Origin of the sequence: Sphingobacterium sp. UBA6320, from assembly GCF_002440335.1 — a bacterium.
GTDB lineage: Bacteria > Bacteroidota > Bacteroidia > Sphingobacteriales > Sphingobacteriaceae > Sphingobacterium.
This window is the reverse complement of the sequence record NZ_DJTA01000030.1, coordinates 101,937-159,607: the sequence shown is the minus strand read 5'-3', so window position 1 is coordinate 159,607 and position 57,671 is coordinate 101,937. Positions and strand designations below refer to the sequence as shown.

Genomic DNA, 57,671 nt, shown 5'->3' with positions numbered 1-57,671 from the left:
GGAATCACGGTCAATAAGGTTCATGGAAATGCCAACGAAATAGCAAAATTATTGACTCAGGTTCCAGAGGCATTAATAGAATCGATGGAAGGCGCAGCTGTATTTTTGGCCGCTGCCGAAACGCAAACCCAAACCATTCAGCTTCGCGGGATATCTAATTATGTAGAAAAACGCAACCGTGCCACGTGGAACATACCACTGGCTATCGAGAATAGTAATGCTGTTCTTTTCCAAATTTTATCGGAAATATATCAAGTTTAAATTTCGATTATATTCCTGTTTTCGCCATCCTGTTATTAAAAAATGACATAAAAGCAGATATTTAGGAGGTAATGACCTTCAAAATATCAATAATAAATAGTAGATTTGTAATCTAAAATTTGACACTATTTTACAACTGATGAGAGAGATACAATTCAGAGAAGCACTTCGTGAAGCGATGAACGAAGAAATGCGTAAAGACGAAACAATATTTTTATTAGGAGAAGAAGTTGCAGAATACAATGGTGCTTATAAAGTAAGCCAAGGTATGCTGGATGAATTCGGAGCTAAACGCGTGATAGATACACCTATTGCAGAATTAGGTTTTGCTGGTATCGCAGTAGGTGCTGCGATGAATGGTTTAAAACCAATCGTTGAATTCATGACATTTAACTTTTCTTTAGTTGCTATTGACCAAATTATCAATGCCGCTGCAAAGATTCGTTCCATGAGTGGAGGTCAATTCTCTATTCCAATGGTATTCCGTGGTCCAACAGGTAACGCTGGACAATTAGGTGCACAGCACTCTCAAAATTTTGAGAACTGGTACGCCAATACTCCAGGATTAAAAGTTGTTGTTCCTTCAAATCCATATGATGCAAAAGGTTTATTAAAATCTGCTATCATCGATCCAGATCCAGTTATTTTTATGGAATCTGAAGTTATGTACGGTGATAAAGGTCATGTGCCTGAAGAAGAATATTACTTACCTATTGGTAAAGCTAATGTGGTAAAAGAAGGTGCTGATGTCACCATCGTTTCTTTCGGTAAAATGGTTCCACGTGTTGTATTACCTGCTGTCGAAGAATTGACAAAAGAAGGTATCAATGTGGAAGTAATTGACTTACGCTCTGTACGCCCTATTGACTACCCAACGATTATTGAGTCTGTTAAGAAAACAAATCGTTTGGTTATTGTAGAAGAAGCTTGGCCTTTAGCATCAATTTCATCTGAAATTACATATGCTGTACAACGCAATGCATTTGATTACCTAGATGCTCCGATTGTTCGTATTACAGCAGCAGACGTACCTCTTCCATATGCAGCAACATTAATTGAAGCAGCACTTCCAAGTGTAGCTAAAGTGGTAAAAGCTGTAAAAGAAGTTGCCTACATCAAAAAATAAAAGCATTTATATTGCTTAAATTAAAAAAGTCCTTTGGTATACCAAAGGACTTTTTTAATTTAGGGTTTATTATACTAACTTATTTTACATGATCAAACCCCTCTCACTTGCATTTTTGTCGTTCTTCTTGATAACGACCTCTAATGCTCAAGACAAAGTATTACTCAAGCTAAAGCCTGATCTTAATAATCCAATTGCGCAAAAATTGCACATGACAATAGATGTCAATGCTGGAGCCCAAAGCACTATGATTGATGCTACTATGCTATCATTAACGACAAATACGGCAGCCACAGATAGCACAATAACGTATTCAACAAAATTTACGGAGATGATCATGGCCATGGATGCAGGTATGATGACCATCAACTATGATTCAAAAAATCCAGATGCTAACGAGTTTTCAAAACAGATCCATGAAAAAGTTAAAACCATGCTGGAAAATCCAATTATAGCAGTCATGAGTTTGGACGGAAAAGTAAAAGATGTCGAAGATGCTCCTGATGGCAATGATCTCTTTGACCCGAATATGTTGAAGGAAGCAGCTTTTGAATATCCGAGCAAGGAGTTGAAGGTGGGCGAACAATGGAAAGCAATCTCCAATAATAAAGCTTTGGGTCCAATAGAACAAACGTATACCCTTAAAAGCATCTCCGCTGATGGTATCTCCATCACTACCGAAGGTCAGATCAATGCTGACGGACAATCCATTGGTTCAGTGACAGGACAATACCTGTTAAACCCCAAAACACATTATCTAAAAGCAGCGACTATCGAAACAAAAGTCAAAAAAGATGATATAGATGTCACAAGCAAAATAGAAATCCTATAAAACCAAGAAAGAGCCGTTTGTAGACGGCTCTTTCCTGGTTTTATTGAACGTAAGTTTTAAAATTACGCGTTAATCTCTTCTTTATATTGATCAGCAGTTAATAAAGCATCAACATCAGCTGCATTATTCAATTTAATACGAATAATCCAACCTTCTCCATATGGATCTGAGTTTACTAATTCTGGTGAAGCATCGATTGCTTCATTAACAGATAAAACTGTAGCTGTAACTGGAATGAATAAATCGGAAACAGTTTTTACAGCTTCGATCGTTCCAAAAATTTCGTTTGCAGCTACTTCTTCACCAATTGTGTTGATGTCTACAAATACGATATCGCCTAACTCACGTTGCGCAAAATCAGTAATACCAATAACGGCCTCATCACCTTCAACACGAATCCATTCGTGATCTTTAGTGTATTTTAATTCAGCTGGAAAATTCATTTTATTTTTTTTTAATCTTCTATTTAATTACGCCATGAAGTTACAAAATATATTGATATCACAAAAATCTTGTGTGTTCTCTGCTATTTTGTTCCTACTTTTAACCTATGAACTCAATGATTGAAAAACTTTACAGAATTGCAAAAAAAGATAGCCGTTTCATTATCGGTCTTATGTCAGGAACTTCCTTAGATGGGCTCGATATTGCACTCTGTAAAATTAGTAATAATGGTAAATCTACCGTCGTAAGCTTAGAAAATTTTATAACGATGGATTACGACGATGAGTTTAGAACATATATCAGAGGTATATTTGCTAAAAGATCTATTGATCAGCAGCTGTTAAGTGGTCTGAATGCCTATATTGGACATGTCCATGCAGCACTGATCAATCAGGCTCTTCAAAAGTGGGGAATATCCAAAGAAGATATTGACTGTATTGCGAGCCATGGACAGACGGTCTACCATGCCCCACAAAGCCTCACAAAAGATACATCCATGCCCAATAGTACGCTTCAGATCGGAGATGGGGATCATATTGCGGTCAAAACAGGCATAATTACCATTTCTGATTTTAGACAAAAACATATTGCTGCCGGTGGGGAAGGAGCTCCTTTAGCAGCCTACGGTGACTACTTACTTTTTTCGCACCCTGTAGAAAATCGTTTTTTATTAAATATTGGAGGAATCGCAAATTATACGTTTATTCCAAATCAAGGTAGTGATCAAAAAGCCTTTGCAACGGACATTGGACCAGGAAATACTATGATGAATCAATTTGCAAAAGAATCGTTTCATATCGAAATGGATAAAGATGCAGCAATTGCAAAAAAAGGCAAAGTCATTGAACCTTTACTTCATGAACTTCTTAAAGAACCGTTTTTGCAAGATGAATTCCCTAAAACCACCGGTCCCGAATTATTTAATTTAGATTATTTGAAAAGCTGTCAAATGAAATCCGATTGTCTAGGCATCAGTCCTGAGGATATCATGGCGACATTAAATCAATTTACGGCAACATGTATTGTCACTGCTATCCAAAAACAATCGCAGCACCTCAATCAAGTACATATCTATGTCAGTGGCGGAGGTTTGCACAATCCTTTATTAATTGATAAAATAAAAGCTGGATTACCGCAGCATCTGGTAAGCTCATTTGCTGATCTCGGCATTGATCCTGATGCTAAAGAAGCCGTCTTATTTGCCCTTTTAGCCAATGAAACATTAGTCGGCAACGCAGACAATGTGAGTCAAATAAAAGACTCACCTGCTGTCTGTATGGGTAAAATTAGTCTTCCACAATAAGACTAATCATTGTCGATCGCCTCATGCAGATACTGCTTCAACGGAAGCATGATTTTGTACGAATCGATGATATTTTCTAAGGCTTTTTTATCCGTCAAATCACTATTGGTTAAGCTCTTATGACTAACGAAGCTTTTTAATTTTAAAAACTCAATCGCAGTATGATCGGCATCATATCCCGCAGGAGGGCGTTTGAGTTTATCTTCAGTTTCTAATTCCAGACCGCCTAACTCTTTTAATTCGGCAACAATACGGTTAAATTTGTCTCCATTATAATCTATTTCTTGACGAATAGCATCTAGATGTTTCTTTTCCGGACGCCAATAACCACAAGCGATAAATGAATTTTCCGGTGATATATGAATATAATACTCTGGACCATCTAATTTACGGCCATCTTTGGAAATCCCTGCTCCAAACCAATTCTTATATGGGGTTTTATCTTTTGAAAAACGGGTATCACGGTAGATACGAAACAAACATTTATTGGCCTGAATATCGGTTGTGATATGAGGATCAAATTTGGATAATTCGATAATCAAATCTGCCACAAATAAACGGACATCAGCTAACGCTGCCTCATAGCGGTCCTTTTCTTCCGCAAACCACTCTCGTGTATTGTTATTTTGTAAATCTTTTAAAAACGTAAAAGTATTTTGATTGATATGTGCCATAAATATATAATCCTAATTGACCAAATACAAAAATAAATAAACCAAAGGTCCAGCTATTAATAATCCATCAAATCGATCTAAAAAACCACCGTGACCAGGTAAGATATTTCCTGAATCCTTCACATTTAAGCTTCTCTTAAGCATGGACTCAACCAAATCACCCAATGTGCCAAATACGCCAATGATAATCGCAGTAACTATCCATTGCCATTGCGGTATTGTTTCAAAAAAATGCGCTAAACACAGGGAGACTAACACGGCTAATACAATGCCACCAAAAAATCCTTCCCACGTTTTCTTAGGCGAAATGCGTTCAAATAGTTTATGCTTTCCCAAAGACCTACCTGCCAAATAAGCTCCGGTATCACTGGTCCAGAGTAGAATCATAAACCCCAAAGGCAAAAAGTGGTTAAAATCACCAGAAATATAACCTAATCTTGTAAAACAATAGAAGGGAAATCCAACATACAGAATTCCTAAAATCGTAAAGCCAATATCATTAAAAGGAAAGTCCCTTTTTTGGTAAAGTGCATGAATATATATCGCTAAAAGTGATGGAATGAACAACAATATAAATTTTGCTTCTAGCCACCCTAAACTATAGCATGCAGTCGTTATAAACAGTGCTGATGACGTCAATATACCTAGAAACTTGTTCGGTTTCCGGTCTTCGGAACTCACGATGCCATAGAACTCAAACAAACACCAAGCACTCAATAAGGTAAAGAAGCCCAGAAAAACTTCAGCACCTAAAAGCATCGCACCAACCATAACCACGATAAAGAAAAAACCTGTAATAGCTCTAGTTTTCATCTTAATCTTCTTTTTCTATCGTGGAATCAATCAGCATGATGGCTTGCTCTTCGTCTTGTTGGTTGACGTACAGTTCAATCTTACCAAATACCAGATAAGAGGAATCTTGCTTATTCAATACGATAGCTGGGATACCGCTTTCTTCTAACATTTGTTTGACGATTTCAGCTTCTATTGCATTTGTATAGACTTTAATCTTCTTCCAATCTTGCTCCATGTGGTATTTTTTTAGTTGAACGATAATATAATACCACAAAAATAACAGTAAATATTAAGCTTGCAAGATAAACCCAAAATGGTTCTTGCTCAAAAGCATTCATTTGTTCAAAAGAGATTCCCTTTCTTGTATAATAGAACGCTGTTATCGTGGCACTTGCGTTATTAATAAAGTGTCCGAAAATCGGTAAATATATGTTTTTACTCCAGATATAAAGATACCCAAAAAAAGCACCAAGTAGCAATCTTGGAAAGAATCCGAAGAACTGCAGATGAAATGCACTAAATAGAATAGCCACCAACCATATGACCACATGTTTATTCGTTATCCACCGCCCAAATATATGTTGAAGACAACCTCTAAATACCATTTCTTCACCTATCGCAGGTACGACAGCCAAGATGATCAGATTGATAAATAACCCCAACCAGGTAGATTCTTCTACGATCTGCTTAGTCATGACCGCGGCACTGTCCTCACTAGACCTCATCCACTGCTGTATGCCCTGTAGGCTATCTGGCAGTTGCATAGATTCATTCCAATGCGCAATTAAAGACATCATCGGAATAAAGCATAACATAGATGCAAAGACGAGCAGATACTGTACTAACGAAATATTTCCCGTTCGCTCAAAATAATGATTTACTCTTGATTCTGAGCGATATAACGTCCATGCCGGTACAATAAATGTAAAAATACTACTCATCAGCAGTATCCCCTTAAGTGCAGCTGTATTTTCTTGAAAAAACGAAAAACTGAGTGGGCTATCGGGATTCATGATCTTCATAACCAAAAGTACCAAGCCCATTAATACCAACTGAATACTTGTACCCAAAACTATCATGTATAACAATAGCCTAAATAATGACTTACCTGGCTTTATTTTTATCCCTAATTCTTCCATGTATCGCAAATAATTTATTTCATAAAGATATCATATTTAAATTTTATTACCTCAAATTCTTCCAAAAGCGATTGGTTTTAAAAGCATTTCTTTACGATCACCGTATATAAAAAAGAAGCCAGTTTCATGAGTGATGAAACTGGCTTCTATATCTACTGTTATCAAAGATTAATTGACACGAATCGGATCTGCTGGTTTTTTCAAATTCTTGTATGGATAAGTTTTCATTTCTTCCAACAAGATTTGAACAGTTTTTTCCAACTGAGGATCACGACCTTCTAAGAGGTCCTTTGGTGTTTGCTCAACAAAAATATCAGGAGCAACACCCTCGTTTTCAATAATATAATTCCCTTTTAGATCATATACACCAAAGTTTGGAGAAGTAATTCTGCCGCCATCCAATAAAGGAGGATAACCACTGATACCCACTAAGATTCCCATAGTAGTACGACCTACTAATTTTCCTAAACCTTTATGACGGAACATGTACGGCATCATATCACCACCAGAGCCTGCATTTTCATTTATGATCATGGCTTTCGGCCCATAGATACCATTACCTGGAGTATTGAATCCCTTTCCGTCCCGTATTCCCCATCCGGCTATTAAATCACGGGATAATAAATCGATCACGTAATCGGCAACCCAACCACCACCATTATTGCGCTCATCAATCAGAACCGCCTTTTTGTCCATTTGAGAGAAATAGTAACGGTTAAAAGCAGTATATCCTTCACCACCGGTATTAGGCATATAGATGTAAGCAATCTGTCCTTTACTCAAGTCTTCAACACGTTTTCTATTGCGCTCCATCCACTCAGCACTTCTCAAGCTCATCTCATCAGAGAATGATATTGGCTTAACGACATATTCTTTAGCACCAACCAAACTAGGCTTTGAATTGACTTTAATGCTCAGCTGCTTTCCAACAGTATTGTCAAATAAACTATACAAGTCCATATCTGCAGTCACAGCTATACCATTGACAGCTACTAAATACATGCCAGGTGTAATGTTTAACCCAGGTTCTGACAAAGGCGCTTTAAACGATGGGTTCCAATCTAAGCGTGTAAAGATCTTATCAATTTTATAAAATCCATTTTCAATCTTATAATCAGCACCCAGTACCCCTACACTTACCGAAGGACCAGAAGGTTGATCACCTGGATAAATATAATTATGTCCAACCACCATTTCACCCATCATCTCGTTCAGTAAATATCCCAGATCAGAGCGATGGCTTACATACGGTAAGAACTTTTCGTACTTTGTTTTAATCGCATTCCAATCTGCGCCATGCATATTTTCAACGTAGAAATAGTCTTTCTGCATCGCCCATACCTCATCAAAGATCTGTTTCCACTCGGCAACTGGATCTACTAACTGCTTGATATTATCTAGTTTTAATACACCCGTTGTTGGAGTAGCGACTTTCTGACCAGCAGTTACAATACTAATACCTGCACTTGTCTGAATAATCATTTTCTTGCCATCGGCACTGATCGCATACGCACGGATACCAGCAACAAGATCTTTCTCTTTCAACTCTGTAAAATCATAGGCATAGAGTGTCCCGTTCTTCACATAAGTCAATTGATTGGCAACAGATCCGTTGATACCGTATATACCATCTCCAAGTGGGAGAGCAACAATACGGTTATTGATACGATCAAAATCTATTACTGTCGGCTGTACGACCGGTTTAGCAGGTTCTTTACTAGTATCTTCTTTCTTAGTATCTTTCTTGACGTCTTTCTTCTTCTTATCAGACTTTTCCACTTCCTTAGGCTTGTCGCCTTCAGTTTGATCATCTTTTATCGTCTCTTCATCACTTTCATTTTTGAAAATAGAAGGTGTTTTACTCGATAGAATAAAGGCATATGCTTCATAGTTAGCACGACGTTCTGTTGCTGACATATGCAGGCCCGAATTGGTCAATCCAACATTGGTACTAGCTGTAAAGAATAGATACTTGCCGTCTCTGCTGAACGAAGTCGATCTAATGGCACTCATTCCATCCGTAATCTGTGTACTCTTTTTGGTATCTATATTATACAAAAACATCGCCGGAACAGCATTTGGAAGTGTTTTTATATAAGAAATCCATTTTGAGTCTGGAGACCAGCTTGGTTGAAAATGATTGAAAACACGACCTGTCTGTGCACTTTCTTTATCAGCGTCCACCAGCACTATTTTCTTCGTATCGATATCGATGTAGAATAGATTCAGATGTGAATCATTATAAAAAAGTTTTTTAGAATCTGGTGACCAAGTAGGTTCAAAATAAAAATTTGTTTCACCCAAGTTATAGATCAATGGTTCATCTTTTCCTAATTGATCCCGTAATTGGAGTACATATTTTCCTTTCTCGCTTGAAATATAAGAAATCCACTTACCATTGGGAGACCAGCTTGGGAAACGGTCATGCACGCCTGGAGAATTTGAAATATTGCGCGCTTCACCTTTTTCTTTGGGTACGGAAAAAATCTCGCCACGCGCTTCAATAAGCGCACGCTGACCTGTCGGAGAAATCGTGAAATTGCGGATATCATCGCGCATATTATCATAATGCGGTCTTTTGTAAAGAGCATCACTACTTACATGAATCTGTAAAGCAGTTGACGATTGCGCCTTGATATTAAAAATATGGATTTTTCCTGCCTGTTCGAAAGTCAATTCAGAACCATTTCCAGCTAAAGTTCTGACATCATAATCGGTAAAGTTGGTCAATTTATTCACTTTCTTCGATTTTACATCGTAAGAAAAGATATTGACAATTTTATCTCGGTCAGATAGGAAATAAACTTGGTCTCCTAACCAAACAGGTTTCACGTCATTACAGCGTTCTCCAGGGATGGTTTCGATTTGATTAGTCTTGGTATCAAATATCCAAATTGAAGGCATACCACCGCCTCTATAACGCTTAAAAGCGACACGATCACGCTCAGTAGGATCAGTGTTTTTGATATAAGCCCAATAGCGGCCATCTTTTGATGGACTACCTTGATAGGCTTCGGGCATGGGCAGCGCTTTGTCCAATGTCAATCCTGTAGTCGATGACGAATATAAACGCGGACTTAGCGCATAGTTATACTCACGTGTAGTGGTATAATACACTTCGTTGTTATTTAACCAACCTCTCAATACATCTGACGAAGGATGAAAAGTAATTCGTTTAGGTTCACCACCCTGAATAGGGAGGACATAGACGTCGGTATTACCATCATAATTTCCAGTAAAAGCGATCTGTTTGCCATCCGGTGAGAAAATCGGATTTTGTTCAACTCCTGGGTTTGTGGTTAGTCTTCTTGGATTGGCTCCAGATTTATCCGAAATCCAAATATCGCCGCCATATACAAATGCAACATGATCGGCACTCACACTAGGACTTCTTAATAATAAAGTTTCTTGGGCTTCTACTGCAAAAGCACCCGATAAAGCTATTACTAATCCTAAAAATCTAAGTTTAGGTTTTAACATATATTGAATAATAAAATAGGGTTTTTATTGTGTTACAAAAATAATCAATAATTTATCATTTTATACACACAAACTATTTATATCAAATAAGTTGCAATAAGAAAAGCCCCAATTTTTCAAAAGGGGCTTCAATATCGATATGTATGGGCTATTAAAACCCGTAATCTTGTTCTATTTCCAAAACAACACCTTCATCTACTAAAACACGTCCACAGTGTTCACAGATAATGATTTTTTTGCGTTGACGAATTTCTGATTGCAATTGAGCAGGAATCTTATTATGACAGCCCGAACAGCTATCACGGTCGATAGAAACAACTGCTAGACCATTTTTAAATGAATTACGTAAACGGTAATATACTTTATTTAAACGCTCATCAATGTTTTCTTCTGCTTTTTCAGCTTTAGCTAACAAATCATCTTCGTCTTTTTGAGTTTCAGAAGTAATTGTTTCCAATTCTTTCTTTTTACCTTCTAACTCACTTTTACTATAATCTAAATTAGATACTGTAGTATCGTAGTTTTCTGTTTTATTACGAATCTCGAATTCGAATTCTTTGATTCTTTTCTCACAAACTTGGATTTCTAATCCTTGAATTTCAATTTCTTTCGAAATAGCATCATATTCACGATTATTCTTTACTTCGTTCAGTTGGCTTTCATATTTTTTGATAGCCAATTGAGCGTCTTTAATCATGTTTTTACGCTTAACGATCGAATCTTCTAACTCATCTAAGTCTGTTCTGATCTTTTCGATACGTGTTTCTAAGCCCGCAATTTCATCTTCAAGATCTGCAACCTCGATAGGTAATTCACCTCTAATTTGGCGAATTTTATCTACTTTAGTATGTATGGCCTGTAATAACCATAATGCTTTCAATTTTTGTTCTACGGTTTGTTCCATCAACAATAGTGTTTTATAGGATTTGTATCTACTTCTGTTATTAGGACTGCAAAGTTAGGAAATTTTTCTGTAATTATATCGAACAATAATTCTTGCGTAAATTGTTCGCTTTCATAATGACCAATATCGGCAATCACAATTTTATTTTCTGCATCAAAAAACTCATGATATTTATAGTCTGCAGTTACAAAAAAATCAGCTCCTGATCGTTTAGCAGCAGGTAGCAAAAAACCACCAGCACCCCCGCAAACAGCAACCCGCGATACAGCCTTACCCTGTAAAGCGGTATGTCTAATAACATTAAGATTTAATTTATTTTTTAAATAAGCCAAAAAGTCCAGCTCTGATAACGGATTTTCTAAATTTCCAATAACACCAGCTCCGACTTCTTGATTTTTATTTTCCAATTTTATCGTATCATAGGCGACCTCTTCATAAGGATGAGCTTCGTACATGGCCAATAATACTTTTCTTTCGATAGCCTTGGTATAGACAACCTCAATACGCGTCTCCTCAACACGCTCCTGAAGACCTATTTCACCAATTGCAGGCTGTGCATCTTCTTGAGGTCTAAATGTACCGTAACCAGCCGTATTGAAACTGCATTGATCATATTTAGCCCCGACCTGACCTGCACCTGCTTCAAAAAGCGCCTCTCTCACCAATTCAACATGGCTTCTCGGAACATACACCACCAATTTATACAAAAGATCGGATTTTGGCTCCAAAATAGCTTGATTTTGAAGCGATAGCAAAGAAGCAATCTTCGTGTTAACTCCTCCTGTGACATTATCCAAATTGGTATGAATCGCATACAGCGCAATATCGTGTTGAATTGCTTTAATAACGGTGCGCTCCACATAATTATTTCCATTAAATCTTTTCAGGCCCTTAAAGACAATAGGGTGATGAGAAATAATTAAATTACATCCTTTTGCAATTGCATCAGCAACAACAGCTTCAGTGCAATCCAAAGAAATTAATATTTTTGAAATATCTTGATCCGGATCTCCCACGATCAACCCTGAGTTGTCATAGGACTCCTGCAAATCTAATGGAGCTATCTGTTCCAGATAAGCCGTAACTTCCTTAATCTTCATGCTCTTTCTCTAATTCTTCTTGTGATCTAAAAGTATTATGTTGCTCTAATATACGTTTATAATTGTTGATTTCCACCCAATAATTGATCAAAGTAACAAATTGAAAAACTACTGCAATAACTGAAATAAAGGCCGGTAAAGGTAAATTTTTCACTAAATAAACCCATCCGTAGAGCGATCCTTTTTTATAAGTGGGCGCTTCGTCAATGGCAATCTTACGATCGAAAAATTCATTGATTAAAGAATCTCGTAAACGTCTCGCAACTTCAAAATTCCAATAGATATTAAACAAAGGAATGGCCACACCAAATACTTGGTTAGGTTTTATACACTGGTTCTCGGTTGCTATCAGTTTTAATGTTTTTCGCATCGTATTGGCAAAAAATAACCAAATAACAATATGAACGACCAAAACCGCAATTGCAGTATACATAACTTCAGGTTTTGAAAATTCTTTCAAGAGCTGTTCTTGTAATTCTTCTTGATTCATCTATGCTAGTTCTCGTGATGCAGTAAATATACCAAATCTTTTAGTTTCTTTATCTGTGGATTTATGATCACCCGCCAGTTCTATCACTTTAATTTTATTTTTTTAGCAATTCTTAAAAAATTACAGATCATCATTTCTGATAATTTGTTAGTAAGGTAAAATCATCCAACATCATTCAAACAGGGTGGGGCATAGCACATGACCGATCGTAAGATGACTCGGCTGATATATAGTACCTTTTGTAGTCAATACTAAAATTCATATTAACATATAAACAAATATAACACTTATAATCAACAACATATACTCAACAAGCACTCTCAATTTAGTCAACTACACATCATCAATTTTATCAGCAGCAGACAAAGCCACCATGGATGCAGCATAATGATGCTAAAAAATAAGAGGTAAATAAGTACTTACTTACCTTATGAAATATCCTTAAAAGCCTTTTTAAGCAACTTTATTATGAATAAGGTGATTTAAATCTCAATAGGGTAGGGGAGAACCTCATGAATACATTAAAAATATAGCAGGTCTTTTATGGAAATCATCCGTCCTCTTTTTCCACTGTTCTACCGTCATTGTTTTAATAAATTCATGTTCATCTGTTAGATCGCATGCGATGCACAGTTTTGTCTGTCCCTTACATGTTTTCAAAAGTTCAGCCAATAGCTGATTATTTCGAAATGGAGTTTCAATAAAAATTTGGGTCTGATTTTCTTTTGATGCCTGGATCTCCAATTCTTTTATTCTTTTGGTACGATCAGCCTTATCGATCGGTAAGTAACCTTGAAAAGCAAATTTTTGTCCACTAAACCCAGAAGACATTAAAGCCAGCAAAATAGAACTTGGTCCTACCAAAGGTACAACCTTGACACCGATCCGGTGGGCTTCTGCTACGATATCAGCACCAGGGTCAGCAACGCCGGGACAACCGGCCTCAGACATCAATCCAACATTTTTACCTGCTAATAAACCTTTGAAGAAATCCTTAATATTTCCTTTTTCTCTAGCATGCTTACCATAGTCATATATTATCAAATCTTGCTGAGGAATTTTCAAGCCTGCCTGTTTTAAAAACTTACGTGCAGTTTTTTCATTCTCCACAATATATTCATCCAAGCTATTGATCGTTTCCACTAAATAAGAAGTGTATGATTTGGCCGAAGCTTGTTCACTAAGTGGAACTGGAATTAAAAATAACGTACCTTTTTCCATATTTACAAACCTACTAAAATGTCGACCATATCACATATGGTTTTTCAATTTAATGTAAAACCTTCTTATTTCTTGAGTATTTAATCTCATTATTAGTAACTTAGTTGCAAAGCAGAAATTACTCATATGACGACTCAAATTACAGAAGGAATAAAGATTTCGGTAGAATGCATTTTTCAACCAGAATATTCAAATCCAGAAAGAGATCATTTTATGTTTGCTTATCAAATAAGTATAGAAAACTTAAGTGATTACAGTATCCAGCTCATAAGTCGCTATTGGAATATTTTCGATTCAATCGGAGATCACAATGAAGTGTACGGAGATGGTATTGTTGGTGAGCAACCCATTATCGAACCTGGACAAATGCATCAGTATACATCTGGTTGCAATTTAAAAAGTGAAATGGGTTATATGGAAGGACATTATAACATGGTTAAATTGATAGACGAAACTACCTTTAAGGTGGATATACCAAGATTCAACTTGATCGCAAACTATGTATTGAACTAGGTCAATATCACCTGCATTTCATCTTCTATACATCTTCTCATAAGATTACATACAAAAAGGCGGAAATTACTTACTTTTGCATGGTACATTTATCGATTTGATCCATGATAAATAATCAAATTGATAAATGCCTGTATTCTGCATTACCTATTTTTCAATAGATAATCAATATCAGGATAGTCAGGGCATACAGTTGTTAGGAGATCAACGTACCAAAATTCTTAATTAAATGATGTTTTATCATTTACTCTTTATAAAATAATAACGTTAGCAATAAAGCTAACTATTGCATATAATTTATTACCCCTTCATATTTTTGAATATTGGAGGATATATATAACTTTTTTTCATACAGAGGTATCTGTATACTTATATTTCAAAGTCAATATACTGATAATCAGATATATAGATTTTTTATGCAAAATTATTGAACAAAGAAAATTAGGAAATTAACGTGAGTATATTAGCAACTGAACAAGTAAGTCATTCATTTCATGACAGATGGCTTTTTAAAGATTTACATTTTGGACTTCTAAAAGGGGATAGAGTAGCCTTAGTCGGTATCAACGGAACAGGAAAATCAACCCTTCTCTCCATATTAGGTGGCAAATTAGAACCTACCTCCGGAAAAGTTGTTAAAGAAAAAGGAATTAAAATCGGTTTTTTGGATCAAGATCCAAAGTACGATGGACTGACTTCTATTAACGATTTTATTTATTCCACAGACAACGAAGAACAACGACTGATCAGAGATTACGAAGAGCTTTTGGCTATGCCTGAAATCGATCAGAATAAACTGGAAGAACTTACAGAGAAGATCACAACATTAAATGCTTGGGAATACGAATATAATATCAAGACTATTTTAAATAGACTTAACATTGTCGATTTTCATCAAGATATCAAAAGTCTTTCAGGGGGTCAACGTAAACGACTTGCACTTGCTAAGCTTTTAATCGATGAGCCAGATGTATATATTCTAGATGAGCCTACCAATCATCTAGATATCGAAACGATCGAATGGTTAGAAAAACTGTTGACAACAGGAAATAAAACAGTGCTATTGGTGACACACGATAGATACTTTTTGGATAATATCTGTACTGAAATTAGAGAGTTAGATAGGGGCAAGCTGTTTACTTATAAAGGTAATTATTCTTATTTCTTAGAAAAGAAGTCCGACCGTGAAGCCATCGATGCCGTGATGGTTGAGCGCAGTAGAAATCTCTTACGTCGCGAATTGGAATGGATGAGAAGACAACCACAAGCACGTGGTACAAAATCCAAATCAAGGATAGATGCATATTACGAACTTGAAGATAAATCAAAAGCCCAGAAGGCAAATGATTCTGTTCAGTTGAGTATGAAGATCAGCAGACAAGGATCAAAAATTTTAGAATTGGAACATATCTCTAAAAACTATGGAGATAAAGTAATCATCAGTGATTTTTCATATGTTTTCAAAAAAGGAGATCGTATTGGTTTGGCAGGAAAAAATGGTACTGGTAAATCTACTTTTCTAAATCTAATAACACAAATTGAAAATGTGACTAGTGGTCATATTTCAGTAGGAGAAACTACGGTGTATGGGTATTACAAACAGGGAGGTCTGGAAGTCAATGAAGGCGATCGTGTATTAGACGTCGTTAAAAACGTGGCCGAATATATTAAGATGGCCAATGGTGAAGTCATCACTGCTTCACAATTATTAACGCATTTTTTATTTCCACCCGAAAAGCAATTTGGTTTTGTCAATAAACTAAGTGGGGGTGAACGTAAGCGTTTACAACTGATGCGTGTCTTGATGTTGAACCCAAACTTTCTTATACTGGATGAGCCTTCTAATGATCTTGATATCGACACCTTAAATGTACTGGAAGATTTTCTGATGAACTATAGTGGAGTACTTATTTTAGTATCTCACGATAGGTATCTATTAGACAAATTAACAGAGCAATTGTTCATCTTTGAAGGCGAGGGGAAAATTGACATCTACAATGGTAACTACGCAGATTACAAAATTGAACAAGATCAATTACTAAAAGATCAAAAGCAGAAAAAAGATATTCCAGTTCAAAAGAAAGAAGTAGTAAAAGAGGAGAAGAAAAAGCTATCGTATAAAGAGCAATTGGAGTACGATAAATTAGAGAAAGAAATACAAGAGCTAGAAGCCGTGCTAGTAGCAAAGAATAAGTTGTTACTGGAAACGGTAGACCATGTAGAACTTTCTAACATAGCAACAGAAATAGAAAATATAAAGAATAATATAGATGCAAAATCAGAAAGATGGATGCATCTTGCAGATTTAATGTAATACAGTTCCTATACGTTTCACGTGAAACGTATAGGAATAAAATAAAAAAATAGAATAGTCGATTCTCACGTTTCACGTGGAACTTTGAAATAAAATAAGATGTTTAAAAAATATAACGTTGTCGTAGTAGGTGCTGGTCATGCTGGCTGCGAGGCCGCTGCCGCAGCAGCAAACTTAGGTTCATCTGTACTTCTCATCACCATGAATATGGGCGTTATTGCTCAAATGAGTTGTAACCCTGCAATAGGTGGAGTAGCAAAAGGACAAATCGTAAGAGAGATCGATGCGATGGGTGGCTATACAGGTATCATTGCAGATAAGTCAACTATCCAATTTAGAATGTTGAACCTGTCAAAAGGTCCAGCGATGTGGAGCCCAAGAACACAAAATGACCGTATGCGTTTTGCTGAAGAATGGAGACTTCAATTGGAAGCACTGCCTACATTAGATATGTGGCAAGATACCGTAAAAGAAGTGATCGTGAAAAATGGTAAAGCGTGTGGCGTCATTACTTCGTTGGGTATAGAAATAGAAGCTGATGCAGTCGTGCTAACAAATGGTACATTCCTAAATGGCGTGATCCATATTGGTGAAAAGAAATTCGGTGGCGGTAGAACAGGAGAGAAGGCTGCTACAGGTCTGACTGAACAATTGGTATCATTAGGATTTGAATCGGGAAGAATGAAGACCGGTACACCTCCAAGAATCGATGGACGCAGTCTCAATTATGCGCTCATGGAAGAACAATGGGGTGATGATAATAGGGGTAAATTTTCCTATACTGATGTACCCTTACCAACAGAGCAACGTTGTTGCTGGATCACCTATACCAATGACAAAGTACATGAAATGTTGAAGACTGGATTCGAAAGGTCGCCGATGTTTACAGGAAGAATTAAAGGTTTAGGCCCACGTTACTGTCCATCCATAGAAGATAAGATCAACCGATTTGCAGAACGCGAAAGACACCAGATCTTTGTCGAACCAGAGGGATGGAATACTGTCGAGATTTACGTAAATGGTTTCTCTACTTCGTTGCCAGAAGATGTACAGCAAAAAGCGCTAAGACTAATTCCAGGATTTGAAAATGCAAAAATGTACCGACCGGGGTATGCCATCGAGTATGATTTCTTTCCACCGATGCAACTCGATCTAACGTTGGAAACTCTTATTGTGAAGCATCTCTTTTTTGCAGGGCAGATCAATGGTACCACTGGATATGAAGAAGCAGCAGCACAAGGATTCATAGCAGGTATCAATGCACATCAACGAATCAATGATGATAAAGAATTAATATTAAAAAGATCTGAATCGTACATCGGAGTACTTATTGATGACTTAGTGACGAAAGGAACTGATGAACCTTACCGTATGTTTACTTCACGTGCAGAGCACCGCTTACTACTGAGACAAGACAACGCTGATATAAGACTTACACCAATAGCACACAAACTTGGACTAGTAGGTGACGACCGACTGAACAAAGTGAACGAAAAAATCAAAAACTCAGATAACATTATTCAGTATCTAAAACAAAATTCAACTACAGTAGATAAAATGAATCCGATACTGGAGGAAGCAGGATCAAGCCTGATTTCTCAAAAAACGAAACTTGTCAACCTACTGGGAAGACCACAAATCAATATAAATGATCTTGCAAAAGGAGATGTAGATTTTGGGTCGTACTTAAACCAATTTGACAAAGAGACCATAGAGCAAGCGGAAATTAAAGTCAAATATGAAAGCTACTTTGAGAAAGAAATGGAGATTGTTAACCGCATGAAGAAAATGGAGGATCGTGAAATCAATCCAGATTTTGATTATTCGTCTTTAGTTTCACTATCGATAGAAGCGAGACAAAAATTAGCACAGGTAAAACCAAGGACGCTAGGTCAAGCTTCCAGAATATCAGGTGTATCACCATCTGATATCAGTGTTTTGATGGTACACATGTCGTAACAAACTGAATACCAGATAGTTGATATTAAAATATTAACAATGTAAAATAAAGCGATATAAAGTATTATTATTTCATTTATGAGTCTACATTCAAAAATAAATAAAACAAGCTTAAAAAGCGTTAAAAGCACCTTAATAACAAGGTTAATGCTTTTAAGCTTGTTTTCTAGTCTGATTTTGCTCACAGTGCAATGTGCCAGCATAAAACAGCCAACAGGGGGACCAAAAGATTCAATAGCACCTGTGGTGCTCAATGAATCTCCAGCCAATTTCTCTAAAAATTTCAAAGAGAGAAAAATAAGCATCACTTTGGATGAGTATATCAAATTGAATAATCAGCAGAAGGAAATCAGTATTTCTCCAGATATGGATAGGCCTCCCCAATTTAAAGTAAAGAAGAAAATACTAGAAATTACATTGCCAGATTCGCTAGAGCAAAACACCACCTATACCATCAATTTTGGTAAAGGCCTGGTCGATTATAATGCCAGCAATCCGATTATCAATTACAGTTATGTATTTGCTACAGGAGATCAAATTGATTCATTGTCGATATCCGGAAATGTAACCAATGCCTTGACTAAGGAGAAAGAAAAAGAAGTCAGGGTATTATTGATACCAATAAGCCAAGATTCTATCTTTGGCAAAAAGAAAGCTAATATTTTTGCGCAAACAGATACTGTAGGTAATTTTAAAATCAGTAATCTAAGGGCAAACACGTACCGGATCTATGCTTTAAAAGAAACCAATAATGACCGGATCTACAATAATCCAGATGAATTAATTGGATTTTTAAAGGATTCGATCGTACTGGACAAAGACCTGACCAATATCAATCTTCAAATATCCAAAGGAACTCCTACAAAATTTAGAGTACTCGATAAAAAAATTGAGAATACAGGGCGCATACATTTAGCATTTAATAGAGGCATCAAACAGCCCGAACTGACGCTACTGAACGATGATGAAAATGATAAAACTAAGATTGTAAAATATTCGAATATGCAAGATTCGGCTTATATCTACATCAATAATCTAGAGAAAGATTCGCTTAAATTTGTACTATCAGAAAACAATTCAGTGCTTGATACCATATTAATAAAGAAAACCAACCTCAAATTAGATCGGTCAATTGTACCCATTACATCGCCTTCAACAGGAAAAGTAGACCGTGTCAAACACCTAACATTGTCATCGCTTACACCTATTAAAACCATTGACAAGAGTAAAATTAAGTTAACGGAAGACAGCATAGCAAAGACTAATTTTCAACTTCAATTGGATAGTACAGTAGCCAACCTTTATCATATTCGATACAATTGGAGGAAGCAAAAGAACTATCAGATCGTATTGGAAGAAGGTGCTATGCAAGGTTATTTTGGCGAAAAAAATAAGGAACATAAGCTATCCCTCACCTATGATGATAGCGATAATTATGGTGACATCACGTTTACTTTTACATCCATAGATAGCACAAAACAATACATTGTGGAACTCATAGATGAAAAGAAGGAGAAAGTATATCGACGAGATATATTAAATAATGCCACCGGAAAATTAGGTTACAAAGAGTTTCCCGGAGGAAAATATACGATAAGAGTCATTCGTGATGATAATAAAAATGGTATCTGGGATCCTGGAGAAGTGTATAAATTGACCCAACCAGAATCCCTTGTTTATCTCAACAAAACCTTTACTATACGAGCAAACTGGGAACAAAACGAATCATTCAGTTTACAAGAGCTGAATGATATGAATTAGTCAAACCAGGAACTATACAAAACGTAATTATGCGGTAACTGTTGTAACATCGACCTTTGTTCTTCAGTTATCGCTTTTATTTTTTTAGCAGGTACCCCCGCATACAAGTAACCAGATTCGCATACTGTATTTTCCAAAACAACTGCACCAGCGGCAATAATTACGTGACTCTCCACTACGGCATTATCCATTACAATTGCCCCCATACCGATCAGTACATGATCATGTACGATACAGCCATGTACCATGGCTTGATGGCCAATATTGACATAACTACCTATCGTGGTACCAGCCTTTTGATAAGTACAATGTATAACAACTCCATCCTGTATATTGGTATAATCACCAATACGAATAAAATTGACATCACCTCTGATCACCGCATTAAACCATACCGAACAATGTTCACCTAATTCCACATCACCAACAATCGTACAATTGGGCGCGATGAAGCAATTATCTTTATACTTGGGACTTATTCCCTTAACTGGTAATATACAGGCCATAATCTTTCTAAAATATAGTATCTTTTAATGTATCTGCATGATGCGGATAGTCAGTCGTAAAATGAAGTCCCCTACTTTCTTTTCGCAGTAAGGCAGACTTGGTAACAATAAAAGCGACCTGTATCACATTCCTCAATTCACATAATTTAACCGACAATTTCGTATGTCTATAAAAATCTTCTGTCTCACCATACAATAAGTGCAATCGATTGAGTGCTCGTTCTAATCTGAAATCCGAACGCACAATTCCCACATAATCACTCATCACTTTTTGACATTCTCTCAAGTTATGTGTAACCAAAATATCTTCATTAGACAGCTTTGCTTTTGAATCATCCCACTCTGGTACACCCACCGCATACTCCGCGTCGGATACCGATTTGGACGAATCCAAATAAATACGATGTGCATATACCAAAGCTTCTAGGAGTGAATTGGATGCTAAGCGATTTGCACCATGTAGACCTGTAGACGAACATTCACCACAAGCATACAGATTGCTAATGCTGCTCCTACCATAGTCATCCACATATATACCACCACATAAATAGTGAGCAGCAGGTGTGACGGGAATAAAATCTTTACTCATATCCAGACCAATTGATAGACATTTTTCGTAAATATTTGGAAAATGCTTGATAATATCAGCCTTTTCTCGATGCGTGATATCCAGATAAACGTAGTCAATACCCGATTTTTTCATCTCCGAATCGATCGCTCGTGCCACTATATCCCGCGGTGCTAGTGATGCTCGCTCATCATATTCTTTCATAAAATCTTCACCATTCACACGCCTTAAAATGCCACCAAAACCACGAACAGCTTCCGAAACCAAAAAGGCAGGTGAGTCACTTGGATTATATAAAGATGTAGGATGAAACTGCATAAATTCCATATTTCGCACCTTCCCTTTTGCTCGATATACCATGGCAATTCCATCGCCTGTTGCTATGGTTGGATTGGTCGTACTCGCATAAATATGTCCAGCACCACCCGACGCCATCACCGTAATTTTGCTTAATATCTTATCGACTTGGTGCGTATTGGTGTTGAAGGCATAGATCCCATAACATTTGATATCTTCTCTTTGTTTATCTACAAATTCGCCCAAATGATGTTGTGTGATCAGGTCGATAGCAAAATAATGGGTTAGCATTTCAATATTTGGATGCTCATGAATTTTCTGCAATAAAGATCGCTCTATCTCATATCCAGTAATATCTTTATAATGCAAAATACGATGAGCTGAGTGCCCTCCCTCCTTTGCCAGATCATAAACTCCGGCATCGGATTTATCAAATGATGTTCCATAGGAAATCAATTCATTGATACGCTCCGGAGCTTCGCGAACTACGTTTTCCACAATTTCAACATCACATAATCCATCTCCAGCTATCTGAGTATCAACAATATGCTGTTCAAAGCTATCAGACTTATCCACAACTGCCGCTACTCCTCCTTGCGCATATTTTGTATTTGATTCATCCTCGTTGGACTTCGTGACAATCAATACTTTACCATGATCGGCCGCTTTTAAAGCAAAACTTAAACCCGCGATTCCAGACCCAATTACAAGGAAATCTACCTTTCTTTCTGACATAAAATAAAATTAGCATGTGACCAGCACATTTTGACTATTCAAATTAACAAAAAATGTGGAAAACGTGTAAATAAAAGGTTAAATAAAAATGATAACTTTTTTTTTAATGTTGATATCTCCTATTTCTAACAAAATTTCTAAAAGTTATTAGCACAAAATCGTCCCTTTATCAACATAAATTAACACATAAACAATTCACATTTTTTTATTGAAAATAAAATCAGTGAAAAATCACAGTATTAAAAATCAGACGTTTAAAATGAATTTAATGTGAATAAATTGTTAATAACTTTATAAAATCTTCATATCAAAATAAAAATTCACTGTTTTATCCCCATTTTCCACACACTAATAAACAATAAGACCTTTTTATATAAAAAAGATTATTATTTATTAAAAAAAGAGAATGTGGAATACGTTTGATTTTCTTTGTTTAGTTTTGTCAAGTTGAATTTGAGGCTATGAGAATTTGATTGTTGGTTGAGTATTGAAACAAAAATCAAATATTCAATTCTCAGAGGCTTTATTTTTGACAAATATTACTTTAAACCCTTTTAGAATGCGATAAATTAAAATTTTGAATTTTTTACAAGAAATAATACAGCTGTAAACAGTTTATATCGCTATTTGACGCGTTTAGAATGCGATATTTAGCTTTTTTAAAATTTCAATTTCAAATATCATGATGTTGAAGTCTTTAATTTTTAAATGCTTTTTTCTATGTTTTACTCAGACGTCAATTTTTGAAAATAAAGCGTTTGAAAATGCATTATTTTCGAAAATTTATTTTCAAATTTTTTTAGCCCATTCTAATCCAGTTTATTTTAAAAATTGAATTTTTCGGATATGATTTTAATAGAATCAATCTGTTAAAATAAACATCTTTACAATTGAATAGCTGTTTTTTTTTATAAAAATATAAGATTTATTGAATTGTCAATGCCCTTAATATACATTTTGAAGCCATTAGAGTGCGATAAATGAATTTTTGAATTTCCATTTTTCAGTAATGAGATTCTTAGACAGCTTAAATCATTTTTTAAATCAAGCATACTCTCCTGGTTACCATTTTCAACATTCATTTCAAGCCCCTTTTATCCTTGTTGAAATCAAACTTTTGGTTTATATTTTTTAATTTATCAATCCTTCATAATTTACTTCAAGCTTTAAAATTTTAAATTTAAGTTCGATTAGAATACTGTTTTCTAACTTTTGTTCATTTTTTAAATTTTTAAAGACTTTATAGGGCGTTTATATCAAAATTTAAGTCCCTTACATTTAAATATTTGAAAGTTTTGTGCATAACTTTTCGAATAATTTATTTGTATCGCATCAAAATAGTTTAGCTTTGTGCTATTGATTTGGATATATAATTTTTAAAAATTAAAATTTATAGCCCCTGATCACTTACTCTTTGATATCCTCGCTACTTTCTATAGGTGCGGATCTGTTGTTAACAACGATTTATACTTCATTATTTGAAAATCATAAACTATAATTTCCAAATATTCAATTCTAAGAGCCTTTAAATTCAAATTTGACGCCTTTACAATTCGATATTTTAAATGATGTGGATAACTGTCTTAAATATTTAACTGTCGTCGACTATTAATAGCTTGTTTTAACAGCTTTAAACAGTATTAAATTTCACCTTTTACGAAATGTTGGTAACTATGTTAATTGATTAATAATCAAATATTTATATAGTTGTTTTAGACCAAAAATTGGCACTTATTAACATAGAGTAAAATATGGGCTTATTGAAATGTTGATAAGTGTGTTAATTAGCTGAATATGAATATACTATTTTTAACTATCAGTAAGTTACGATCGGATTTATAAACATCATTTTTGAATACAAAGATTTATTGAATAAGTATTCTTAATTTTGTAGTGTAAATCAAATTAAGAAGAAGAATTAATGGATTTAGTAAATTACGATATGGAGGCTAAGGGGTATATTGATGCTCCCATTGATCCTAGCTTAGATCTAATACAAGAGATCAAGCGTCTCAAAAGAGAAAAAAACGCCGTTATATTAGCACATTATTATCAGGAAGCAGAGATACAGGATATTGCTGATTACATTGGCGACAGTCTTGGTCTATCACAAGAGGCTGCAAAAACTGATGCCGATGTGATTGTTTTTGCCGGTGTACATTTTATGGCTGAAACAGCGAAGATACTTTCTCCAACAAAAAAAGTATTGCTGCCCGATGCAAAAGCTGGATGTTCATTATCCGATTCGTGTCCGCCGCATCTGTTCGCTAAATTTAAAGAACAGTATCCCGATCATCTGGTCATTACCTACGTCAACTGTACAGCTGAATTGAAAGCACTTTCAGATATTGTATGTACTTCCAGTAATGCCGTAGAAATTGTAGAGAGCCTTCCTTTAGATCAAAAAATCATTTTTGGTCCAGATCGTAATCTTGGGGCCTATGTCAAAAAGAAAACAGGTCGAGATCTTGTTTTGTGGAATGGTGCATGTATGGTACATGAAATATTTTCTCAAGATAAAATAGATCGATTGAGAGCAGAGCATCCGGAAGCCAAATTCATAGCACATCCAGAATGCGAAGATCATATTTTAGCGACTGCCGATTATGTAGGTTCTACCTCGGGCATGTTGAAGTTTACAATCAATGATCCTGCTAACACCTATATCGTCGCCACAGAGTCTGGAATTATCCATCAGATGCAAAAGGCTAGCCCAGGCAAAACGTTCATTCCTGCGCCTCCTAATAATGCCTGCGCTTGTAATGATTGTCCGCATATGAAGTTAAATACACTGGAGAAGCTTTATAATTGTTTAAAATATGAAAGCCCCGAAATCACATTAGATGAATCCGTGATTGCTCGTGCACAACGCCCTATTGAGCGGATGTTGGAAATATCAGCTCAATTGGGATTATAATACTAAAATAAAAGACAGATATGTTAGAATTTGATAATACAGAGAGAACAAATTTAGGTGAATTGGGTGAGTTTGGTTTGATTTCTTATTTAACTAAAGCTGTCGAGATCAATGAACCAAGTACGGTCAAAGGAATTGGAGATGATGCTGCTGTTTTGGATTTTTCGAATAAGAAAACTTTAATATCAACAGATCTCCTACTGGAAGGGATCCATTTTGATTTACGGTATGTACCCTTAAAGCATTTAGGCTATAAAGCTGTTCAAGTCAATTTGAGTGATATCTATGCCATGAATGGAAAGGCTTCACAGATTACATTTTCAATAGGTCTATCTTCAAAATTCCCATTAGAAGCTGTAGAAGAAATTTATCAGGGCGCATTGATTGCTTGTAAAAAATACAATGTCGATCTGATCGGAGGAGATACTTCTGCATCAGTACAAGGATTAGTCATTTCTGTAACGAGTATTGGTTTTGCTGATGAAGATCAGATCGCTTATCGATCAGGAGCACAAGAAGGAGATTTACTCTGCGTTTCAGGCGATCTGGGCGGTGCTTATGTAGGGCTGCAGTTATTAGAGCGCGAAAAAAATATCTTCCTAGAGAACCCTAATATACAGCCTGACTTGGAAGGCAAAGATTATATCGTAGAACGTCAACTGAAACCTGAGGCTAGAAGAGATATTGTTGAGTTACTTGCTGAGATTGGAGTAAAGCCCAATGCGATGATCGATGTATCGGATGGCTTAGCTTCCGAGATCATCCATATTTGTGAGGCTTCGGACAAAGGTTGCAAATTGTATGAAGAAAAAATACCGTTGGATTCGATGACTTACGAAACAGCGCGAGAATTTGGACTTGATCCAACAGTCTGTGCACTCAATGGAGGTGAAGATTATGAATTATTATTTACCATACCACAATCCGATTATGATAAAATAAAAGGATCTATGGATATTACGATTATTGGTCATATTACACAACCGAGCGAAGGATGCCAAATGATTGCTAAATCTGGAAAAGTTTATCCTATCACCGCTCAAGGTTGGAATGCATTTAAAGATTAATCATCACATTGATTTTAATAAAAAAGCAGATCATCATCATGATCTGCTTTTTTATTAAACGGCTAATTCTTCTTCAAGATCCATTAAATCAAATTCATCTTCATTTCGTTTTCGGATACTGAACTCATTGTAACCAAGACCGACTTCAATCTGCAATAATTTCTGTTGCAACATTTCGAGTATCGCTAAGAAGTTGTATACGAATTGTACTTTATTTTCAGAATTTTTAAGAATATATTGAAAATCCAATTGGTTGTTTATTTCAATAAGATCAGCAATCGCTTTTTTCTGTTGCTCTATGGTATAAGGATGTCTGATCACGGTATGCTTTACCTCTTGAGGTCTATTCTTATATTGAAACATCATACGTTCATAGACCATCATCAATTTATATAAATCAAAACTGTTTAATTCTTCTCCAGTACTTACTACAGGTCTAGCTAATTTAATATCATAATTGATATTTCCCCTTTTGTACAATTTGAAGCGTTCATCTTCCAGTAATTTTAAATCTTCACAGGTATCTTTAAACTGTTTGTATAAAATCAATTTTTGAATCAGATCTTCTTTAGGATCAATTTCATTTTCATCATCATCCAATTCGGGTCTTGGGAGAAGCATTTTTGCTTTAATACGCATTAAGGTCGAAGCCACAAAAATAAATTCACTGGCCATCTCCATATCCAAAGCCTGCAGCTGATTGACGTAGGATAGAAAATCATCCGTTATTTTGGAAATAGGTATTTCATGAATATTTAATTCATCTCTTTCAATAAAAAATAAGAGGAGGTCAAATGGACCTTCAAACTGTGGTAATTTTATTTCGTATCCTTCTTCTACTTGCATATCAAAAACAAAATTACATAATTATACAATCATTTTTATTTCAAACTATTAAAACTAAAAGCTTCTACAACTGTTGAGTATTCTAATACAAAAAGTGTTATTAATACCCAAGTTATGATAAATAAATTGTTATTTTGTATCCATATTTTAAAGTAATTAGCAATACTATGCAGTTTGATGCTGGAGATTTATTAAGTAAAATCAATGATCCCTCTGATCTTAAAAAACTCAAGGAAGACCAATTAGAACAAGTTAGTCAGGAATTGCGTCAATATATCATTGATTTAGTTTCTGTTAATGGTGGTCACTTTGCAGCTAGTTTGGGCGTTGTTGAATTGACGGTGGCATTACATTATGTCATGAATACTCCTTATGATCAATTGATATGGGACGTAGGTCATCAAGCCTATGGTCACAAGATATTGACAGGACGTCGAGATTCTTTTCATACGAATAGAATTGTTAACGGTATATCCGGATTTCCCAAAAGAGGCGAATCCATATATGATGCATTTGGTGTAGGGCATTCTTCTACGTCTATTTCTGCAGCACTTGGAATGGCAGTAGCATCTCAGATAAAAGGAGAAAAAGACCGTCAGCACATTGCAATTATAGGTGATGGAGCGATGACCGGTGGTATGGCGTTTGAAGCGTTAAACCATGCGGGTATTGAGAAATCAAATCTGTTGGTTATTCTCAATGATAACTGTATGTCTATTGACCCCAATGTCGGTGCACTAAAAGAGTATTTGACCAGTATCACCACCTCTAAGCGTTATAATCGGTTTAGAGATGATATCGCGTCTGTACTATCTAAGATATCAGAAATGGGACCTAATGCTTTAGGAGCGGTTAAAAAGCTTGAGAAAAGCATAAAAGGAACATTACTCAAGAATGCTAATTTATTTGAATCGTTAAATTTTAGATATTTTGGACCTGTTGATGGTCATGATGTCAAAAAACTAGCTAAGACATTGGAAGATCTTAGACATATTCCTGGACCTAAGTTGTTACATTGTGTAACAGTTAAAGGAAAAGGGTACGCTTTAGCGGAAAAGGATCAAACCAAATGGCATGCGCCAGGTCTATTTGATAAAATCACTGGTGAAATCAAGAAATCTGCGCAGGACAAACCAACTGCGCCAAAATATCAAGATGTATTTGGTAATACATTGGTCGAATTGGCCGAAACGAATGCTAAAATAGTAGGTATTACACCCGCTATGCCATCGGGCTCATCGATGAATATTATGATGAAAGCTTTTCCTGATCGTGCATTTGATGTTGGTATCGCCGAGCAGCATGCCGTTACCTTCAGTGCGGGATTAGCAACTCAAGGGCTAATGCCTTTCTGTAATATTTACTCATCGTTTATGCAACGTGCATTTGATCAGGTTATACATGATGTTGCCTTGCAAAATCTAAACGTTGTTTTTTGCTTGGATCGTGCGGGAGTAGTTGGAGCAGATGGTCCTACGCATCATGGTGCTTATGATATTGCTTTTATGCGCTGCATACCCAATATGACGGTTTCGGCACCCATGAACGAGGAAGAGCTGCGTAATTTGATGTACACGGCTCAATTGGAAAATAAAGGTCCTTTTGTAATCCGTTATCCAAGAGGTAATGGTGTAATGGTTGATTGGAAAAAACCTTTTAAAGAAATTGAAATTGGTAAAGGTAGATTGATTCAGGATGGTGAATCCGTTGCAATTTTAACATTTGGAGCAATAGGGAACGAAGCAAGTAAAGCAATTTTGCAACTATCCGAAGAAGGAATTCATCCTGCGCATTACGATTTAAGATTTGCTAAGCCATTGGACGAAGAGCTGTTACATAAAGTATTTCAGAAATTTGAACATATTATAACAGTAGAAGATGGTTGTCTACAAGGCGGTATCGGTTCTGCTGTTCTAGAATTTATGGCAGATCACCACTATAACAGTAAAGTTGTGCGATTAGGTATCCCCGATACGATCATAGAACATGCCGAACAGCAGGATCAATGGAGTATCGCGTACTATGATGCCCAAGCCATTGCTACGGAATGTAGAAAGCTTGCAAAAGCTATTAAAACGGATGCTATGGTCAGCTAGATTCTTATCATCATAAAACAAAAAAAAGAGGAACCATCTTATGATGATTCCTCTTTTTTTTTGCTTAACTTTAGGAAGATTCCTTATTATAAACGTCGTTACATCAATGGTAACATTTCTATGGATTAACTGGATTCAGTTCTCGCTTTAGTAGTCAGTGATGCGCAGGAATTATAGTGTTAAAAATAGACCATAAACTATAAAAAAAAGAAAAAAGTAATAAAAAATTTGGAATGTTAATAAAAAAAAATTAAGCTAATTTTTTTGTTAAAAAAAGTGAATTTTTTAATATAACTATTTGGTTACTAATGAATTTAAATTAATTTTAAATTTTAGTTTTTTAGCTGATTTTTTTTTGTCATCTTCGTCTTAAGAGAAAGTTATCAACATTTTTTTGGTCGCTTATTGGAAATCAACTTATTAAGAATTTTAGAATGGAAAAAACGAGTACAAGTGTTTGGAATAATTGTCTTGCAATAATCAAAGACAATATACCAGCGCAAAGTTTTAAAACCTGGTTTGAGCCTGTGAAAGCAGTACGTTTGGAGGGTGACGTTTTGACTATTCAAGTACCTAGTTTATTTTTTTACGAGTGGTTAGAAGAACACTATGTTGGCATCTTGCGTAAGACAGTAAAAAAGTTCTTAGGAGAACAAGGTAGGTTGGAATACAATATTGTGGTAGAGAAGTCTTCAGCATCTATTCCTTATACGACTAATATCCCATCTAACGGCAATGGAGCAGAAGGTAAGAAACAATCTATTCCCGTACCTGTATCTTTAAATAAGGACATCAAAAATCCATTTGTAATTCCTGGACTAAAAAAATTGCAAGTTGACCCACAATTGAATCAAAATTATACTTTTGACAATTTCATTGAGGGAGAGTGTAATCGTCTTGCACGTTCTGCAGGCTTTGCTGTAGCAAATAAACCAGGTGGCACATCATTCAATCCATTGATGATTTATGGTGCAGTAGGACTAGGGAAAACACACTTAGCGCAAGCAATCGGAAATGAAATCAAAAGAAACTTACCGGATAAACTGGTCATCTACGTTTCTTGTGAGAAATTTTGTCAACAGTTTGTAGACTCACTAAAAAATAATACGATTAACGACTTTGTCAATTTTTATCAAGCAATGGATGTCATCATTATGGATGATGTACATAATTTTGCCGGTAAAGAAAAAACGCAGGATATATTCTTCCATATATTCAATCATTTACATCAGTCAGGAAAACAAGTCATCTTAACATCTGATAAAGCTCCTAAAGATTTAGCAGGATTAGAAGAACGTTTATTAAGCCGTTTCAAATGGGGTTTATCTGCAGATATTCAGATTCCAGATTTGGAAACAAGAATGGCAATTTTGAAAAAGAAAATGTATTCTGATGGTATTGAATTACCTGAAAATGTAGTAGAATATGTTGCTAATCAGATTGACAATAGTGTTCGTGAGTTAGAAGGAGCTATGGTTTCTTTATTGGCACAATCAACATTAAACAAAAAAGAGATTGATTTAAATTTAGCTAAATCAATGCTTAAGAATTTTGTTAAGAACACCCATAAAGAAATATCAATGGAATTCATTCAAAAACTTGTTTGTGAGTATTTTGAAGTTCCTGTGGAAATGGTTAAATCTAAAGTCCGTAAAAGGGAAATTGTACAGGCAAGACAGATATCGATGTATTTGGCCAAGAATCATACCAAATCATCCTTAAAAACGATCGGTTCTTTCTTTGGAGGAAGAGATCACTCTACCGTTATTTATGCATGTCAGACCGTAGAAGATCTAATCGAAACCGATAAGAAATTTAAAACATATGTAAATGATATCATGAAAAAGCTTAAAGCTTAATATCACTTACAGCAGCGCAAATAAAAAAGGGATTCTAATCAGAATCCCTTTTTTTTATCCAAATGGATAATGTTTATGAACAAGTTCTTAATGACTATGGTGTGGTGTTGGTCTCTTCAGTGTTCTCTTTCTTTTCTTCTTTCACGGGCTGAGGAGCTACTTCTGGTATTACCTTAGCAGGTCTTTCTTCCACTACCTTTTTGAATAATTCTTTTTGGTCTTCTGTCAATAAGGCATTTACCTTTACATCAGCCTCAGCTTGCAATTTATTGATTTGTTCTACCAAAACTTCTTTCGTTGCTGTGGTGTCACCCAATAAAGCAGATTCAGCTTTTGCTTGATCTAACGTAATGGTATAAGCCGCAGTTTTTTGCTCATCTGTCAAACTTAATTTTTGAGTCAATTCGGTTGTTACCTGAGTAGCATGTTCTTCTGGAGTCACTTGTTGTGCAAATGTTAAACTCAATGCTAAGAAGAATCCGATTCCTGTTAAAAATAATTTTTTCATGATTGCTATGTTTTAATGTAAATATTCAATAACTAAAATTCTACAACTAAAACTCCCAATCACCTCCAATTATTGTATCAAATATGTTACTTTAACAAATTTTTAACAAAAAATATGAATTAACTATCTCATATTTAGATCATTATTGTTAATAGCTATTTTACTGCATGCTGAATACCAATAATCTATTTCCATGCTATTTTTGTCTTTGCTGTCTGCGTTCTTGCATTTCTTTTTGCAGTATATCATAAGATTTGCTTTGTTCAGGACTTAAGAAAGATTTAATTTTTGCATCTGTGGTCTGTCTCAACGGCTGAATTTTTTCAAAAGCTGCTTTACGATCATCCGTATTTTTGAATAGGTCTTGTTGTTTTTTAGACATATCTAGCGCGTATACATAGATGGAGTCTTTTTGGTTCTGTGATAGTTTTAATTGTTTATCCAATTGTTCTACCGTATTCTTTGCTTGATCTTCAGGTGTTCTTTGCCATCCCGGATTACTTTGTTTTTCTTGTGCTACAGTTGCTGTAGCAAAAAGCGCCATCATGCCAAATAAAGCTAATTTTAAATTTTTCATATCTTTTTTATTATTGATCCGTGCTGCCGTCCACTTAACGACAACTAGTAAAAAGACAAAAATTAAATAGCAAAGTTTAGAGATTATTAAAATTTAAGATTCATTAACACTTATGTCACAGATAGATAGAATATTTTTTTCAAATGACAGTTGTTTATGCTCATCTTCAAAAGCAATTTCGATGGGAATGTAGGCGATTGGGAGATCACGTAAGACATTTAAAAATTCAGGATTGCGTAGTCGCTGAGCATCTTTTTCTGTTGTTATGATTATTTTATTGTCATTTGCCATTTCTTCGAATCGCTGTTTAAAGATTAAGATATCACTTAATTTAAAAGCATAGTGATCGGAATAGGACAGGTGCTCAACATCCTTTACAAGAGGTTTAAGGTACTTTATTAACGGTAGTGGATTCGCTATACCAGTGACCAACAAAACAGCCGTATTGCTGCTTATTTGAATGGATTGTTTGGTTATCGGAATAGCATTGCCATAGACAATAGAAGTAAAGAAGACCGATGTAGTTCCACTCTTTTTACTTAAAGTTTTTTTGATGCGTTCTTTTTGATCAGGAGTAGCATTTGATGGCGTCTTAGTGACCACAATAAGGTTAGCTCTACTGGATTCTCCTGGAAGATCTCTAAAATTGCCCATGGGCAATACAAACATAGGATGCAGACAAGAGGTAAACTCAAATAAGAGGATCGAAAACTTAGGTCTCAATCTGCGGTGTTGAAAAGCATCATCCAATACAATGACATCATGTTTATCCATTAATGTTTCCACACCATGACATCGATCTTCACAAACAGCTACTGTAAGGTCTGGAAATTTATTTTTAAATTGGAGAGGTTCGTCACCAACTTCATCAGCCATTGAGGATACCTCAACATATTTAAAACCTTTAGTTTTGCGGCCATATCCTCGGCTTAAAGTGGCGATCTGACGTTTATTTTGAAGCAGTTTGACAATAAATTCGGTCATTGGACTTTTCCCTGTTCCTCCAACGGCAAGATTACCGACCACAATTGTCGTAATCGGATAAGATTTAGATTTCAATATCTGCAGATCAAATAATCTATTTCTAATCCAGATCACAAGTCCATAGAGTATGGAGAAAGGAAATAAAAGTAAACGGAAGACCTTCATGATCAATTACCTGTAATATTCAAGCCTACATCAGAGATTTCCAATAAGGGATTGTCGCGCATGTTTTGTTCAAAACTGAAGTGATATACTCCAGTATCAGGAAATACATAATCTTGATGGATAAGACTTTGCTGTGTATAGAGAGATCCTGCACTTTTTCCTGTCCATTTGCCATCTAATTGAGCTAATTTAAGCTCTTTTCTAAAAATATATTCCTTTGTACGAGGTCCTTTCTCATACACCAAAATAAAAAGATTAGCATAGGGATAATTTGCGGTATGTCGAACATTTAACAAAACATCATACTTTTTAGAAATATCGGTGATATGAACTTTAAAGGTTGGTCTATTAGTATGATCCCACGCTCTTTTAGGAATGCTTACGTTTTCATCTATAATTGTATTGGAATCACATGACACAAATAGTGATAATAGGATACAACTCATTAGAAAAGTATATGTTTTCATGCTCATTTGAGTATATTAAGTTGGCGAGCATCATGATGCTCGCCAACTACTATCATAAACTTATTACTCTGCCGAAGGAGCAGAATTATTGCCCTTATTTCTGTTATTTCGATTCTTATTGAATCTTCTTTTGGGTCTATTTGTTGCTCCCTCTTTACTTTGAGTCGCTGACGTATTTTTATCTGTAGCAACTACTTTTGGAGCTTTATCTTGCTTCTGTTGTGGTTTCTCGGTTTTTACTACCGGTGCCTTTACCGTTTGGTCGGAAGAACCTCTAGCTCTATTATTGGGCTTAGCTTTACTTTTATTATTACGTTTTCTTTTATTTTTTTCGTCCAGACGCGTTAGGCTATCTTGACCTACTACATTTTCGTAATCGTAATTAATAATTTTTTCTTCTTTGATCTCAACTTCGATAGTAGTGACCAATTCTTCCACTTTGATTCCCTGTTTATTTTTTTCGATCAATTCTTTAACATGATCAACCGGTAGTGCAATCCAGCTTTCAGCTCCCGGATAAGAGAACCACATCATTTTTTTGAAAATATCGGTTTTTTGCAAATATGCATTACCTTTCGTTGTTTCGATGCGGTCTATATTATTTGGAATGTCTTTTAAGGCATCCATATAACTATCCAGTTCGTAGTTTAAGCAGCATTTTAATTTACCACATTGACCGGCTAATTTTAAGGTATTCAGCGATAGATTTTGATATCTTGCTGCCGAAGTGGAGACTGTTTTGAAATCTGTCAACCAGGTTGAACAGCACAATTCTCGACCACAAGAACCAATTCCACCGAGGCGACTTGCTTCCTGTCTCATACCTATTTGACGCATTTCAATCCGGATCCGGAATGATTCAGCCATTCTTTTGATCAGTTCACGGAAATCGACACGGCCCTCTGCCGTATAATAGAAAGTAGCCTTGGTTTTATCACCTTGATAATCTACATCCGATATTTTCATAGAAAGACCCAATTCTAAAGCCAGATTTCTAGCTTTATGCATAGTCTCCCATTCCAAATCCTTTGCGATGTTGAATTTTTCAACATCTAGCTCTGTAGGTTTACGATAAATTTTCTTGGTAACACTTTCTAAACTTACATTGTTTTTCTTCAATTGTAAGCGAACCAGCTCTCCTGTTAGAGAAACATGTCCAATGTCATATCCGCCTGTAGTAGGTTCTACAGCAACCATTTCACCAATTTCTAAATATAAATTGTCAGAATTGATAAAGAAATCCTTTCTCGATCCCTTAAATCGAACTTCTACAATGTCAAAAGGTTTATAGTTGGATGGCATATCCATATCAGATAGCCAGTCATATACATCTAATTTATTACATCCGCTAGTCATGCAAGAGCCATTATTTTGGCAACCTGCTGGAGTACCGCCCACTGTCGTCGTACTTCCACAACCTCCGCCGGATGAGCAACTGCCACATCCCATAGTTTTCTATATATATTGAGTTCCTTTCGGAAACGTTTTGTATTTAAACATTAATACTAATTGCAAAGATAAATCTAAAAATAATATTTTAGGATTTGCATTTCTTTCTACACTATAATGTGTCGTTTCAAACAAGTTGATTGTCTCTTCAATTTGTTCAAGGGTATAATGAGTAGCAAACTTGTTGACAAAATCAAGTTCATGCGAAGGAAGGAAAACCAAACTGGATAGGTCTTGTTTAATTAAAACAATTTGACGCATGATATTAATGGCATACATCAAAAATGTTTTTTGATTCTCTCGACCCAATTTAGCTAATTCATCCTCGCAAATGCTAATGATATTTAAACCCGAATCTTGTACGACCAAACGTAACCATCTCACTAAAAGGTCAAAATGATTATTGGTATGTAGATCAATCATATTTATAGCCTCTTGAACGTTGCCGTCCGCTATAAAAGCAATCTCTCTCGCTTCTGATTCTTCAAGATGTTTACTTTCAATTAAATAAGAAGTAATAGCCTGATGGCTCAACTTATTGATTTTGACAAGCTGCGTTCTTGAAATAATGGTATTTAATATTTTTTCTTGATTCTCAGCAACCAACAGAAATAATGTTTTTTCAGGTGGTTCTTCAATCAGTTTTAATAAAGCATTGCCTTCTTTTTCTAAATATTCAGGAAGCCACATGATGAGGACCTTATATTCAGCTTCAAAAGACTTCAGACTTAGTTTTTTAATGATTTCATGTGCCTCCGCAATATTGATATTAACTTGCTTATTTTCTGCATCAAGTTGTTGTCGCCAATTTTCTAAACCCAAATATGGATTATTAAAAAACGCCTTACGCCAATTGTCCATAAATGTAGCAGCATGATCATCTTTGTGTTTGGCAATGAAAGGATATGAAAAATGTAAATCAGGGTGAATAAGCTTACTGTATTTTCGACAAGAAGCACATTGACCACAACTATCATCCTCTAATTTATTTTCGCAATTGATTAATTGCGCATAAGCCAAAGCCAAAGGCAAAGAACCAGATCCTTCTGGACCAAGAAATAGTTGAGCATGACTAACACGGTTATCACGAACTGTGCTGATCAGATGTGCTTTAACTAAATCATGTCCAATTATTTCTTTAAATTGCATATACTACTGCTAGTCTATACAAATGTAATAAATAATAGACAGCATTTATTTATAAACAAAATATAATTGGCTTAAATGACATTAATTTTATTGAAATCCAATGATTTAGTGTCTTCAATATTGATTTTGTTTTGAAAGCCACTATTACGTGATTTGCATACCGCTGATTAAAAAATGTAGATTCTTTTGCGTATTATTGCAGATATAATTCATAATTTTAGGAAATGAGATTTATAGTATCCACATCGATTTTATTAAAACAACTTCAAGCTATTAATGGCGCTTCAAGTAGTAGTACAGTTCTACCCATATTAGAGAACTTTCTTTTTGAAATAAAAGACAATACGTTAACGATTTCTGCAACAGATTTGCAAACAAGTATGGTTACGTCATTGCAAATTGAGGCTAAAGAAGAAGGAAAAGTAGCGATGCCTTCTAAAATTTTAATCGAGACTTTAAAAACCCTACCCGATCAGCCCGTTGCCTTTTTTGTTGACAACAACACATTAGCCATTGAAATCAGTGCTGGTGATGGTAAATATAAATTGAGTGGTGAAAATCCTGAGGATTTCCCTAAGATACCTGTAATTGATAATGCTCATACCGTAAACATGCCTGCTCCGATATTGGCAGAAGCAATCAGCAAAACCATCTTTGCTGTCAGTAACGACGAATTGAGACCAGCGATGTCAGGTGTTTTAGTTCAATTGGGAGACAAAGCAATTACATTTGTATCGACAGATGCACATAAATTGGTCCGTTATAGAAGATCTGATATAGGTGTTGAAAAGCCAGCGTCGTTGATCCTTCCAAAAAAAGCATTATCCTTACTGAAATCTTCTTTACCTTCTGAAGATATTAATGTATCAATTGAATACAATTCAACCAATGCATTCTTCAGTTTTGGTAACATTAATTTAATTTGTCGTTTGATTGACGAGCGTTACCCAGATTATGAAGCTGTCATTCCACAAGTCAATCCAAATAAATTAACTGTTGATCGTTTATTATTCTTAAATACGCTACGTCGTGTTGTTATTTTTGCCAATAAGACGACACATCAGGTACGTTTGAAAATATCTGGTAGCGAATTAAATATCTCAGCAGAAGATTTAGATTTTTCTAATGAAGCTCATGAACGTTTAGGCTGTCAGTTTGAAGGAGAAGATATGGAGATAGGCTTCAACGCTAAATTTTTAGTAGAGATGTTGAATAATTTGGCAAGTGAGGAAGTTGTGATCGAAATGAGTACAGCAAACCGTGCCGGATTATTAATTCCAGCAGTAGCAGAAGAAAATGAAGATATTTTAATGCTGGTTATGCCGGTTATGTTAAATAACATAGGTTAATTCAGACTGCTTTGGAAGTTATCACGCATATCATTGATTTTATTCTGCATATTGATAAACATTTACTAGAAATTGTAAATGATTATAAAACTTGGACTTACCTCATTTTGTTTTTGATTATTTTTGTCGAAACAGGAGTAGTGGTAATGCCATTTTTACCAGGAGATTCCTTACTTTTTGCATCCGGTATGCTTGCTGCTCAGCCCAACGAATTGAATGTTTGGTTGATGATCGTCATCCTACTGGTAGCTGCGATATCGGGAGATTCGCTTAATTACTCGATTGGGAAACGTTTTGGTATGCAGATGACCAAGTTTAAACTTTTTGGAAAACAAGTCATTAAGGACGAGCAGATTCAGAAAACTCATGCATTCTATGAGAAATATGGAAGCAAGACAATTGTCATTGCGCGCTTTGTTCCTATTGTAAGAACTTTAGCACCATTTGTCGGAGGTATTGGCAGAATGCATTATGGTACTTTTATAACCTATAATGTTATTGGCGCAGTTCTTTGGGTAGTTGGAATTACGTTAGCGGGTTATTTCTTAGGAAACATACCGATTATTAGAGATAATTTTTCAAAAGTGGTCTTATTGATTATTCTATTATCCATATTGCCGATTGTCTTTGAAGTCGTAAAAGAAAAATTTAAAAAGAAAAAGGAAGCTTAAAAGCTTCCTTTTTTTATATAGTCAATTATGATCTGAGTAGCAACGGATCAAATTATTGGATAGAAAGATACTGTAGTAGATACCTAGCCGTTTATTCAAAAGAACTCGATGTATGGAGATCATGACCAATATTGTTGATTTTATTTTACATATCGATAGACACTTGGTGCAGATCGTGCATGAGTATGAAGGATGGACTTATCTCCTTTTATTTTTAATTGTATTTGCAGAAACAGGATTAGTGGTTGCTCCATTTTTGCCGGGAGACTCTGTCTTATTTGCTCTAGGGGCTATCATTGCTATTCCTGAGAGCGGGTTATCATTACTTTTATTTTGGTTTGTTTTAGTATCTGCAGCTGTTCTTGGTGATTTTGTCAATTATGAAATCGGAAAATATTTAGGACAGCGCGTATTCAGAACTGGATCTAACATTTTTAAACCCCAATATTTGGACCGGACCCAATCCTTCTATTTAAAGCACGGTTCCAAAACAATTATCTATGCACGATTTGTACCCATTGTGCGCACATTTGCCCCATTTGTTGCGGGGATAAGTAAGATGCCCTACCGTCAATTTGGAACTTATAACATGCTTGGAGGTTTTCTCTGGGTAACCTTATTTCTATTCGCAGGATATTTCTTTGGTCAACTCTCATTCTTTAAAAACCATTTTTCGATCGTCGTACTTGTCATTATTTTTATCAGCCTGTTTCCCATGCTTATACAGGTACTGAACACAAAAAAATCAAGAAAGGCCTAAACCAATTATTATTTTTGGAGTCTGCTTTATATAAATATGTGTATGAAGAATCTACTTTTTATCTTTCTCAGTTTCGTGTTTACATGTTCATCTGCGCAAGTTCGAGTTGAAAAAAAACAGGCTAAAGCAGCATTTGAACTTCTAAATGATATCCGTCTGCATCCCGAACGTTATAAAAAGAAACTCGGTTTATTCAATTTGGATAAGGTGACCAGAAAACCATTGAATTGGAATAAAAAACTAGCGGCTGTTGCTGAAGATCGTGCCGAAGATATGGCCAAAAGAAATTATTTTGACCATGTTAATCCGGACGGAATCGGTCCCAATCATTACATTCAAAAGTCAGGTTATGAATTAAATGCAAGTTGGCTGAAAAATAAAAAAGCAAATAATTTTGAATCCATTGCTTGGAATTGGCCGACTGCGAGTGAGGGAATCAAGGGACTCATCATCGGGAAGGAAGCACCAGGATATCATCATCGAAAACACTTATTGGGCATGGATCAGTGGAATGCATCTTTATACGATATTGGTATTGGCTATGTCACGGTAGGTAAGAAAGGTAATCAAAAAAGCTATTTATGCGTCATTATTGCTAAGCATGATTGGTAAATTAATCAATTTATAGTCTTGATATTATACATTATTGGAATGTTTCTTACCTTTGCATATGATAAAATCAATGACAGGATACGGCACCGCTGTAAAAGACAATGGAAAAGTTAAGTACAGTGTCGAGATTAAATCCTTGAATTCTAAATTTCTTGAATTGAATCTTCGCTTACCCAAAGCAGTTTCAGACAAGGAATTGACGTTACGTACAGAGTGTAGTAAACTGATCGAAAGAGGTAAGGTAAACCTGTATGTGAATGTTGAATATACTGATCAAACAGCAAAAGCATCTACTATAAATGCAGATTTGCTAAAAAAATATTATACCCAACTACAACAGATTGCCTTTGAATTGGGTGACAAACAAGTTTCTCTTTTCGAATTAGCCCTTAATATGCCGGAGGTAATTGCCAATAATGATAATGAAGTTGATGAAGAAGAGTCAAAATTATTATTAGAAGCATTTTATGCTGCAGTAGATCACTTCAACCTTTTCAGAGCAGACGAAGGTGCAGTGCTTTCGCAAGACCTGACTGAACGTGTTGAATTGATATTAACTTATTTAACAGAAGTCGAATCTGTAGAGATGGATCGTATTCCTTTAATCAGAGAACGTATCGGTCATTATCTAGAGGATACAGTGGGCAAGGAAAACGTAGATAAAAATCGTTTTGAGCAGGAGTTGATTTATTATATCGATAAATTAGATATCACAGAAGAGAAAGTACGGTTACGTTCACACTGTCGTTATTTTCAAAAAGCTTTGACCGCATCGGATTCCAACGGTAAGAAATTAGGATTTATATCTCAGGAAATGGGCAGAGAGATCAATACCTTGGGATCAAAAGCAAACCACGCTGGAATTCAGCAGATCGTGGTAAAAATGAAAGAAGAATTAGAAAAAATTAAAGAGCAATTGCTCAACGTATTATAGGAATGGCAGGTAAGTTAATTATATTCTCCGCACCATCGGGCGCAGGTAAAACAACAATAGTAAAAAGTTTATTAAGTAAACATAGTGATAAGTTGGAATTTTCCATTTCAGCAAGTACACGAGAGCCTCGCGGTGAAGAAATAGATGGTAAAGATTATTACTTTATTTCAAAAGAAGACTTTCTGCATAAAATTGCCAAACAAGAATTTATCGAATTTGAAGAAGTTTACTCCGGTACCTTTTATGGCACACTGCGTTCGGAAGTAGAACGCATCTGGGCAAAAGGTAAACACGTTATATTTGATATTGATGTGATCGGTGGATTACGCTTACGTTCTAAGTTCCCAGATGAGGCCCTATCTATTTTTGTGCAACCTCCATCCCTGGAAGTATTAAAAGAACGTCTTCGTGGAAGAGGAACCGATTCTGAAGAAAAATTACAGGAACGATTTGCAAAAGCAGAATCAGAATTATCGTATGCTGATAAATTTGATGTCATATTGAAAAATTATGACTTGGATGTAGCGGTTGTTGAGGCAGAAAAATTGGTGATGGAATTTTTGAACAAGTAGTCATGGCTAAGGTTGGTTTATTCTTCGGATCTTTTAATCCCGTGCATGTAGGTCATTTAATTATTGCTAATTATATGGCTAATTATACAGAATTGGACGAGGTATGGTTTGTGGTATCTCCACAAAATCCGTTTAAGAAGAAGGAAAGCCTAGGAAATATGTACGATCGGCTGGAGATGGTCAATCTAGCGATAGAAGATACCGACAATTTAAAAGTGAGTGCTATCGAGTTTGGTTTGCCGCAACCCTCTTATACCATTGATACGTTGACGCATCTAGCTGAGAAATATCCTTCACATGATTTTGTTTTGATTATGGGGGAGGACAACTTGGAAACCTTTTCCAAATGGAAGAACAGTGATGTCATCTTAAGAGATTACCACATCTACGTCTATCCAAGACCAGGATATAGTGGCAATACCATGAAAGACCATCCATCGATCACGATGACTCAGACACCTATGATGGAACTATCTTCAACTTTTCTAAGAAAATCGATCAAAGAAGGTAAAAATATCAAATTCTATACTCCAGACAAAGTCTTAGATTTTATCGAGAAAAAAGGCTTATATTCATAAAAAAGAGCGAAACCCAGTTTCGCTCTTTTTTATGAAATACTAATCTTCAATGATAAAGCCGACCTCCTGGTCAAAAGCTTTCCTTTCATCATCCGACAAGTTATTTTTCATCACGCGAATCGTATAACCCCCTCGCAAAACTCCTTTATCCAAATACATCCAGTCAGAAATGGTTTTAGGGTCTATGGTGACTCGATCTCCAAATTTTACGGCCTTTGTCAATTGAGGTTCATTATTAACAGTGCCACTGTACGATTTTCCATCAGATGTTAAATCCCCAATCCAGATGTGTTCACCACCACCGTCTTCAGTATCGAATTTGACTTTAATAGCAAAACTTTCATATCCTTCCTGAGGCTGTTGAAATGCGATATCAAAATTTTTAAAAGTCTTATTGGCTTCATCGATCGCGTGATTCATCACCTCATCATCTTTTTGGAACTCAATGATATCATCATTCTTGATTTTTTCTTTAATCCCGTTTTGACAAGAATATAAAAAAAGTGAACATACTAAAAGTAGGGCAAAGCTGTTTGACATCGTTCTGTTTTTTGATTGTAGTATCATGTAATTTGTTTTGATATTTTTTTAAATGTGACAAGCCAAGATAATAAATATAAAAAAATTGAAATATGTGCTCGATGATACCACCATCAGTAAGCAGTTTTCCTCTAACAGTTTATTCATATATTCAACAAACATTTAATTCAACAGTTTTGATTATTTTTAAAGAAAAAACGATGAGAACTCACGTACTATTACTTATCTTATTATTTGGCTTTATGAACGCCTTTGCTCAATCGAATGAGGTTGATGGCAGTTCTTATACTAGAGATGAAAAAGGTTACGAATTGCGCACTAAAATGACTATACCGCCTTATGGGTTAGCCAAAGTAAAGAATTTGATCGAAACCATTACATTTAAAGAAGATCCATTGGGCAGTTCGGACGGTGGTATAGAAGCTATAAGCGCAGCACAATTTAAAGCACTAAGTCTAAGAGAAAAGTTTACCTATGTCATGATCCATGCTGAGATGAGCCAACAGAACTGCGCTATTCCAGAATACCAGAACGATATTCAAAAAAGGATTTTCAGTCAATTGGAAACAGGATTTAATGAAGCGAGCTGGAGTCAAAGACAAGCCGATTTTCTGATCGAAAATCGCGACTCTGTGATGAAACTCATTGAAGAATCGGTTGTGCGTAGTAAACGAATGGGGATAAATTATAAAGAAGCAATCTTAGAGATGAATGCTTGGCAAATGATTCCCTTTATCATTAGTTATGTCAAAAGCACCGCTCAAGATAAGGATGCATTAACCTTATTGATGCTTTTAATGAAACGAGGAGAGTACGATGAGTTTTTGAAATCAACATCTTACCAGAAGTTATATGGTCCTGATGCTAATTATTATTCTTTCCTGAATTATAACAAAGCAAATGAAGATTTAATATGTGAACGTGCAAGTCGTTACTATAAAGAGAAGATTTCAAAATGATAAAGAAAGTCTGGATTTTACTGCTCGGAATCGTTATTTGCACCAGTCAATCCTTTGCACAAGAGCAACGGTTTATAGACATAGGAGCAGGCACCTATATATTAGGCGACACACTCAGTTTAGATAACCCGCGTAGAGTTGTCAGTCTATCTGCTTTTTCAATCGCTGAGACCGAATTAACAAATGAGGCATTTGCAGCATTTGTGGGTTCGACCAATTATATCACGTTGGCAGAACGATATCACAATGCTATGGTCTTTGAACCAGGTTTAGCAGAATTTCGATGGCTACAGGATAGTACGGCTTATTGGCGGTTCCCAAATGGAACAAGCAGGGGGGACATTGAAGAAAAGATGGATCATCCCGTAACGTGTATATCCTATCGTGATGCATTAGCCTATTGCGAATGGGCAGGAGTTCGTCTACCATCATTAGAGGAATGGGAAGTAGCTTCAAGAGCGGGCTCGCAAACCAAATATTTTGAAGGTGTAGAGTTAGATAACATCATGGATTATGCTAATATATGGCACGGAAGAAATCATTTAGTTGCCGATACGACAGATGGTTTTCTATATACCTCACCTGTTAAATCATTCAAAGCAAATCCTTTAGGTTTATATGATATATATGGCAATGTTTTTGAATTTTGCGAAGGATCGCTAGTTCGAGATCAAGGGCGAAAAGTAGCGCATGCGCGCGGTGGCTCATGGTGGTGCAGTAAAAATAGCTGCGCTTCCTTCAACTCACAATATATAGGTTCGGTCAACCCCAGTGCTTCTTTTAGTAACCTCGGTTTTCGAGTTGCAAAGAAAAAGTAGCGAGGCTTTCCAGCGGAAAGCCTCGCTACATATTTTGATTATCGACCCATCCAGCCACCATCGACTGTTAGAATTGTTCCATCCACGTAGTTAGACGCATCAGAACTTAAAAATACGATCGGCCCTTTGAAGTCTTGGGGCTGTCCCCATCTTGCAGCAGGAATACGACCTAAAATAGAAGCAGATCTCTCTGGGTCATCGCGCAACGCTTCCGTATTGTCTGTTGCAATATATCCCGGAGCAATAGCATTGACATTGACACCTAGCGAAGCCCACTCATTGGCAAAAGCTTTTGTCATTGAAGCAATTGCACCTTTTGATGCGGCATATCCCGGCACATTGATCCCCCCTTGAAAAGAAAGTAAGGATGCGGTGAAAATAACTTTTCCTGTTCCACGTGAAATCATATCTTTACCTATTTCTCTCGTCAAAATAAATGGTGCATTTTGATTGATTTCAATGATCTCATCCCAGTATTCATCCGGATGCTCAGCAGCCGGTTTACGTAAGATATTGCCCGCATTGTTGACCAAAATATCAATGACAGGATGTTGTTCTTTCACCTTTGTAATAAATGCATATAGATCCTTTCGCTTTGAAAAATCACATTGATATGCGTAAAATTTTCTACCGAGAGATTCCACCGATTTTTGAATAGCAGAGTTCTCAAGTTCCAATGAAGCTGAAACACCGATAATATCCGCACCAGCTTCTGCCAATGCTTCAGCCATTGCTTTACCGATCCCTCTTTTGCACCCTGTAACCAGGGCAACTTTACCTGTTAAATCAAATGATTGTAGTATAGACATTATTTTTTATAGCTAATGGTTAAAGGTTTATGAATTTGCTCTGATGCCTGATTTAAATAGTTTTTCCACGCATCCATAGATGTAATTTTTCCTGCTTTATTAAATGCGGCACCCATGTAATAGGTCAGCGATTGATTGTTTTTTGCCGTTACGCTCCATAAAAATTGATTTGGAGTGTCCATAAAATCTTTCTTAACCTCGGGTAACAATAAGGCAGTTCCGGTTATGTTTCCATGTTGTTCTGGTTCCCAATACGCGAAGAAATTTGCTTTTTTATCAATTGCAATAACTGGATTAGCTTCTTTTCGTTTAGCAATACCAATGACAATAGGTGTCGTGGCTGCGGTCGCATTATGAACACGAACATTGATTTTGCTCAATTGACTTTCTGCATCGATGGAAATTTCTTTTTCTATCCCTATCTTTTGACCATTTATTTCTTGAGGCTCATAGATTAATTTGAAGCTAGCCCGTATAGGACCATTGTCCAAAATTTCATATTGGCGATAGTGTTTTGTGTAGTGGATCTCTTTGTCAAAATAGATGGCTATGTCTCCAACGCCTAAGGTTTGACCAACAGAATAGTAATCTAGGCCTTTTCCGTGGTCTGCATGATAGTCTCCAGTTCTGTACCATTCGTCGATAATTAACTCTTCAGTACGTTTAGCCCAATAATCAAACCCTTGTGCATCTTCAGAAGTGCCTTCCAATGTTTTACCATAAGCTCTGAAGGCAACCACATTGTTTTCCCATGCAAAATCATCTTTTCGCTCAGGAACATAGCGAGCAAAAACTTTATTTGCTGTTTTTGATGGAATAGCTGACGAAACGGTAAGTTCTATTTTTCCTTTAGCAGCAATATATACAGCAATCAAAACATTTTGAGGTGTTGATTTTCCTCTTTTTTCCAATTGGTATATAAGCGGTTTTTTTGATCCTTGATCAATAATGGAGAAAATGCTATCCTTTAATTCAAAATGCTTTTTAAAATTTTCGAAAGGAATGCTAATGACTTCTTTTCTTTCGAAAGCTGATGGATTCTGAATAATTAAAGAGCTTGTATTTTGAGCAAATAAGCTTGATGCACTCCCAAGTATACAGACAGCTGATAGTAATGATCTCATACCTTATTATTTTAAATTGGTTATAGCAGATTTGTCCATATCATCATAATCTAAATTTTCTCCTGCCATACCCCAGATGAAGGTATAATTACTCGTTCCTGCTCCAGAGTGGATAGACCAAGGCGGGGAGATCACAGCTTGCTCATTCTTCATCCAGATATGACGGGTCTCCTCTACTGGCCCCATAAAATGGGCGACTGCTTGCCCTTCTGGCACTTCAAAATAGAAATATACTTCCATACGACGGTCATGCGTATGTGCGGGCATCGTATTCCAAACAGATCCAGGCTTAAGCTCTGTCATTCCCATTTGCAGCTGACAGGTATCGACAATCTTATTCAAAAGCATCTGGTTGATTGTTCTATGGTTAGCTGTTTCAAGAGAACCAAGTTGTATCTTATTTGCCGATTCTTTTGTCACTTTTTTTGTCGGAAAAGCATGATGGGCAGGGGTTGAATTCAGATAAAATTTTGCTGGATTTGATGCATCCTTGCTACTAAAATAGACCTCTTCAACTCCTTTACCGATATATAAAGCTTCTTTATTCGCTAGATCGTAGACGGTTCCATCGACTTCAACTTGTCCAGCTGCGCCCACATTGATGATCCCCAACTCTCTTCTACTGAGGAAATAGGGCTCTTTCAGTAGAGCAGGTATTGTTTCCAATTTTAGTTTCTCTGCAACAGGCATGGCACCTCCTGCCATGTAACGATCATAGTGTGAATAGGTAAAATGGATCTGATCTGCTTCAAAAATATTTTCAATTAAAAAGTTCTCTCTTAAAGACTTGGTGTCAAGTGTTTTGCATTCATTTGGGCTAATTGCGTAGCGTGACTCATAATTCGTTTTCATATTTTAGCGTATTTAAGAAATATGTTAAAAATAAGACATTAAAACATCATAAGCCACAATAATCTTCGCAATCGATATCGGAAAAAGATTAAATGAAAATAGAAATGATATAAGACCAGAGGGCAGTTGTAAACAGACTGAGAATAATGCCCAAGCCGATGATCAAGTTGATCAGTTTGGTGTTCAACCTGAATTGTTGTACGACCATACTTGCTGTGATTAAGGTGGGCATGGCTGCCTCCATAATACTGACACGTGCAATATCACCTTTTATGCCCATTGCCACAGCAGCTAGCAGAACCAAAGCAGGGGCTAGCATCAACTTATATAATAATGTCATGGAGATCTGAGAAATCTCTCGCTTCATTCCCTTAAACTGGAGCTGCAGGCCAACAGAGAACAAGGCTAAGGGAGCAACTGTTGATGCAATTTTATCAAAGAATGGTTCGGTTATGCCCAAGTCGACATATTGTGATAGTATAACCGCAAGTACACAAGCGATAAAGGGCGGAAAAGTAAAAAGCCTTTTTAATAAAGCGCCAACTTTGATTCCTTCATTATGACTGCGGTCTCCCTTGATGGCACAGATAATGCCTACCGTAGATAAAAGCATAAAATTGACCTGGTCACAAATAATGGCAATGCTGAGGTTTTGCTCCCCGTAATAGGCGATGATCAATGGAAACCCAATAAAAGAGGTATTACTATACGCTGAAGATAATTCTAATGTACTCCGAGAACGTTGGCTATAGCCTTTATATCGACAATACAATTCCATAAATATCCAACTTCCTGCAACCACTAATATAGGCGATAACACCGGAAAGATCAGTTGAGTGCTCCAACTGATCTGTGGAATATATTTAAAAGATACTGCAGGCAAGGCGATGTACAATACCCAAATATTAATGCTTTTAGAAGCATTTTCAGGAATGAGTTTGAAATGCTTAAACAGCATTCCGGCGCATATGCAGAATATGATAAGTATAAAATTGACCATTTTGAATTGGAAAACACAATGAATGGACGAAGTTACTTAAAAACAGAAATTTACTCGTTGCTTTTTTTGGGATTTTAATCATAAAAAATCTGCCTGTTTTTAATTCGGCCACTATACGAATAAGATTATTTTCAGGTTATGATTAGATCAATATATTATTAAGCTTTAGTATAGAGATAATAGAGGGTTTCTATAGGGTTCGTATAGGTAAAGCTCTATAAATACTGTATTAAATCTATCTTATATCTGTTAAAAATCAGGCTTAATATTTAATATGCTTCCTATCTCTCTTTCACTTAGCCTTAATAAAAAATGAGCTTAGGTCTTTTTAATGTATAAAAAGAAAAAGCATTGTCTTAAAAACGAAAGCTTTTCTTTTTTTCTTCCTAAATTAGCGTCATGACAAAGAAAAAACCAACCATCTTGGTGGTGAATGATGATGGCATTACTGCGCCTGGTATTAAAGTTTTGATTGAAGAAATGCAAAAAATAGGACATGTGGTTGTCGTCGCTCCTGATAGTCCACAATCGGGCATGGGACATGCTATTACAATCGGGCGACCTTTGCGTTTAGATCGTATTGACTTATATGACGGTGTGGAGATGTATAAATGTTCAGGAACTCCGGTAGATTGTGTTAAATTGGCTGTTAACAAGATTTTTAAAGGACGTAAACCAGACGTATGTGTTTCGGGTATTAATCATGGATTAAACCATTCGATCAATGTATTATATTCGGGAACGATGTCTGCGGCAGTTGAAGGAGCGATTGAAGGAATTCCATCTATTGGATTTTCTTTAGATAATTTTGACTATGATGCTGATTTTTCACATTGTAGACCGTATCTCCTTTCGATTACCAAACAAGTACTGGCAAATGGTCTTCCAAAAGGATCTTTATTAAATGTCAATTTTCCTAAAGATGAAGCCAAAGGAATTAAAATCTGTCGTCAGGCAGGTGGACATTATGTCGAAGAGTTTGATGAGCGTGTCGATCCTAGAGATCGAGATTATTATTGGATGACAGGTAGATTTGAGTTGGAAGATCGGGGCGAGGATACGGATTCGTATGCTTTAAGTAAAGGATATGTAGCTATAGTTCCAACGCAGTTTGATATGACCGCTCACCACGTTATCCCTCAATTAAATTCTTGGGCATTCGATAGTTAGTATGAAAAACAATTTAGGCATAGGGATTTTACTGGGAGCTATAGCGCCCTTAATCGCTTATTTAATTTCTACCTATACGACACTTTTTGAAAAAACGATAGCCGAAAAACCAATGTTAATATATGCTGTTGCGGTATTTATCAATTTGTTGGCGATACGTTTTTTGTTTAAAGGAGAGAAAGAAGCCTTAGCAAAAGGAGTATTGGTTGCTACCTGTATAGCGACGATACTTTATATATTTACACATAAATTATCCATATGAAATTGACATTGGGTTTTTCCCCTTGTCCTAATGATACCTTCATTTTTGATGCACTTATCCATCATAAAATAGATACAGAAGGACTAGAATTTGACGTTGTTTATGAAGATGTCGAAACCTTAAATCTAAAAGCTTTTAAGGGAGACTTAGCCATAACGAAATTGAGCTATCATGCTTTTGCCTATGCGGTAGAAGATTATGAGCTTTTGGATGCAGGTAGTGCATTAGGATTTGGAGTTGGACCGATGTTGATCACTCACGATGAGCATTTGGCTAGAGAGCTTCAAGAAAAACTGTCTTCGAATACCCCATTGACGGCAGCATTGCAACAATTAAAGGTTGGCTATCCCGGCAAGTACACAACTGCTAATTTCTTATTAGGTTTAGCTTTTCCAGAACTGAAGAATAAAAAAGAGCTTGTTTTTTCAGAGATCGAAGGAGCTTTGTTGTCTGGCGATATCGATTTGGGTTTAATTATTCATGAAAATCGATTCACCTATCAGGAAAAAGGGCTTTTTAAAGTCGTTGATTTGGGAGATTACTGGGAAAAAACGACAAATTGTCCTATTCCATTGGGTGGTATTGTAGTGAAAAGAAGTATTCCTGCCGATATTAAGGAAAAACTGAATCGTATTTTGCGAGCAAGTGTCGAATACGCTTTTGCTAACCCTACATCAGGTCTGGAGTTTATCAAGTCACATGCGCAGGAGATGAGTATTGAAGTGATGTATAAACACATCGATCTTTATGTCAATAAGTATTCTATAGCGCTTGGAAAAGAGGGACGTTCAGCAATTGAAATCATGTTTAATAAGGCTCAGGATATGGGCTTTATCCCGAAAACGGACAAGAATTTATTTTTGTCATAAAAAAGAGTAAAAAATATGGATATCGTATGTTAGATATGATATCTAATAACTAAATTTGCCCGATTAGTGTCAATTTGTCTGCAATTTTAGTTTGGAGTCATTATTGAATGAAAGTCATAAATTGAGATAGAAAAGAATATTATGTTAAAATTTTTAAGTAAATTATTTGGAAGTAAATCCGAGCGAGATATTAAGGGAGTTCAACCAATTGTAGAAAAAATCAAATCGGAATACGAGCAGCTTTCGTCACTTACTGATGATGAATTGCGTGGCAAAACGGCTGATTTCAAAAATAGAATTAAAGGATATTTAGCAGATATTGATACCGAGATCTCTACTTTAAAGGCAGAAGCTGAGGCTGATGACCTGGATATGTCTCAGAAAACTGCGATATATGAAAACGTGGATAAGTTATCCAAAGATCGTGATAAAAAATTAGAAGAAGTTTTGATGGATATTTTACCTGAAGCATTTGCCGTGGTAAAAGAAACATCTAGACGTCTGACAGAAAATAAACAATTAGTCGTTAAAGCAACCGATTTTGATCGAGAAATCGCTGCACAAAAACAAAATGTAGTGATCCAAGGTGATCAGGCGACATGGAAAAATGTGTGGTTGGCTGCGGGAACTGAGGTAACCTGGAACATGGTACATTATGATGTGCAGTTGATTGGCGGTATTGTATTGCACCAAGGTAAAATTGCACAGATGGCTACTGGTGAGGGTAAGACTTTGGTCGGTACCTTGCCGACTTATTTGAATGCGTTAGCCGGTAATGGTGTACATATAGTAACGGTCAATGATTATCTAGCACGTCGTGACTCGGAGTGGAATGCGCCATTGTTCGAGTTTCATGGTTTAAGTGTAGATTGTATTGATAAACATCAACCAAATTCGCCACAAAGACGTAAAGCTTATGCTTCTGATATCGTTTATGGTACCAATAACGAATTTGGTTTCGATTATTTACGTGATAATATGACGCAGACTCCTGAAGCATTAGTACAAGGGAAGCTGCATTTTGCGATGGTGGATGAGGTCGATTCAGTGTTAATTGATGATGCTCGTACACCTTTGATTATTTCAGGTCCTATTCCTCGTGGTGATCAGCATGAATTCTACCAATTAAAACCACGTATCGAACGTTTGGTAAATGCTCAAAAAGCTTATATCAACACGGTATTGAATGAAGCTAAGAAAGCGGTTAAGGCTGGAGATATTGATCCAGAAAAAGGTGGCTTGGCCTTATTTAGAGCTTACCGCGGATTGCCTAAAAATAAAGCCCTGATTAAATACTTAAGTGAAGATAATCATCGTCAGATTTTGCAAAAAGTAGAGAACTACTACATGCAAGAGCAGAACAAAAATATGCCTAAGGCGGATGCCGAATTATTTTTTGTGATCGATGAGAAAAACAATCAAGTAGAATTAACAGAAAAAGGGATTGAATTAATCACGGCTTCTGGAGAAGATCCTTCATTCTTTATCCTACCGGATGTAGGTTCTGAAATTGCTGATATTGAAAAAGCTGATATTCCTTTAGAGGAGAAGGCTAACCGCAAAGAGGAATTATTGCGTGATTATTCGATCAAAGCAGAGCGTATTCACTCGATCAACCAATTATTAAAAGCATATACTTTATTTGAAAATGATGTTGAGTACATCGTTGACGAGGGAAAGGTTAAAATTGTAGATGAGCAAACCGGACGTATCATGGATGGTCGTCGTTACTCAGATGGTTTGCACCAAGCGATTGAAGCAAAAGAGAATGTAAAGGTAGAAGATGCTACACAGACTTATGCAACCATTACTTTACAAAATTACTTCCGTATGTACCACAAACTTGCAGGTATGACGGGTACAGCTTCTACTGAGGCGGGTGAGCTTTGGGAAATATATAAATTGGACGTGGTCGAAATTCCGACCAACCGCGTTGCTTTACGTGATGACCGTCAAGATTTTATTTACCGTACTGCTCGTGAAAAATATAATGCTGTTGCAGAAGAAATTCAAAAATTGACAGAAGCAGGTAGACCCGTTTTAGTGGGTACAACATCTGTTGAAATCTCTGAGTTATTGAGCCGTATGCTCCAATTGCGTAAGGTTAAACATAATGTCTTAAACGCAAAACTACACCAGAAAGAAGCTGATATTGTTGCTGAAGCAGGTCAACCTGGTCAAGTAACGATCGCAACAAACATGGCTGGTCGTGGAACGGATATTAAGTTAACAGACGAAGTTAAAGCTGCTGGTGGTCTAGCGATCATCGGTACCGAGCGTCACGAGTCACGTCGTGTCGATCGTCAGTTACGTGGTCGTGCTGGTCGTCAAGGGGATCCGGGATCATCGCAATTCTTCGTTTCATTGGAAGATAACTTGATGCGTCTATTTGCTTCGGAGCGTATCTCTAACATCATGGTTAAGATGGGAGTTGAAGAAGGTGAAGTGATGCAGCATAGCATGCTGACCAAATCAATCGAACGTGCGCAACGTAAAGTTGAAGAAAACAACTTTGGTATTCGTAAACGACTTTTGGAGTATGATGATGTGATGAACTCACAGCGTACGGTTATCTATACAAAACGTAAAAATGCTTTATTTGGAGAACGTCTAGATGTCGATTTGAATAACATGATTTTTGATGTTGTCGAAGAAATCGTGGTTGATGCCAAAGAGGGTGGTTCTTATGAAGATTTTCAAATTGAGGTGATCCGTGTGTTTGCTGTCAATCCGGAGATTTCGGAAGAAGAATTTACAAACTTAAAAATTGAAGGGTTGACTGATCGTTTGTTTGAACAGATCATTAATGCTTACCATACTAAATTAAACACCGTAGCGGCTCATACGATGCCTGTACTTCAAAATGTGTTTGAAGAACGTGGCAATGTGGTTGAAAATGTTGTTATTCCTTTCTCTGATGGTCTTCGTGGCATCCAAGTTGCTACAAACTTGAAGAAAGCGATTGAAACTGGAGGGAGAGAAGTTTTCAAATCATTTGAAAAGGGGATTGTTCTAGCTTTAATTGATGAAGCATGGAAAGAGCATTTACGTGAAATGGATGACTTAAAACAATCTGTTCAAAATGCTGTTTACGAGCAAAAGGATCCGATCATTATCTATAAAATGGAGGCTTTTAACTTATTTAAATCGATGTTAGCGGCTATGAATAAGGATATTGTTAGCTTCATTTTTAAAGGTGAGATACCAGGACAAAATATGCAAAGTGTTCCTGAGCGTTTGGTACAGGCACCTCCAGTTCAAGTGAAAGCTACAAAAGCAGAATTAGAATCTCCAATAGGGGTGAGTGCTGAAGATGTAGATACACGTGACTTGGGACCTACACAGCCTATTCGCAATGAAAATGCAATTGGCCGCAATGATGATTGTCCTTGTGGTTCAGGAAAGAAATACAAAAACTGCCACGGCGCTAATAGTTAGGCGGTATTTAAAAAAATAAAAGAATGCTTAAGAAAGGATTGATAGTTGTTTTTGCTTTAGTTGCTTGTACTTTTTCAAAAGTAAAGGCTCAGAAAAACGATAATGTAGTGATTGTAAAAGATACATTGATTACAATTTTACAACATTATCGGGCAAATATGGGTATCAATCCTGTCGAAAGCAAACCTGTTGCGGTTCCAACCAAACCACCTGTACGAAGCGCGGCTACGCGTACCACAGTGCGCGGTTTTAGAGTTCAGATTTACGCAGGCAGTGATCGTAATAATGCTTTCTCAGAGCAGGCACGATTTAGAAATATGTACAAAGATATTGATACCTATATCAATTACGACGAACCCAATTACAGGGTCAAAGTAGGAGACTTTAGGAGTCGATCTGAAGCAAATAATTTTATGAATTTGCTTCGCCAACAATTTAAAAACGTATTCGTATTTTCTGAAAACGTTTTTGTTTACCAATAATCTTATGATCATGGCAAGTATTAAAGATCAAGTTAATGCCTTAGCCCAACAGTTTTTTCAAGAAACAGTTCAAATGAGGAGACATCTTCATCAACACCCTGAACTTTCTTTTGAAGAGTACAATACTTCGGCATATGTCAAATCTGTATTGAATGATATCGGGATTCCCTTTGAAGAAATGGCTGACACGGGTATTGTCGCGTATTTGACAGGCGACATGGCATCGGATGAAGTTATTGCTTTACGTGCTGATATGGACGCTTTACCTATTCAAGAGGTGGAAGGCAGGAGCTACGGTTCTCAAAATCCCGGTGTCATGCATGCTTGTGGGCATGATGTGCACACTTCATCGTTGCTGGGGGTTGCAAAAATATTACAGGCTTTAAAAGCAGAATTTGGAGGGATCGTCAAATTGATTTTCCAACCGGGAGAGGAACGTCTGCCAGGTGGTGCTTCTCTGATGATAAAAGAAGGAGTCTTGCAAAATCCAGCTCCTACGGCTATTATGGGTCAACATGTGATGCCGTTTATTGAAGCCGGAAAAGTAGGTTTTAGAGAAGGTAAGTATATGGCTTCTTGTGACGAGCTGTTTATGACAGTAAGGGGAAAGGGCGGTCATGGAGCGCATCCGCATCAAAATATTGATCCAATTGTCATTACAGCACATATCATTACAGCACTTCAACAAATAGCCAGTCGCTTTGCTGACCCAAGAACTCCAACAGTGCTGTCCTTTGGTAAAATCATCGCTAATGGAGCTACTAACATCGTTCCTGATGAAGTTTATTTAGAAGGCACCTTCCGTACGTTTGATGAAGATTGGCGCGCTGAGGCGCATGAAAAGATGGTTAAAATGGCTACTGGTATCGCGGAGAGTATGGGGGCTGTTTGTGATTTTGATGTACGCAAAGGATATCCGTTTTTAATCAACAATCCTGAGCTGACAAAAGCGGCCCGGGGTTTTGCTGAAGAATATCTGGGTAAAGAAAATGTTTTAGACTTGGATCTTTGGCCCGCAGCAGAAGATTTCTCCTACTATTCTCAAGAAGTAAATGCTTGTTTCTACCGTCTGGGTACTGGAAATAAAGCAAAGGGTATCCAGTCTGCTGTTCATACTTCTTCTTTTGATATCGATGAGGATGCATTACAATTGAGCATTGGGCTGATGGCTTATATGACATTACGAAGATTAGGTCAGTAAAACATATGTCGTCACATCATATTGTTCGAGAAAGGCAGGAGCCTGCATTACTTATAACCGATTTTTATAGTATCGATGAAGAACTTGTTGGCCAACTTTTGGAATGGTCGCCAACGATCGTTACGGATGTTAATTCGTACGAAGCGGTTACTTCGCAGGCATACAAGGTGGATGTCATATTTACCCAAGTGCCGATTGATCTACCGCAAGAACATGTCAAGACTGTTCTTTATGACGTAAATTATATCGCCAGCGCTTTGCGCTATCTTATTGCAGAAGGGTATAAAGCGGTTAATATATTAGGATCGGGGTTTGATCAAGAGATATTGGAAAGTTTTGTCCAAGAGATTGATCTTGTCTGGTTGCATGATGATAAGAGGACTATCTTTGTTCAGTCCGGATTTGAGAAATGGATGCCTTCTGGTGATCATCTTTTCATCGAACCTGCATGGTGTGATCTGGCAACAAGCGGATTAAATAGAATAGGAGAAAATCATTTTGAAACGATCAACGATGGTTTTTTTAGTATCAGATTTTCAGCACCACAATTTTGTTTATTGACAGAAAAACTATGAGTACGGTAAGTATCAAGTTCGCTGGAGCAACAGAAGCGACATCGATTAGTGAAATTGGAAAGAAAAGCTATTGGGAAACTTATCCGGCAATTTTGACAACGGAACAAATTGATTTTATGTTGAACAAAAACTACACTGTTGAAGCGATTCGAGCTTTAATGGTTGGTGGTCAAGATTTTTATGTGCTGTATGAAGATGCTGTAGCGAAAGGATTTGTTTCTGTTCAAGTGAGGGAACAGGCTATTATGAGAATAGAAAAACTTTATCTTTTGGCTGAGGTTAAGGGTAGAGGATATGGAAAGCTGCTGCTGGATTTTGTAGCGCAGTTGGCCAAATCAAAGGATCTGAAACGATTAGAACTTAATGTAAACCGGAATAATCCAGCTTATTATTTTTATTTAAAGCAGGGCTTTTTGATCACTGAAACGGTTGATATCCCTTATCATGGTTATGTTTTGGATGATTATGTCATGCAAAAAGACCTTACTCTTTAGCGGTTAATTTTGGGAATTAAGGATTATCTTTTCTCTTAAGTAGTATATTTTCTATATGAATTAATCGCTTTTAATGGCAGAGGAGAGAACATAAATTGTTTTTATATGTGACAAAATTATGTTGCATATAAAAAGCAATTTATCTAAGTTTGATATAAATTGTAATCATCATGAAAGAAGTAACAGTAGAAGAACTTAAATCAAAAATTGATAATAATGAAGATTTTCAATTAATTGATGTCCGTGAAACATTTGAATATGAGGTTTCTAATTTGGGAGGATTGAATATTCCTTTATCTGGAATCTTAATTGAAGTCGATAAAATTGCTAAAGATAAACCCGTTGTTGTTCAATGCCGCTCAGGAAAGCGCTCGGCTCAAGCAGTAATGATGTTGGAACAACAAGGTTTTGACAATTTGTCAAACTTAAAAGGTGGTATTCTTGCATGGAAAGAAGAGATTGATCCTGAGATAGACGTGTATTAATATGAATCTAGCTGCGTTATGCTTTTCGTTCCGGAAATCAATAACGGTATAGGTTTACCATTAACAAATCATATTTAATGAAAAACTACGAGCATCAGACTAAACAAGCATTTTTGTTTAGTCTTGCTTTTTATAGCATTTCACTGGGCTCAAAATTATTTCATTTCGAAATTTTTCCAATACTTTTCAGTATATCGTTATTACTTTCTTTAATTTGGGTCGTATTAGCATTACGGGAGATTATATTTTCTGGTCGTATTTCAAATACTGAGCGGATGCTTATGGCACTATTCATTATATTTTTTAATATAATTGCAGGTATATTTTACTTTTTCAAATTTAGGAAGAAGGTAATTGGTAGAAGTTAATATTATGACAAAAAATTTTATTTTAAATATCGTTATCAACTTATTGATCGTAGGAGCAGTCTACTATGGCTATAAGTCTTACGAAGCCGGAAATATCTTAGTATGTGGTATTTCAATAGCGCTCTTGGTGGTTTTTATTTATTTTAAGCGTGTGCTGTTTAAAAAAGTACAAATAGACTTAAAAAATGAAGAAGCGCGGAGAAGACAAGGGCAGGAAAAGATAAAATAATATTAATAAAAAGG

General features: G+C 36.2%; 55 protein-coding genes (1 of these 55 only partly in view). 31 read left to right on the top strand and 24 right to left on the bottom strand.

Going from position 1 to position 57,671, the window contains the following annotated elements; genetic code table 11:
- The 3 genes from mqnB to B3P23_RS19630 all read left to right on the top strand — a co-directional run.
- Nucleotides 1–261, top strand: the final stretch of a protein-coding gene (mqnB, locus tag B3P23_RS19640) for a futalosine hydrolase (protein ID WP_045753151.1). 369 nt of this gene lie to the left of the window's left edge; 261 of the gene's 630 nt are visible here — the last part of the coding sequence; its start codon lies beyond the left edge, outside the window; it ends in the stop codon at nucleotides 259–261.
- 139 nt (nucleotides 262–400) lie between these two features.
- On the top strand, nucleotides 401–1,387 hold the full coding sequence (locus B3P23_RS19635) for a pyruvate dehydrogenase complex E1 component subunit beta (protein ID WP_045753152.1): 987 nt from the start codon (nucleotides 401–403) through the stop codon (nucleotides 1,385–1,387).
- An 88-nt stretch (nucleotides 1,388–1,475) separates the two neighbouring features.
- Complete coding sequence (locus B3P23_RS19630) at nucleotides 1,476–2,219, top strand: DUF6263 family protein (RefSeq protein WP_293928926.1); 744 nt, start codon at nucleotides 1,476–1,478, stop codon at nucleotides 2,217–2,219.
- A gap of 62 nt (nucleotides 2,220–2,281) precedes the next feature.
- On the opposite strand, the gene gcvH is transcribed toward B3P23_RS19630, so the two are convergent.
- Nucleotides 2,282–2,662 (bottom strand): glycine cleavage system protein GcvH, encoded by a 381-nt coding sequence (gene gcvH / locus B3P23_RS19625; protein ID WP_045753154.1) that lies wholly within the window; start codon nucleotides 2,660–2,662, stop codon nucleotides 2,282–2,284.
- Between the two features lie 116 nt (nucleotides 2,663–2,778).
- Between gcvH and B3P23_RS19620 the strand changes: the two genes are divergently transcribed.
- The gene (locus B3P23_RS19620) at nucleotides 2,779–3,966 is read left to right on the top strand and encodes an anhydro-N-acetylmuramic acid kinase (RefSeq protein WP_349681573.1); all 1,188 of its coding nucleotides are present in this window, start codon (nucleotides 2,779–2,781) and stop codon (nucleotides 3,964–3,966) included.
- A gap of 2 nt (nucleotides 3,967–3,968) precedes the next feature.
- On the opposite strand, the gene B3P23_RS19615 is transcribed toward B3P23_RS19620, so the two are convergent.
- The 9 genes from B3P23_RS19615 to B3P23_RS19575 form a co-directional block, all read right to left on the bottom strand.
- A complete protein-coding gene (locus B3P23_RS19615) occupies nucleotides 3,969–4,640 on the bottom strand; it encodes a DUF2461 domain-containing protein (RefSeq protein WP_045754842.1) in 672 nt (223 codons plus the stop codon).
- Nucleotides 4,641–4,652: 12 nt separating this feature from the next.
- On the bottom strand, nucleotides 4,653–5,453 hold the full coding sequence (locus B3P23_RS19610) for a phosphatidate cytidylyltransferase (protein WP_293928922.1): 801 nt from the start codon (nucleotides 5,451–5,453) through the stop codon (nucleotides 4,653–4,655).
- 1 nt (nucleotide 5,454) lies between these two features.
- Entirely contained in the window at nucleotides 5,455–5,670 is a 216-nt protein-coding gene (locus tag B3P23_RS19605) for a putative signal transducing protein (protein ID WP_045754840.1), read from the bottom strand.
- On the bottom strand, nucleotides 5,645–6,574 hold the full coding sequence (locus B3P23_RS19600) for a CPBP family intramembrane glutamic endopeptidase (protein WP_293928919.1): 930 nt from the start codon (nucleotides 6,572–6,574) through the stop codon (nucleotides 5,645–5,647). The genes B3P23_RS19605 and B3P23_RS19600 overlap by 26 nt, the downstream gene beginning before the upstream one ends.
- 168 nt (nucleotides 6,575–6,742) lie before the next feature.
- A complete protein-coding gene (locus B3P23_RS19595; RefSeq protein WP_293928917.1) occupies nucleotides 6,743–10,054 on the bottom strand; it encodes a S41 family peptidase in 3,312 nt (1,103 codons plus the stop codon).
- A gap of 151 nt (nucleotides 10,055–10,205) precedes the next feature.
- Complete coding sequence (locus B3P23_RS19590) at nucleotides 10,206–10,958, bottom strand: zinc ribbon domain-containing protein (RefSeq protein ID WP_045754837.1); 753 nt, start codon at nucleotides 10,956–10,958, stop codon at nucleotides 10,206–10,208.
- The gene (locus tag B3P23_RS19585; RefSeq protein WP_045754836.1) at nucleotides 10,958–12,058 is read right to left on the bottom strand and encodes a Nif3-like dinuclear metal center hexameric protein; all 1,101 of its coding nucleotides are present in this window, start codon (nucleotides 12,056–12,058) and stop codon (nucleotides 10,958–10,960) included. The genes B3P23_RS19590 and B3P23_RS19585 overlap by 1 nt, the downstream gene beginning before the upstream one ends.
- A complete protein-coding gene (locus B3P23_RS19580; RefSeq protein ID WP_094771815.1) occupies nucleotides 12,048–12,548 on the bottom strand; it encodes a hypothetical protein in 501 nt (166 codons plus the stop codon). Before B3P23_RS19580 ends, B3P23_RS19585 begins: the two co-directional genes overlap by 11 nt.
- Before the next feature lie 510 nt (nucleotides 12,549–13,058).
- Nucleotides 13,059–13,769 carry an SAM-dependent methyltransferase gene (locus B3P23_RS19575; protein WP_248755123.1) on the bottom strand — a complete coding sequence of 237 codons (711 nt, stop codon included), beginning with the start codon at nucleotides 13,767–13,769 and terminating at the stop codon, nucleotides 13,059–13,061.
- A gap of 126 nt (nucleotides 13,770–13,895) precedes the next feature.
- Here B3P23_RS19575 and apaG point away from each other — a divergent pair, with 126 nt between their 5' ends.
- From apaG to B3P23_RS19555, 4 genes are all read left to right on the top strand, one after another.
- Nucleotides 13,896–14,282: a Co2+/Mg2+ efflux protein ApaG gene (gene apaG / locus B3P23_RS19570; RefSeq protein ID WP_045754833.1), complete on the top strand. Its 387-nt coding sequence runs from the start codon at nucleotides 13,896–13,898 to the stop codon at nucleotides 14,280–14,282.
- 454 nt (nucleotides 14,283–14,736) lie between these two features.
- Complete coding sequence (locus B3P23_RS19565) at nucleotides 14,737–16,596, top strand: ABC-F family ATP-binding cassette domain-containing protein (protein WP_293928913.1); 1,860 nt, start codon at nucleotides 14,737–14,739, stop codon at nucleotides 16,594–16,596.
- Between the two features lie 99 nt (nucleotides 16,597–16,695).
- Nucleotides 16,696–18,555 (top strand): tRNA uridine-5-carboxymethylaminomethyl(34) synthesis enzyme MnmG, encoded by a 1,860-nt coding sequence (mnmG, locus tag B3P23_RS19560; protein ID WP_293928911.1) that lies wholly within the window; start codon nucleotides 16,696–16,698, stop codon nucleotides 18,553–18,555.
- Between the two features lie 147 nt (nucleotides 18,556–18,702).
- The gene (locus B3P23_RS19555; RefSeq protein WP_293928909.1) at nucleotides 18,703–20,316 is read left to right on the top strand and encodes an Ig-like domain-containing domain; all 1,614 of its coding nucleotides are present in this window, start codon (nucleotides 18,703–18,705) and stop codon (nucleotides 20,314–20,316) included.
- Here the strand turns inward: B3P23_RS19555 and B3P23_RS19550 are convergent.
- Nucleotides 20,313–20,822 (bottom strand): gamma carbonic anhydrase family protein, encoded by a 510-nt coding sequence (locus B3P23_RS19550; RefSeq protein ID WP_045755932.1) that lies wholly within the window; start codon nucleotides 20,820–20,822, stop codon nucleotides 20,313–20,315. The two genes, B3P23_RS19555 and B3P23_RS19550, sit on opposite strands and share 4 nt — an antisense overlap.
- 7 nt (nucleotides 20,823–20,829) lie before the next feature.
- Nucleotides 20,830–22,422, bottom strand: coding sequence for an L-aspartate oxidase (gene nadB, locus B3P23_RS19545; protein ID WP_045755933.1), 1,593 nt, complete (start codon nucleotides 22,420–22,422; stop codon nucleotides 20,830–20,832).
- Between the two features lie 1,921 nt (nucleotides 22,423–24,343).
- Between nadB and nadA the strand changes: the two genes are divergently transcribed.
- The gene (gene nadA / locus B3P23_RS19540) at nucleotides 24,344–25,339 is read left to right on the top strand and encodes a quinolinate synthase NadA (protein ID WP_293928905.1); all 996 of its coding nucleotides are present in this window, start codon (nucleotides 24,344–24,346) and stop codon (nucleotides 25,337–25,339) included.
- 20 nt (nucleotides 25,340–25,359) lie between these two features.
- Entirely contained in the window at nucleotides 25,360–26,406 is a 1,047-nt protein-coding gene (gene thiL / locus B3P23_RS19535) for a thiamine-phosphate kinase (RefSeq protein ID WP_045756171.1), read from the top strand.
- A 54-nt stretch (nucleotides 26,407–26,460) separates the two neighbouring features.
- On the opposite strand, the gene B3P23_RS19530 is transcribed toward thiL, so the two are convergent.
- Entirely contained in the window at nucleotides 26,461–27,252 is a 792-nt protein-coding gene (locus B3P23_RS19530) for a segregation and condensation protein A (protein WP_293928903.1), read from the bottom strand.
- 167 nt (nucleotides 27,253–27,419) lie between these two features.
- On the opposite strand from B3P23_RS19530, the gene dxs reads away from it, so the two are divergent.
- Both dxs and dnaA read left to right on the top strand, forming a co-directional pair.
- Nucleotides 27,420–29,348 carry a 1-deoxy-D-xylulose-5-phosphate synthase gene (dxs, locus tag B3P23_RS19525; protein ID WP_045756169.1) on the top strand — a complete coding sequence of 643 codons (1,929 nt, stop codon included), beginning with the start codon at nucleotides 27,420–27,422 and terminating at the stop codon, nucleotides 29,346–29,348.
- Between the two features lie 434 nt (nucleotides 29,349–29,782).
- A complete protein-coding gene (dnaA, locus tag B3P23_RS19520) occupies nucleotides 29,783–31,207 on the top strand; it encodes a chromosomal replication initiator protein DnaA (RefSeq protein WP_038695013.1) in 1,425 nt (474 codons plus the stop codon).
- A 94-nt stretch (nucleotides 31,208–31,301) separates the two neighbouring features.
- Here dnaA and B3P23_RS19515 read toward each other — a convergent pair whose 3' ends face one another.
- From B3P23_RS19515 to B3P23_RS19490, 6 genes are all read right to left on the bottom strand, one after another.
- A complete protein-coding gene (locus B3P23_RS19515; RefSeq protein WP_293928897.1) occupies nucleotides 31,302–31,715 on the bottom strand; it encodes a hypothetical protein in 414 nt (137 codons plus the stop codon).
- Between the two features lie 196 nt (nucleotides 31,716–31,911).
- On the bottom strand, nucleotides 31,912–32,292 hold the full coding sequence (locus tag B3P23_RS19510) for a hypothetical protein (protein ID WP_293928895.1): 381 nt from the start codon (nucleotides 32,290–32,292) through the stop codon (nucleotides 31,912–31,914).
- 93 nt (nucleotides 32,293–32,385) lie between these two features.
- Nucleotides 32,386–33,441, bottom strand: a complete 1,056-nt coding sequence (gene lpxK / locus B3P23_RS19505; protein ID WP_293928893.1) for a tetraacyldisaccharide 4'-kinase — start codon at nucleotides 33,439–33,441, stop codon at nucleotides 32,386–32,388.
- 2 nt (nucleotides 33,442–33,443) lie between these two features.
- The gene (locus B3P23_RS19500) at nucleotides 33,444–33,908 is read right to left on the bottom strand and encodes a gliding motility lipoprotein GldH (RefSeq protein WP_094771818.1); all 465 of its coding nucleotides are present in this window, start codon (nucleotides 33,906–33,908) and stop codon (nucleotides 33,444–33,446) included.
- Between the two features lie 63 nt (nucleotides 33,909–33,971).
- Nucleotides 33,972–35,357, bottom strand: coding sequence for a PSP1 domain-containing protein (locus B3P23_RS19495; protein ID WP_293928890.1), 1,386 nt, complete (start codon nucleotides 35,355–35,357; stop codon nucleotides 33,972–33,974).
- Nucleotides 35,358–35,363: 6 nt separating this feature from the next.
- On the bottom strand, nucleotides 35,364–36,506 hold the full coding sequence (locus B3P23_RS19490) for an ATP-binding protein (RefSeq protein WP_248755114.1): 1,143 nt from the start codon (nucleotides 36,504–36,506) through the stop codon (nucleotides 35,364–35,366).
- Between the two features lie 224 nt (nucleotides 36,507–36,730).
- Between B3P23_RS19490 and dnaN the strand changes: the two genes are divergently transcribed.
- From dnaN to nadD, 7 genes are all read left to right on the top strand, one after another.
- Nucleotides 36,731–37,855, top strand: coding sequence for a DNA polymerase III subunit beta (gene dnaN, locus B3P23_RS19485; RefSeq protein WP_045754195.1), 1,125 nt, complete (start codon nucleotides 36,731–36,733; stop codon nucleotides 37,853–37,855).
- Between the two features lie 11 nt (nucleotides 37,856–37,866).
- Complete coding sequence (locus tag B3P23_RS19480; protein WP_045754196.1) at nucleotides 37,867–38,526, top strand: DedA family protein; 660 nt, start codon at nucleotides 37,867–37,869, stop codon at nucleotides 38,524–38,526.
- 112 nt (nucleotides 38,527–38,638) lie between these two features.
- Nucleotides 38,639–39,286: a DedA family protein gene (locus B3P23_RS19475; RefSeq protein ID WP_045754197.1), complete on the top strand. Its 648-nt coding sequence runs from the start codon at nucleotides 38,639–38,641 to the stop codon at nucleotides 39,284–39,286.
- A gap of 42 nt (nucleotides 39,287–39,328) precedes the next feature.
- Nucleotides 39,329–39,898 carry a CAP domain-containing protein gene (locus B3P23_RS19470; protein ID WP_084405342.1) on the top strand — a complete coding sequence of 190 codons (570 nt, stop codon included), beginning with the start codon at nucleotides 39,329–39,331 and terminating at the stop codon, nucleotides 39,896–39,898.
- Between the two features lie 58 nt (nucleotides 39,899–39,956).
- Nucleotides 39,957–40,832, top strand: coding sequence for a YicC/YloC family endoribonuclease (locus tag B3P23_RS19465; RefSeq protein WP_084405343.1), 876 nt, complete (start codon nucleotides 39,957–39,959; stop codon nucleotides 40,830–40,832).
- A 2-nt stretch (nucleotides 40,833–40,834) separates the two neighbouring features.
- Nucleotides 40,835–41,404 (top strand): guanylate kinase, encoded by a 570-nt coding sequence (gene gmk / locus B3P23_RS19460; RefSeq protein WP_045754200.1) that lies wholly within the window; start codon nucleotides 40,835–40,837, stop codon nucleotides 41,402–41,404.
- A gap of 2 nt (nucleotides 41,405–41,406) precedes the next feature.
- A complete protein-coding gene (gene nadD, locus B3P23_RS19455; protein ID WP_045754201.1) occupies nucleotides 41,407–41,982 on the top strand; it encodes a nicotinate (nicotinamide) nucleotide adenylyltransferase in 576 nt (191 codons plus the stop codon).
- 39 nt (nucleotides 41,983–42,021) lie between these two features.
- On the opposite strand, the gene B3P23_RS19450 is transcribed toward nadD, so the two are convergent.
- Nucleotides 42,022–42,522 (bottom strand): DUF2314 domain-containing protein, encoded by a 501-nt coding sequence (locus tag B3P23_RS19450; RefSeq protein WP_248755113.1) that lies wholly within the window; start codon nucleotides 42,520–42,522, stop codon nucleotides 42,022–42,024.
- A gap of 200 nt (nucleotides 42,523–42,722) precedes the next feature.
- On the opposite strand from B3P23_RS19450, the gene B3P23_RS19445 reads away from it, so the two are divergent.
- Nucleotides 42,723–43,481: a hypothetical protein gene (locus tag B3P23_RS19445; RefSeq protein WP_293928882.1), complete on the top strand. Its 759-nt coding sequence runs from the start codon at nucleotides 42,723–42,725 to the stop codon at nucleotides 43,479–43,481.
- Entirely contained in the window at nucleotides 43,478–44,299 is an 822-nt protein-coding gene (locus B3P23_RS19440) for a formylglycine-generating enzyme family protein (RefSeq protein ID WP_293928880.1), read from the top strand. Before B3P23_RS19445 ends, B3P23_RS19440 begins: the two co-directional genes overlap by 4 nt.
- Nucleotides 44,300–44,337: 38 nt before the next feature.
- Here B3P23_RS19440 and B3P23_RS19435 read toward each other — a convergent pair whose 3' ends face one another.
- From B3P23_RS19435 to B3P23_RS19420, 4 genes are all read right to left on the bottom strand, one after another.
- Nucleotides 44,338–45,108: an SDR family NAD(P)-dependent oxidoreductase gene (locus tag B3P23_RS19435; protein ID WP_293928878.1), complete on the bottom strand. Its 771-nt coding sequence runs from the start codon at nucleotides 45,106–45,108 to the stop codon at nucleotides 44,338–44,340.
- Nucleotides 45,108–46,232 (bottom strand): DUF4861 family protein, encoded by a 1,125-nt coding sequence (locus tag B3P23_RS19430; RefSeq protein WP_045754204.1) that lies wholly within the window; start codon nucleotides 46,230–46,232, stop codon nucleotides 45,108–45,110. The genes B3P23_RS19435 and B3P23_RS19430 overlap by 1 nt, the downstream gene beginning before the upstream one ends.
- A gap of 6 nt (nucleotides 46,233–46,238) precedes the next feature.
- Complete coding sequence (kduI, locus tag B3P23_RS19425) at nucleotides 46,239–47,084, bottom strand: 5-dehydro-4-deoxy-D-glucuronate isomerase (protein WP_293928876.1); 846 nt, start codon at nucleotides 47,082–47,084, stop codon at nucleotides 46,239–46,241.
- An 88-nt stretch (nucleotides 47,085–47,172) separates the two neighbouring features.
- Complete coding sequence (locus tag B3P23_RS19420) at nucleotides 47,173–48,084, bottom strand: AEC family transporter (RefSeq protein ID WP_262917511.1); 912 nt, start codon at nucleotides 48,082–48,084, stop codon at nucleotides 47,173–47,175.
- Nucleotides 48,085–48,483: 399 nt separating this feature from the next.
- On the opposite strand from B3P23_RS19420, the gene surE reads away from it, so the two are divergent.
- The 10 genes from surE to B3P23_RS19370 all read left to right on the top strand — a co-directional run bounded on the left by surE (nucleotide 48,484) and on the right by B3P23_RS19370 (nucleotide 57,657).
- Complete coding sequence (surE, locus tag B3P23_RS19415) at nucleotides 48,484–49,254, top strand: 5'/3'-nucleotidase SurE (RefSeq protein WP_045754207.1); 771 nt, start codon at nucleotides 48,484–48,486, stop codon at nucleotides 49,252–49,254.
- A 1-nt stretch (nucleotide 49,255) separates the two neighbouring features.
- A complete protein-coding gene (locus tag B3P23_RS19410) occupies nucleotides 49,256–49,516 on the top strand; it encodes a hypothetical protein (protein ID WP_293928871.1) in 261 nt (86 codons plus the stop codon).
- Nucleotides 49,513–50,385 (top strand): menaquinone biosynthesis family protein, encoded by an 873-nt coding sequence (locus B3P23_RS19405; RefSeq protein WP_045754209.1) that lies wholly within the window; start codon nucleotides 49,513–49,515, stop codon nucleotides 50,383–50,385. The genes B3P23_RS19410 and B3P23_RS19405 overlap by 4 nt, the downstream gene beginning before the upstream one ends.
- 141 nt (nucleotides 50,386–50,526) lie before the next feature.
- Nucleotides 50,527–53,823, top strand: a complete 3,297-nt coding sequence (gene secA / locus B3P23_RS19400; protein WP_094771822.1) for a preprotein translocase subunit SecA — start codon at nucleotides 50,527–50,529, stop codon at nucleotides 53,821–53,823.
- A 23-nt stretch (nucleotides 53,824–53,846) separates the two neighbouring features.
- Nucleotides 53,847–54,305: an SPOR domain-containing protein gene (locus B3P23_RS19395; RefSeq protein ID WP_045754211.1), complete on the top strand. Its 459-nt coding sequence runs from the start codon at nucleotides 53,847–53,849 to the stop codon at nucleotides 54,303–54,305.
- A 10-nt stretch (nucleotides 54,306–54,315) separates the two neighbouring features.
- Nucleotides 54,316–55,506, top strand: a complete 1,191-nt coding sequence (locus B3P23_RS19390; protein WP_293928867.1) for a M20 metallopeptidase family protein — start codon at nucleotides 54,316–54,318, stop codon at nucleotides 55,504–55,506.
- Nucleotides 55,507–55,511: 5 nt separating this feature from the next.
- Nucleotides 55,512–56,081 carry a hypothetical protein gene (locus B3P23_RS19385; protein ID WP_094771823.1) on the top strand — a complete coding sequence of 190 codons (570 nt, stop codon included), beginning with the start codon at nucleotides 55,512–55,514 and terminating at the stop codon, nucleotides 56,079–56,081.
- Nucleotides 56,078–56,575 carry a GNAT family N-acetyltransferase gene (locus tag B3P23_RS19380; RefSeq protein ID WP_045754214.1) on the top strand — a complete coding sequence of 166 codons (498 nt, stop codon included), beginning with the start codon at nucleotides 56,078–56,080 and terminating at the stop codon, nucleotides 56,573–56,575. Before B3P23_RS19385 ends, B3P23_RS19380 begins: the two co-directional genes overlap by 4 nt.
- A 170-nt stretch (nucleotides 56,576–56,745) precedes the next feature.
- Nucleotides 56,746–57,060 carry a rhodanese-like domain-containing protein gene (locus B3P23_RS19375; RefSeq protein ID WP_045754215.1) on the top strand — a complete coding sequence of 105 codons (315 nt, stop codon included), beginning with the start codon at nucleotides 56,746–56,748 and terminating at the stop codon, nucleotides 57,058–57,060.
- A 372-nt stretch (nucleotides 57,061–57,432) separates the two neighbouring features.
- On the top strand, nucleotides 57,433–57,657 hold the full coding sequence (locus tag B3P23_RS19370) for a DUF6358 family protein (RefSeq protein WP_293928863.1): 225 nt from the start codon (nucleotides 57,433–57,435) through the stop codon (nucleotides 57,655–57,657).
- Nucleotides 57,658–57,671 lie beyond the last annotated feature (14 nt).

Bases quoted from the DNA above. Each gene is read 5' to 3' on its own strand.
- B3P23_RS19435 (WP_293928878.1), bottom strand. From the start codon at position 45,108: ATGTCTATACTACAATCATTTGATTTAACAGGTAAAGTTGCCCTGGTT.
- B3P23_RS19475 (WP_045754197.1), top strand. From the start codon at position 38,639: ATGGAGATCATGACCAATATTGTTGATTTTATTTTACATATCGATAGA.
- B3P23_RS19410 (WP_293928871.1), top strand. From the start codon at position 49,256: ATGAAAAACAATTTAGGCATAGGGATTTTACTGGGAGCTATAGCGCCC.
- lpxK (WP_293928893.1), bottom strand. From the start codon at position 33,441: ATGAAGGTCTTCCGTTTACTTTTATTTCCTTTCTCCATACTCTATGGA.
- secA (WP_094771822.1), top strand. From the start codon at position 50,527: ATGTTAAAATTTTTAAGTAAATTATTTGGAAGTAAATCCGAGCGAGAT.
- B3P23_RS19395 (WP_045754211.1), top strand. From the start codon at position 53,847: ATGCTTAAGAAAGGATTGATAGTTGTTTTTGCTTTAGTTGCTTGTACT.
- B3P23_RS19580 (WP_094771815.1), bottom strand. From the start codon at position 12,548: ATGAATCAAGAAGAATTACAAGAACAGCTCTTGAAAGAATTTTCAAAA.
- B3P23_RS19575 (WP_248755123.1), bottom strand. From the start codon at position 13,769: ATGGAAAAAGGTACGTTATTTTTAATTCCAGTTCCACTTAGTGAACAA.
- gmk (WP_045754200.1), top strand. From the start codon at position 40,835: ATGGCAGGTAAGTTAATTATATTCTCCGCACCATCGGGCGCAGGTAAA.
- B3P23_RS19495 (WP_293928890.1), bottom strand. From the start codon at position 35,357: ATGGGATGTGGCAGTTGCTCATCCGGCGGAGGTTGTGGAAGTACGACG.
- kduI (WP_293928876.1), bottom strand. From the start codon at position 47,084: ATGAAAACGAATTATGAGTCACGCTACGCAATTAGCCCAAATGAATGC.
- B3P23_RS19620 (WP_349681573.1), top strand. From the start codon at position 2,779: ATGATTGAAAAACTTTACAGAATTGCAAAAAAAGATAGCCGTTTCATT.
- B3P23_RS19440 (WP_293928880.1), top strand. From the start codon at position 43,478: ATGATAAAGAAAGTCTGGATTTTACTGCTCGGAATCGTTATTTGCACC.
- dnaA (WP_038695013.1), top strand. From the start codon at position 29,783: ATGGAAAAAACGAGTACAAGTGTTTGGAATAATTGTCTTGCAATAATC.
- B3P23_RS19380 (WP_045754214.1), top strand. From the start codon at position 56,078: ATGAGTACGGTAAGTATCAAGTTCGCTGGAGCAACAGAAGCGACATCG.
- thiL (WP_045756171.1), top strand. From the start codon at position 25,360: ATGTTAGAATTTGATAATACAGAGAGAACAAATTTAGGTGAATTGGGT.
- B3P23_RS19470 (WP_084405342.1), top strand. From the start codon at position 39,329: ATGAAGAATCTACTTTTTATCTTTCTCAGTTTCGTGTTTACATGTTCA.
- B3P23_RS19500 (WP_094771818.1), bottom strand. From the start codon at position 33,908: ATGAAAACATATACTTTTCTAATGAGTTGTATCCTATTATCACTATTT.
- B3P23_RS19515 (WP_293928897.1), bottom strand. From the start codon at position 31,715: ATGAAAAAATTATTTTTAACAGGAATCGGATTCTTCTTAGCATTGAGT.
- B3P23_RS19430 (WP_045754204.1), bottom strand. From the start codon at position 46,232: ATGAGATCATTACTATCAGCTGTCTGTATACTTGGGAGTGCATCAAGC.
- B3P23_RS19585 (WP_045754836.1), bottom strand. From the start codon at position 12,058: ATGAAGATTAAGGAAGTTACGGCTTATCTGGAACAGATAGCTCCATTA.
- B3P23_RS19530 (WP_293928903.1), bottom strand. From the start codon at position 27,252: ATGCAAGTAGAAGAAGGATACGAAATAAAATTACCACAGTTTGAAGGT.
- B3P23_RS19615 (WP_045754842.1), bottom strand. From the start codon at position 4,640: ATGGCACATATCAATCAAAATACTTTTACGTTTTTAAAAGATTTACAA.
- B3P23_RS19630 (WP_293928926.1), top strand. From the start codon at position 1,476: ATGATCAAACCCCTCTCACTTGCATTTTTGTCGTTCTTCTTGATAACG.
- B3P23_RS19600 (WP_293928919.1), bottom strand. From the start codon at position 6,574: ATGGAAGAATTAGGGATAAAAATAAAGCCAGGTAAGTCATTATTTAGG.
- apaG (WP_045754833.1), top strand. From the start codon at position 13,896: ATGACGACTCAAATTACAGAAGGAATAAAGATTTCGGTAGAATGCATT.
- B3P23_RS19610 (WP_293928922.1), bottom strand. From the start codon at position 5,453: ATGAAAACTAGAGCTATTACAGGTTTTTTCTTTATCGTGGTTATGGTT.
- B3P23_RS19370 (WP_293928863.1), top strand. From the start codon at position 57,433: ATGACAAAAAATTTTATTTTAAATATCGTTATCAACTTATTGATCGTA.
- surE (WP_045754207.1), top strand. From the start codon at position 48,484: ATGACAAAGAAAAAACCAACCATCTTGGTGGTGAATGATGATGGCATT.
- B3P23_RS19590 (WP_045754837.1), bottom strand. From the start codon at position 10,958: ATGGAACAAACCGTAGAACAAAAATTGAAAGCATTATGGTTATTACAG.
- B3P23_RS19510 (WP_293928895.1), bottom strand. From the start codon at position 32,292: ATGAAAAATTTAAAATTAGCTTTATTTGGCATGATGGCGCTTTTTGCT.
- nadD (WP_045754201.1), top strand. From the start codon at position 41,407: ATGGCTAAGGTTGGTTTATTCTTCGGATCTTTTAATCCCGTGCATGTA.
- B3P23_RS19420 (WP_262917511.1), bottom strand. From the start codon at position 48,084: ATGGTCAATTTTATACTTATCATATTCTGCATATGCGCCGGAATGCTG.
- nadB (WP_045755933.1), bottom strand. From the start codon at position 22,422: ATGTCAGAAAGAAAGGTAGATTTCCTTGTAATTGGGTCTGGAATCGCG.
- B3P23_RS19465 (WP_084405343.1), top strand. From the start codon at position 39,957: ATGATAAAATCAATGACAGGATACGGCACCGCTGTAAAAGACAATGGA.
- B3P23_RS19550 (WP_045755932.1), bottom strand. From the start codon at position 20,822: ATGGCCTGTATATTACCAGTTAAGGGAATAAGTCCCAAGTATAAAGAT.
- gcvH (WP_045753154.1), bottom strand. From the start codon at position 2,662: ATGAATTTTCCAGCTGAATTAAAATACACTAAAGATCACGAATGGATT.
- B3P23_RS19605 (WP_045754840.1), bottom strand. From the start codon at position 5,670: ATGGAGCAAGATTGGAAGAAGATTAAAGTCTATACAAATGCAATAGAA.
- B3P23_RS19445 (WP_293928882.1), top strand. From the start codon at position 42,723: ATGAGAACTCACGTACTATTACTTATCTTATTATTTGGCTTTATGAAC.
- B3P23_RS19390 (WP_293928867.1), top strand. From the start codon at position 54,316: ATGGCAAGTATTAAAGATCAAGTTAATGCCTTAGCCCAACAGTTTTTT.
- B3P23_RS19450 (WP_248755113.1), bottom strand. From the start codon at position 42,522: ATGTCAAACAGCTTTGCCCTACTTTTAGTATGTTCACTTTTTTTATAT.
- mnmG (WP_293928911.1), top strand. From the start codon at position 16,696: ATGTTTAAAAAATATAACGTTGTCGTAGTAGGTGCTGGTCATGCTGGC.
- B3P23_RS19595 (WP_293928917.1), bottom strand. From the start codon at position 10,054: ATGTTAAAACCTAAACTTAGATTTTTAGGATTAGTAATAGCTTTATCG.
- B3P23_RS19635 (WP_045753152.1), top strand. From the start codon at position 401: ATGAGAGAGATACAATTCAGAGAAGCACTTCGTGAAGCGATGAACGAA.
- nadA (WP_293928905.1), top strand. From the start codon at position 24,344: ATGGATTTAGTAAATTACGATATGGAGGCTAAGGGGTATATTGATGCT.
- B3P23_RS19490 (WP_248755114.1), bottom strand. From the start codon at position 36,506: ATGCAATTTAAAGAAATAATTGGACATGATTTAGTTAAAGCACATCTG.
- dnaN (WP_045754195.1), top strand. From the start codon at position 36,731: ATGAGATTTATAGTATCCACATCGATTTTATTAAAACAACTTCAAGCT.
- B3P23_RS19385 (WP_094771823.1), top strand. From the start codon at position 55,512: ATGTCGTCACATCATATTGTTCGAGAAAGGCAGGAGCCTGCATTACTT.
- B3P23_RS19555 (WP_293928909.1), top strand. From the start codon at position 18,703: ATGCTTTTAAGCTTGTTTTCTAGTCTGATTTTGCTCACAGTGCAATGT.
- B3P23_RS19405 (WP_045754209.1), top strand. From the start codon at position 49,513: ATGAAATTGACATTGGGTTTTTCCCCTTGTCCTAATGATACCTTCATT.
- dxs (WP_045756169.1), top strand. From the start codon at position 27,420: ATGCAGTTTGATGCTGGAGATTTATTAAGTAAAATCAATGATCCCTCT.
- B3P23_RS19375 (WP_045754215.1), top strand. From the start codon at position 56,746: ATGAAAGAAGTAACAGTAGAAGAACTTAAATCAAAAATTGATAATAAT.